General features: G+C 69.6%; 58 protein-coding genes (1 of these 58 running past the window's edge). 39 read left to right on the forward strand and 19 right to left on the reverse strand.

Translation table 11 applies throughout. The annotated features are described in order from the left end of the window. The first annotated feature begins 217 nt into the window (after positions 1–217). Positions 218–1,210: a porphobilinogen synthase gene (gene hemB / locus ACTWQO_RS23735; protein ID WP_443239358.1), complete on the forward strand. Its 993-nt coding sequence runs from the start codon at positions 218–220 to the stop codon at positions 1,208–1,210. Between the two features lie 10 nt (positions 1,211–1,220). Here the strand turns inward: hemB and ACTWQO_RS23740 are convergent, their stop codons facing one another. After that, on the reverse strand, positions 1,221–1,904 hold the full coding sequence (locus tag ACTWQO_RS23740; protein ID WP_443239359.1) for a DUF4232 domain-containing protein: 684 nt from the start codon (positions 1,902–1,904) through the stop codon (positions 1,221–1,223). 180 nt (positions 1,905–2,084) lie between these two features. On the opposite strand from ACTWQO_RS23740, the gene ACTWQO_RS23745 reads away from it, so the two are divergent. Further along, complete coding sequence (locus ACTWQO_RS23745; RefSeq protein WP_443239360.1) at positions 2,085–3,428, forward strand: helix-turn-helix domain-containing protein; 1,344 nt, start codon at positions 2,085–2,087, stop codon at positions 3,426–3,428. Between the two features lie 8 nt (positions 3,429–3,436). Here the strand turns inward: ACTWQO_RS23745 and ACTWQO_RS23750 are convergent, their stop codons facing one another. Then, a complete protein-coding gene (locus ACTWQO_RS23750) occupies positions 3,437–3,640 on the reverse strand; it encodes a hypothetical protein (protein WP_443239361.1) in 204 nt (67 codons plus the stop codon). Between the two features lie 281 nt (positions 3,641–3,921). On the opposite strand from ACTWQO_RS23750, the gene ACTWQO_RS23755 reads away from it, so the two are divergent. Both ACTWQO_RS23755 and ACTWQO_RS23760 read left to right on the forward strand, forming a co-directional pair. Further along, on the forward strand, positions 3,922–5,160 hold the full coding sequence (locus ACTWQO_RS23755) for an aminotransferase-like domain-containing protein (protein ID WP_443239362.1): 1,239 nt from the start codon (positions 3,922–3,924) through the stop codon (positions 5,158–5,160). Between the two features lie 71 nt (positions 5,161–5,231). Beyond that, on the forward strand, positions 5,232–6,074 hold the full coding sequence (locus ACTWQO_RS23760) for an arylamine N-acetyltransferase family protein (RefSeq protein WP_443239363.1): 843 nt from the start codon (positions 5,232–5,234) through the stop codon (positions 6,072–6,074). 27 nt (positions 6,075–6,101) lie between these two features. Here ACTWQO_RS23760 and ACTWQO_RS23765 read toward each other — a convergent pair whose 3' ends face one another. Next, entirely contained in the window at positions 6,102–6,923 is an 822-nt protein-coding gene (locus ACTWQO_RS23765; RefSeq protein WP_443239364.1) for a DUF4253 domain-containing protein, read from the reverse strand. 278 nt (positions 6,924–7,201) lie between these two features. Between ACTWQO_RS23765 and ACTWQO_RS23770 the strand changes: the two genes are divergently transcribed. Further along, complete coding sequence (locus ACTWQO_RS23770) at positions 7,202–7,558, forward strand: DUF805 domain-containing protein (RefSeq protein ID WP_443239365.1); 357 nt, start codon at positions 7,202–7,204, stop codon at positions 7,556–7,558. Between the two features lie 9 nt (positions 7,559–7,567). On the opposite strand, the gene ACTWQO_RS23775 is transcribed toward ACTWQO_RS23770, so the two are convergent. Both ACTWQO_RS23775 and ACTWQO_RS23780 read right to left on the reverse strand, forming a co-directional pair. Beyond that, positions 7,568–7,756: a DUF397 domain-containing protein gene (locus ACTWQO_RS23775; protein WP_443239366.1), complete on the reverse strand. Its 189-nt coding sequence runs from the start codon at positions 7,754–7,756 to the stop codon at positions 7,568–7,570. Beyond that, positions 7,753–8,580, reverse strand: coding sequence for a helix-turn-helix domain-containing protein (locus ACTWQO_RS23780; RefSeq protein ID WP_443239367.1), 828 nt, complete (start codon positions 8,578–8,580; stop codon positions 7,753–7,755). Before ACTWQO_RS23780 ends, ACTWQO_RS23775 begins: the two co-directional genes overlap by 4 nt. Positions 8,581–8,693: 113 nt before the next feature. Here ACTWQO_RS23780 and ACTWQO_RS23785 point away from each other — a divergent pair, with 113 nt between their 5' ends. From ACTWQO_RS23785 to ACTWQO_RS23795, 3 genes are all read left to right on the forward strand, one after another. Further along, positions 8,694–9,215 carry an ATP-binding protein gene (locus tag ACTWQO_RS23785; RefSeq protein WP_443239368.1) on the forward strand — a complete coding sequence of 174 codons (522 nt, stop codon included), beginning with the start codon at positions 8,694–8,696 and terminating at the stop codon, positions 9,213–9,215. Continuing rightward, on the forward strand, positions 9,152–11,074 hold the full coding sequence (locus ACTWQO_RS23790) for a P-loop ATPase, Sll1717 family (protein WP_443239369.1): 1,923 nt from the start codon (positions 9,152–9,154) through the stop codon (positions 11,072–11,074). Before ACTWQO_RS23785 ends, ACTWQO_RS23790 begins: the two co-directional genes overlap by 64 nt. A 90-nt stretch (positions 11,075–11,164) precedes the next feature. Further along, positions 11,165–13,054, forward strand: coding sequence for a protein kinase domain-containing protein (locus tag ACTWQO_RS23795; protein WP_443239370.1), 1,890 nt, complete (start codon positions 11,165–11,167; stop codon positions 13,052–13,054). A gap of 6 nt (positions 13,055–13,060) precedes the next feature. On the opposite strand, the gene argS is transcribed toward ACTWQO_RS23795, so the two are convergent. Next, the gene (argS, locus tag ACTWQO_RS23800) at positions 13,061–14,821 is read right to left on the reverse strand and encodes an arginine--tRNA ligase (protein ID WP_443239371.1); all 1,761 of its coding nucleotides are present in this window, start codon (positions 14,819–14,821) and stop codon (positions 13,061–13,063) included. Positions 14,822–15,065: 244 nt separating this feature from the next. Between argS and lysS the strand changes: the two genes are divergently transcribed. Beyond that, positions 15,066–16,811 (forward strand): lysine--tRNA ligase, encoded by a 1,746-nt coding sequence (gene lysS / locus ACTWQO_RS23805; protein ID WP_443239372.1) that lies wholly within the window; start codon positions 15,066–15,068, stop codon positions 16,809–16,811. 78 nt (positions 16,812–16,889) lie between these two features. On the opposite strand, the gene ACTWQO_RS23810 is transcribed toward lysS, so the two are convergent. From ACTWQO_RS23810 to ACTWQO_RS23820, 3 genes are all read right to left on the reverse strand, one after another. Beyond that, complete coding sequence (locus tag ACTWQO_RS23810; RefSeq protein WP_443239373.1) at positions 16,890–18,206, reverse strand: DUF2637 domain-containing protein; 1,317 nt, start codon at positions 18,204–18,206, stop codon at positions 16,890–16,892. A 153-nt stretch (positions 18,207–18,359) separates the two neighbouring features. Next, positions 18,360–19,211 carry a DUF3558 domain-containing protein gene (locus tag ACTWQO_RS23815; protein ID WP_443239374.1) on the reverse strand — a complete coding sequence of 284 codons (852 nt, stop codon included), beginning with the start codon at positions 19,209–19,211 and terminating at the stop codon, positions 18,360–18,362. Between the two features lie 141 nt (positions 19,212–19,352). Continuing rightward, positions 19,353–20,219, reverse strand: a complete 867-nt coding sequence (locus tag ACTWQO_RS23820) for a DUF3558 domain-containing protein (RefSeq protein ID WP_443239375.1) — start codon at positions 20,217–20,219, stop codon at positions 19,353–19,355. Positions 20,220–20,436: 217 nt separating this feature from the next. On the opposite strand from ACTWQO_RS23820, the gene ACTWQO_RS23825 reads away from it, so the two are divergent. After that, positions 20,437–21,630, forward strand: a complete 1,194-nt coding sequence (locus ACTWQO_RS23825) for an RtcB family protein (protein WP_443239376.1) — start codon at positions 20,437–20,439, stop codon at positions 21,628–21,630. Positions 21,631–21,649: 19 nt separating this feature from the next. Here ACTWQO_RS23825 and ACTWQO_RS23830 read toward each other — a convergent pair whose 3' ends face one another. After that, positions 21,650–21,811, reverse strand: a complete 162-nt coding sequence (locus ACTWQO_RS23830; RefSeq protein ID WP_443239377.1) for a hypothetical protein — start codon at positions 21,809–21,811, stop codon at positions 21,650–21,652. Further along, entirely contained in the window at positions 21,811–22,578 is a 768-nt protein-coding gene (locus ACTWQO_RS23835; RefSeq protein WP_443239378.1) for an SDR family NAD(P)-dependent oxidoreductase, read from the reverse strand. The genes ACTWQO_RS23830 and ACTWQO_RS23835 overlap by 1 nt, the downstream gene beginning before the upstream one ends. Positions 22,579–22,743: 165 nt before the next feature. Between ACTWQO_RS23835 and ACTWQO_RS23840 the strand changes: the two genes are divergently transcribed. After that, complete coding sequence (locus ACTWQO_RS23840) at positions 22,744–23,181, forward strand: ester cyclase (protein ID WP_443239379.1); 438 nt, start codon at positions 22,744–22,746, stop codon at positions 23,179–23,181. Between the two features lie 35 nt (positions 23,182–23,216). Here ACTWQO_RS23840 and ACTWQO_RS23845 read toward each other — a convergent pair whose 3' ends face one another. Beyond that, complete coding sequence (locus tag ACTWQO_RS23845; RefSeq protein ID WP_362934724.1) at positions 23,217–23,552, reverse strand: YnfA family protein; 336 nt, start codon at positions 23,550–23,552, stop codon at positions 23,217–23,219. 138 nt (positions 23,553–23,690) lie between these two features. Here ACTWQO_RS23845 and ACTWQO_RS23850 point away from each other — a divergent pair, with 138 nt between their 5' ends. Together ACTWQO_RS23850 and ACTWQO_RS23855 are read left to right on the forward strand one after the other, a co-directional pair. Continuing rightward, entirely contained in the window at positions 23,691–24,161 is a 471-nt protein-coding gene (locus ACTWQO_RS23850; protein WP_443239380.1) for a hypothetical protein, read from the forward strand. A gap of 60 nt (positions 24,162–24,221) precedes the next feature. Further along, positions 24,222–24,695, forward strand: coding sequence for a MarR family winged helix-turn-helix transcriptional regulator (locus tag ACTWQO_RS23855; RefSeq protein WP_443239381.1), 474 nt, complete (start codon positions 24,222–24,224; stop codon positions 24,693–24,695). On the opposite strand, the gene ACTWQO_RS23860 is transcribed toward ACTWQO_RS23855, so the two are convergent. After that, on the reverse strand, positions 24,692–25,105 hold the full coding sequence (locus ACTWQO_RS23860; protein WP_443239382.1) for a winged helix-turn-helix transcriptional regulator: 414 nt from the start codon (positions 25,103–25,105) through the stop codon (positions 24,692–24,694). The two genes, ACTWQO_RS23855 and ACTWQO_RS23860, sit on opposite strands and share 4 nt — an antisense overlap. A gap of 124 nt (positions 25,106–25,229) precedes the next feature. Here ACTWQO_RS23860 and ACTWQO_RS23865 point away from each other — a divergent pair, with 124 nt between their 5' ends. Then, entirely contained in the window at positions 25,230–26,114 is an 885-nt protein-coding gene (locus tag ACTWQO_RS23865) for an NADP-dependent oxidoreductase (protein WP_443239383.1), read from the forward strand. 52 nt (positions 26,115–26,166) lie between these two features. Here the strand turns inward: ACTWQO_RS23865 and ACTWQO_RS23870 are convergent, their stop codons facing one another. Beyond that, a complete protein-coding gene (locus ACTWQO_RS23870; RefSeq protein ID WP_443239384.1) occupies positions 26,167–26,712 on the reverse strand; it encodes a GNAT family N-acetyltransferase in 546 nt (181 codons plus the stop codon). A 50-nt stretch (positions 26,713–26,762) separates the two neighbouring features. Further along, complete coding sequence (locus tag ACTWQO_RS23875; protein WP_443239385.1) at positions 26,763–28,187, reverse strand: MFS transporter; 1,425 nt, start codon at positions 28,185–28,187, stop codon at positions 26,763–26,765. Between the two features lie 117 nt (positions 28,188–28,304). Between ACTWQO_RS23875 and ACTWQO_RS23880 the strand changes: the two genes are divergently transcribed. The 13 genes from ACTWQO_RS23880 (at position 28,305) to ACTWQO_RS23940 (ending at position 40,606) form a co-directional block, all read left to right on the forward strand. Next, positions 28,305–29,390: an LLM class flavin-dependent oxidoreductase gene (locus ACTWQO_RS23880; protein ID WP_443239386.1), complete on the forward strand. Its 1,086-nt coding sequence runs from the start codon at positions 28,305–28,307 to the stop codon at positions 29,388–29,390. Then, complete coding sequence (locus tag ACTWQO_RS23885; RefSeq protein WP_443239387.1) at positions 29,387–29,974, forward strand: FMN reductase; 588 nt, start codon at positions 29,387–29,389, stop codon at positions 29,972–29,974. Before ACTWQO_RS23880 ends, ACTWQO_RS23885 begins: the two co-directional genes overlap by 4 nt. Positions 29,975–30,047: 73 nt before the next feature. Further along, positions 30,048–30,764 carry a response regulator transcription factor gene (locus ACTWQO_RS23890; protein WP_443239388.1) on the forward strand — a complete coding sequence of 239 codons (717 nt, stop codon included), beginning with the start codon at positions 30,048–30,050 and terminating at the stop codon, positions 30,762–30,764. Next, positions 30,765–32,162, forward strand: coding sequence for an ATP-binding protein (locus ACTWQO_RS23895; RefSeq protein WP_443239389.1), 1,398 nt, complete (start codon positions 30,765–30,767; stop codon positions 32,160–32,162). It abuts the gene before it with no gap. A gap of 138 nt (positions 32,163–32,300) precedes the next feature. After that, on the forward strand, positions 32,301–33,569 hold the full coding sequence (locus ACTWQO_RS23900; protein ID WP_443239390.1) for an ArgE/DapE family deacylase: 1,269 nt from the start codon (positions 32,301–32,303) through the stop codon (positions 33,567–33,569). A gap of 186 nt (positions 33,570–33,755) precedes the next feature. Beyond that, positions 33,756–35,057: a phytase gene (locus ACTWQO_RS23905; protein WP_443239391.1), complete on the forward strand. Its 1,302-nt coding sequence runs from the start codon at positions 33,756–33,758 to the stop codon at positions 35,055–35,057. A 118-nt stretch (positions 35,058–35,175) separates the two neighbouring features. After that, positions 35,176–35,769: a DinB family protein gene (locus ACTWQO_RS23910; RefSeq protein WP_443239392.1), complete on the forward strand. Its 594-nt coding sequence runs from the start codon at positions 35,176–35,178 to the stop codon at positions 35,767–35,769. 153 nt (positions 35,770–35,922) lie between these two features. Continuing rightward, positions 35,923–36,249 carry a hypothetical protein gene (locus tag ACTWQO_RS23915; protein WP_443239393.1) on the forward strand — a complete coding sequence of 109 codons (327 nt, stop codon included), beginning with the start codon at positions 35,923–35,925 and terminating at the stop codon, positions 36,247–36,249. Positions 36,250–36,338: 89 nt separating this feature from the next. Beyond that, positions 36,339–36,992, forward strand: a complete 654-nt coding sequence (locus ACTWQO_RS23920) for a hypothetical protein (protein WP_443239394.1) — start codon at positions 36,339–36,341, stop codon at positions 36,990–36,992. Positions 36,993–37,257: 265 nt separating this feature from the next. Then, a complete protein-coding gene (locus tag ACTWQO_RS23925; RefSeq protein WP_443239395.1) occupies positions 37,258–38,004 on the forward strand; it encodes a response regulator in 747 nt (248 codons plus the stop codon). Then, the gene (locus ACTWQO_RS23930; protein WP_443239396.1) at positions 38,001–39,158 is read left to right on the forward strand and encodes a sensor histidine kinase; all 1,158 of its coding nucleotides are present in this window, start codon (positions 38,001–38,003) and stop codon (positions 39,156–39,158) included. Before ACTWQO_RS23925 ends, ACTWQO_RS23930 begins: the two co-directional genes overlap by 4 nt. 117 nt (positions 39,159–39,275) lie before the next feature. Further along, positions 39,276–40,286, forward strand: a complete 1,011-nt coding sequence (locus ACTWQO_RS23935; protein ID WP_443239397.1) for a sigma-70 family RNA polymerase sigma factor — start codon at positions 39,276–39,278, stop codon at positions 40,284–40,286. A gap of 95 nt (positions 40,287–40,381) precedes the next feature. Continuing rightward, positions 40,382–40,606 (forward strand): DUF4287 domain-containing protein, encoded by a 225-nt coding sequence (locus ACTWQO_RS23940; RefSeq protein ID WP_443239398.1) that lies wholly within the window; start codon positions 40,382–40,384, stop codon positions 40,604–40,606. Position 40,607: 1 nt separating this feature from the next. On the opposite strand, the gene ACTWQO_RS23945 is transcribed toward ACTWQO_RS23940, so the two are convergent. Next, a complete protein-coding gene (locus ACTWQO_RS23945) occupies positions 40,608–41,045 on the reverse strand; it encodes a hypothetical protein (protein WP_019061278.1) in 438 nt (145 codons plus the stop codon). A 522-nt stretch (positions 41,046–41,567) separates the two neighbouring features. Here ACTWQO_RS23945 and hemL point away from each other — a divergent pair. The 10 genes from hemL to ACTWQO_RS23995 all read left to right on the forward strand — a co-directional run bounded on the left by hemL (position 41,568) and on the right by ACTWQO_RS23995 (position 51,409). Further along, a complete protein-coding gene (gene hemL, locus ACTWQO_RS23950) occupies positions 41,568–42,884 on the forward strand; it encodes a glutamate-1-semialdehyde 2,1-aminomutase (RefSeq protein WP_443239399.1) in 1,317 nt (438 codons plus the stop codon). Further along, positions 42,881–43,561, forward strand: a complete 681-nt coding sequence (locus tag ACTWQO_RS23955) for a histidine phosphatase family protein (RefSeq protein WP_443239400.1) — start codon at positions 42,881–42,883, stop codon at positions 43,559–43,561. Before hemL ends, ACTWQO_RS23955 begins: the two co-directional genes overlap by 4 nt. Positions 43,562–43,771: 210 nt before the next feature. Then, on the forward strand, positions 43,772–45,004 hold the full coding sequence (locus ACTWQO_RS23960; RefSeq protein ID WP_443239401.1) for a hypothetical protein: 1,233 nt from the start codon (positions 43,772–43,774) through the stop codon (positions 45,002–45,004). Positions 45,005–45,070: 66 nt separating this feature from the next. Beyond that, positions 45,071–45,661, forward strand: a complete 591-nt coding sequence (locus ACTWQO_RS23965) for a TlpA family protein disulfide reductase (protein WP_443239402.1) — start codon at positions 45,071–45,073, stop codon at positions 45,659–45,661. Between the two features lies 1 nt (position 45,662). Continuing rightward, positions 45,663–46,433: a cytochrome c biogenesis CcdA family protein gene (locus ACTWQO_RS23970; RefSeq protein WP_443239403.1), complete on the forward strand. Its 771-nt coding sequence runs from the start codon at positions 45,663–45,665 to the stop codon at positions 46,431–46,433. Positions 46,434–46,436: 3 nt separating this feature from the next. After that, on the forward strand, positions 46,437–48,293 hold the full coding sequence (gene resB, locus ACTWQO_RS23975; RefSeq protein ID WP_443239404.1) for a cytochrome c biogenesis protein ResB: 1,857 nt from the start codon (positions 46,437–46,439) through the stop codon (positions 48,291–48,293). After that, positions 48,290–49,387, forward strand: a complete 1,098-nt coding sequence (gene ccsB, locus ACTWQO_RS23980) for a c-type cytochrome biogenesis protein CcsB (protein WP_443239405.1) — start codon at positions 48,290–48,292, stop codon at positions 49,385–49,387. The genes resB and ccsB overlap by 4 nt, the downstream gene beginning before the upstream one ends. A gap of 92 nt (positions 49,388–49,479) precedes the next feature. Continuing rightward, positions 49,480–50,085, forward strand: a complete 606-nt coding sequence (locus tag ACTWQO_RS23985) for an RNA polymerase sigma factor (RefSeq protein WP_443239406.1) — start codon at positions 49,480–49,482, stop codon at positions 50,083–50,085. Further along, positions 50,082–50,969 (forward strand): CU044_5270 family protein, encoded by an 888-nt coding sequence (locus ACTWQO_RS23990; RefSeq protein WP_443239407.1) that lies wholly within the window; start codon positions 50,082–50,084, stop codon positions 50,967–50,969. The genes ACTWQO_RS23985 and ACTWQO_RS23990 overlap by 4 nt, the downstream gene beginning before the upstream one ends. 38 nt (positions 50,970–51,007) lie before the next feature. Then, complete coding sequence (locus tag ACTWQO_RS23995; protein WP_443239408.1) at positions 51,008–51,409, forward strand: SRPBCC domain-containing protein; 402 nt, start codon at positions 51,008–51,010, stop codon at positions 51,407–51,409. On the opposite strand, the gene ACTWQO_RS24000 is transcribed toward ACTWQO_RS23995, so the two are convergent. Both ACTWQO_RS24000 and ACTWQO_RS24005 read right to left on the reverse strand, forming a co-directional pair. Next, positions 51,396–52,373, reverse strand: a complete 978-nt coding sequence (locus ACTWQO_RS24000) for an isopenicillin N synthase family dioxygenase (RefSeq protein WP_443239409.1) — start codon at positions 52,371–52,373, stop codon at positions 51,396–51,398. The two genes, ACTWQO_RS23995 and ACTWQO_RS24000, sit on opposite strands and share 14 nt — an antisense overlap. Next, entirely contained in the window at positions 52,354–52,803 is a 450-nt protein-coding gene (locus tag ACTWQO_RS24005) for a nucleoside deaminase (RefSeq protein ID WP_443239410.1), read from the reverse strand. The genes ACTWQO_RS24000 and ACTWQO_RS24005 overlap by 20 nt, the downstream gene beginning before the upstream one ends. A 99-nt stretch (positions 52,804–52,902) precedes the next feature. Here ACTWQO_RS24005 and ACTWQO_RS24010 point away from each other — a divergent pair, with 99 nt between their 5' ends. Both ACTWQO_RS24010 and ACTWQO_RS24015 read left to right on the forward strand, forming a co-directional pair. After that, on the forward strand, positions 52,903–54,186 hold the full coding sequence (locus ACTWQO_RS24010) for a PucR family transcriptional regulator (protein ID WP_443239411.1): 1,284 nt from the start codon (positions 52,903–52,905) through the stop codon (positions 54,184–54,186). Positions 54,187–54,293: 107 nt separating this feature from the next. Beyond that, positions 54,294–54,935 (forward strand): hypothetical protein, encoded by a 642-nt coding sequence (locus tag ACTWQO_RS24015; protein WP_443239412.1) that lies wholly within the window; start codon positions 54,294–54,296, stop codon positions 54,933–54,935. On the opposite strand, the gene ACTWQO_RS24020 is transcribed toward ACTWQO_RS24015, so the two are convergent. Beyond that, a protein-coding gene (locus ACTWQO_RS24020) for a purine-cytosine permease family protein (protein WP_443239413.1) crosses the window boundary here: on the reverse strand, positions 54,911–55,244 show its final stretch. It continues 1,070 nt past the right edge of the window; 334 of the gene's 1,404 nt are visible here — the last part of the coding sequence; its start codon lies beyond the right edge, outside the window; it ends in the stop codon at positions 54,911–54,913. The genes ACTWQO_RS24015 and ACTWQO_RS24020 overlap by 25 nt on opposite strands.

The raw sequence follows: 55,244 nt of genomic DNA on the forward strand, positions 1-55,244 counted from the left end.
GGGTGTCCGTCCTCGGAACGTCGCGGCTCGGTCGTTCACAGAGGTGCCCGTGTTGACGCGACAACCGCTGCGGGCGGACACCCCCACCGCGTCCCCTTCCCGCCGTGGGCGACCGCGGGTGCGTGGTGGCATACGCCGCAGGGCGCCGGGCTGCGCGGTCGTCTGGGCCGACGGCTCGTCGGCAAAGGTGGGGTTGCGTGCGGCGTAGCCTCGTTGCATGACGAAGTACGGATCGTTTCCCGGTACGCGTCCTCGGCGGCTGCGTACGAGTCCTGTCATGCGGCGGATGGTTGCTGAGACCCGGCTGCATCCGGCCGACTTCATCCTGCCCGCGTTCGTGCGGGAGGGTGTGAGTGAGCCGGTGCCGATCGCGGCCATGCCCGGGGTTGTGCAGCACACTCGGGACAGCCTGAGGAAGGCGGCTGCCGATGCTGCGGCGGCCGGGGTGTCCGGGATCATGCTCTTCGGGGTGCCGGAGGAGTCGAAGAAGGACGCCCTGGGGACGCCGGGGACCGATCCGGACGGGATTCTGCAGGTCGCCCTTCGGGATGTGCGGGCCGAGGTCGGCGATGAGCTGCTGGTGATGTCTGATCTGTGTCTGGATGAGACCACTGATCATGGGCACTGTGGGGTGCTTGATGATCAGGGGCGTGTGGACAATGACGCCACCCTTGAGCGGTATGCCGAGATGGCTCAGGTGCAGGCCGATGCCGGGGCGCATGTCGTCGGGACCAGCGGGATGATGGATGGGCAGGTCGGCGTTGTCCGCGATGCCCTTGACCAGATCGGGCGGGAGGACGTGGCGGTGCTGGCGTACGCCGTCAAGTACGCGTCCGCGTTCTACGGGCCCTTCCGGGAGGCTGTTGGCTCGTCGCTGCAGGGGGACCGGAAGACGTATCAGCAGGATCCCGCCAATGCGCGGGAGTCGCTGCGTGAGCTCGCCCTCGATCTGGAGGAAGGGGCCGACATGGTGATGGTCAAGCCTGCCGGGCCCTATCTGGATGTTCTGGCGCGGGTCGCGGACGTGGCGGATGTGCCGGTCGCCGCCTATCAGATCTCCGGTGAGTACTCGATGATCGAGGCCGCCGCCGAGAAGGGGTGGATCGACCGGGACCGGGCGATCCTGGAGACGCTGACCGGGATCAAGCGGGCCGGTGCGCAGAACATCCTCACCTACTGGGCCACCGAAGTCGCCCAGAAGGTGAGGTAGTTGCCGCCCGTCAGTTCAGGGCGTTCGCCATGTCCGACTGCCAGTACGTCACCGACAGCGAGCTGTCGTAGTAGACGCCCTTGGCCGGCAGGGGCGGGGTCGCGGACGCGCCGCCGGAGCTGTTCGGGGTCCCGCCCTGGAAGGCGATCGTGAGCTTCTTGCCGGTGGTGCCGCCGTCGCCGCTGCCGTCGGCCGCGCTGAGGAGGACGCCCGCGTAGCCGGAGGCTCCGGGGGAGAGGGTGGGGACGGCCTGCGGCTTGCTGTCCGGCCTTCCCTGCGGCACCCACTGCATCTCGTCGAAGCGGAGCACCGGGTAGTACATCAGCGAGCAGGCCTTCGATCCGGTGTTGGTCACGGTGAGCAGCATGTGGTTCAGCGGGCGGGCGACCGGCTGGGCGGTGACCTTGGTGTTGGAGCCGTTGCAGATGGCGGGGGTCGACGAGGACTTGCCGGACTGATCCGCCGCGGCGGTCTGGGTGGTCTGGTTCGGCTGTGCGGGCTGTGAGGTCTTTGCGGAGCCGGAGTTCGAGGGCGATCCCTTCGCGTCGTTCGTGGGCGACGCCGTTGCCGTCGGCGTCGGCTTCGACGCGCCCTCGTCCTTCGTGCCCGTTCCGTTCTCGCAAGCGGTGAGGGCGAGGGTGGCGATGGTGAAGCCTGCGGCGGCGAAGAGGCGGGCGTGGCGGAAGGCGCGCATGGCTGGGTCCTTGTCCGTGGGAGCTGGTTCGCTGTGGATGAGGAGAGCCTGTGCGATAGTGCGTCCCAGCCGCATCAACTGGCGGGCGATCAGGGACACTGGAACGCTCGTAAGGGTCTGACCTGGGAAAACGACCATTCCCTGGAACGGTGGAATGGGATGGCGGGGGAGGGAAGAACGGTGTCGGACGGCACTGCCGCGGACGGATTCGCCGCGTTTCTGCGCGAGTTGAAGGACCGCTCCGGGCTCAGCTACGGGGTGCTCGCCAAGCGGCTGCACATGAGTACGTCGACGCTGCACAGGTACTGCAACGGGGATGCCGTACCGACGGACTACGCGCCTGTGGAGCGGCTGGCTCGCTTGTGCAAGGCGTCGCCCGCTGAGTTGGTGGAGCTGCATCGGCGGTGGGTGCTGGCGGACGCGGCGCGGGGCTCCCGGAAGGGGGCGGCGGAGGACGCGTCGGCCGCGGTGGTGGAGACGGTGGCTGAGGGGTCGGTGGAGACGGCTCCGGCGGGTGGGGTGGCGGGTGCGGCGGAGGGGCCTGAGTCGGCTCCTGGGGACGCGCCGGAGGACTTGCCGGGGGATGCTCTCGGCTCCGCCCGGCCGCAGCAGAGTCCTCGGCTCCGTCGTCGTACCGCTCTCCTCGCCGGTGTCGCTGTGGCTGCCGTCCTTGGTGCCGTCGCGTTCGCCGTGCAGCCCTTCTCCGGTGATCAGGGCGATGACGGGCGGCGCAGTCCGGTCGGTGCGGCGGGGTCGTCCGGAGGTGTGTCCGCGACGCCGACGAAGGCCTCGCCCGGGGCCACCGCGAAGGAGACCGGGTCCGGCGGGAAGCGCACGCCGTCCGTTGCGCCCTCGGTGAGCCGTACGAGCGGCGGTGCCACCGGCGCACCGGCCGGTGAGGATCCCGGGAACGACGCCGGTCCGCTGCTGACCGTGACCACGCGGCCGTACACCTGGGAAGGGCCCTGTTCGCAGCACTATCTGATCGACCGGCCCGCGGCGGAGGTCCATCCGCCACCCTTCGAGCAGGGCGCGCCGGCGTGGGTGTCGGCGGAGGGGGCGGTGTCGGCCGGGGAGCAGCTGGTGACGCTGACCGTGCAGGGCACCGGGGAGCGGACGGTGGTCCTCGACAGTCTGGCGGTCCATGTGGTCGGCAGGGGCATGCCGCTCGCCTGGAACGACTACGTGATGGGTGTCGGCTGCGGTGGCGATGTGCCGACGCACCCCTTCACCGTCGCTCTCGACGCGGCCCGTCCGGTCGTTCAGCCCGCGGCCGGGCAGCGGGACTTCCCGTTCTCGGTGAGCGAGTCGGACCCGGAGGTCTTCCGCATCATGGCCGATGCCTCGGCGTACGACGTGCGCTGGTATCTGGAGCTGAAGTGGTCCAGCGGCACACGGCAGGGCACGGTGGTCGTCGACGACGGCGGTGAGCCGTTCCGCACGAGCGGCAACAACGGCCGTCCCTCGTACGAGTTCCCGCTCGGCGGCGAGGAGTGGGTCGAGTCGGCCGGGGACGGGTCCTAAGGGGCCTACTAGCCGTTCTGGTCGGTCGTCGGTGAGGGGGACACCGAGGGCGGGGTGAGGGAGGCCGTCGAGCTGGTCGTGGCCGATGGGCCCTCGTCGCGCAGGCCTTCGCCGTCCTCGCACCCTGTGAGCGCGCCCGCGAGCACGAGTGCGGCGAGTACGGCCGTCGTCGTGGCGAGCAGCCGGGTTCGGTCGGCGGGGCGTGCGGACATGGTGGCCCTTTCGGTGGTGGGTCTCCGGGGAGGGCTTCAGCTTGCGTGGTGATCGGCCACGACCGCCAGCGTCGTCGGGGGATTCGGGACGTGGGATGGGGTGGGACGGCGCCTGAGCTGGGGGGATGCTCCTTCCCTTGGATGCGGGACGGGACGGGAATCGGGGGCTGATCCGCTCTCCCGGCCGGGCTGTGTCCCGTATCGCGGAAACTTGCTTGTAGGTGACAGGTGGTTCCTTAGGGTGCGGGCAGGAGTCGTCATCGTCCCCGAGGAGCCGCTACGTGACCGCCGTCGAGCCCGCGCCGTCCCGTCCCGCACCTGTGCCGCCGCTTGCCGCGCGGGCCCGTTCGATCGGGGGTTCGCCGGTACGGGACATCCTGGCCGTCACCGCGCGGCCCGAGGTGATCAACTTCGCGGGTGGGCTGCCGGCGCCGGAGCTGTTCGACGTGGAGGGAATCGCGGCGGCCTATCAGGCGGTACTGGCGGAGGTGCCCGCGCAGGCGTTGCAGTACTCCACGACCGAGGGTGAGCCGGGGCTGCGGGACGCGCTCGCCGGGCGTATGTCGGTGCGGGGGCTCGCCACGGATGCCGACGACGTGCTCGTCACGACCGGTTCGCAGCAGGCGCTGTCCCTGCTGGCGACGGCGCTGCTGGAACCCGGGGACACGGTCGTCGTCGAGAACCCCTGCTATCTGGCGGCGTTGCAGGCCTTCGGCTTCGCGGGCGCGCGGGTGGTGGCCGTGCCCGGTGACGGGGACGGGGTGGATCCGGCGGCGCTGGAGGAAGTGGTGGTGCGGGAGCGGCCGAAGCTCTTCTACACCGTGCCTACTTTCCAGAACCCCACCGGTCGCACCATGCCCGCTGAACGCCGGGCCGCGGTCGCGTCCGTCGCCGCCCGGCACGGGCTGTGGATCGTCGAGGACGACCCGTACGGCGAGCTGCGCTTCGAGGGTGAGCGGGTGCCGTGGATCGCCGCGTACCCGGGCGCCGAGGACCGTACCGCCCTGCTCGGCTCGTTCTCCAAGGTCATGGCGCCCGGTCTGCGGCTGGGCTGGCTGCGGGCACCGGCCGCGTTGCGTCGCGCCTGCGTGGTCGCCAAGCAGGCCGCCGACCTGCACACCCCGACCGTCAATCAGCTTGCCGCCGCCCGGTACTTGGCGGACCGGGACCTGGACGCTCACGTGGCGCACGTCGCCCGCGCCTACGGCGAGCGGCGCGACGCCATGCTCGCGGGACTGGCCGACGCCCTGCCGCCCGGCTCGACCTGGAACCGGCCCGAGGGCGGCATGTTCCTCTGGGCCCGGCTGCCGGAGTCGTACGACACCACCGCACTGCTGGAGAAGGTGGTGCGGCAGGACGTGGCCTACGTCCCCGGCGCGCCCTTCTACGCCGGTGAGCCGGAGCGGTCGACGCTGCGGCTGTGCTTTGTGACGCAGACGCCGGAGCAGATCGGGGAGGGGCTGCGGAGGCTGGGGAGGGGTTTGCGGGGAGGAGATGGGACGGGGGCAGGCTGGGACTAGGACGAAAGACCGGCGTCCGTTCCTGCCTGGGGCGGCAGCCGCCGGGTGAGCGGCGTGCCTACGGTGGGGGCATGTCCGAGCCAATCGTGGAAACCGCGGGATTCGACCTCGACGCGTACTTCAAGCGGATCGGCTGGGAGGGGGAGCGGCGTGCGGACCTGGCGACGCTGAAAGGTGTGCATCTGGCGCACATGCGGGCCATCCCGTTCGAGAACCTGGACGCCTTGCGTCGTACGGCGCCCTCCCTCGACCCCGCCGACCTGATGGCCAAGCTGGTCCACAGCCGGCGCGGTGGCTACTGCTACGAGCACAACACGCTGTTCTCGCTCGCGCTGGACGCGCTGGGTTTCCGCCTGACCCGGTTGACGGCCCGCGTCACCCTCGGCGCGGACAGCCTCGAGAGCCGCCCTCGCACCCACATGGCCCTGCTGGTGGAGGCTCCGGGCGATCCGCAGCCCTACCTCGCCGACGTCGGCTTCGGGGCGATCGGCGCGCTGCTGGAGCCGGTGCCCTTGCGGGCGGACACGGAGTTCCGGGATGCCGGGCGGCGGCACCGGCTGGTGCGGGTACCGCACCGGGGTCCGCTGGACATGTGGATGCTTCAGGCCCACGAGGAGCGGTCCGGGGGCTGGGTGGACCAGTACGCCTTCACCCTGGAGCCGTTCGAGAAGCCTGACTTCGAGGTCATCAACTGGCATGTCGCGACGAACCCGCGCTCTCCCTTCACCCAGGAGCTCTACGTCCAGCGCACCACCGCCGAACGTCACCTCCACTTCTATGGCCGTCTCGTCACCGAGACGCGCGCCGACGGCACGGTGACGGAGCGGGAGGTGACGCAGGAGGCGGAGGCACGCCGGATCCTGGACGAGGAGTTCCTGGTCGCCGCCCCCGGCACCATGACACTGCTGAGGTGACTCGACTCGGTCCTCGCTCGGTCCCTCTCAGTCCCACCAGAAGTGCCAGGCCGGCTGGTTGAGGAGGCGGCGCTCGGCGTAGGCGCGCAGGGTGGTGTCGCTGCTCTGCCAGATGTTGTCCGGGCAGAACGCGAAGTGCTCGGCGGCTAGTGCCTCTGCGTCGGCCTGGGTCGAGGGCGGGGCCGCGACGGACACCAGCAGGTGGTCGAAGCCGAGCGCCACGACCCGTATGCCGAAGCGGTCCTCCCAGGAGCGGAGTACGGCGCACAGCCGGGCCACGTCGCTCTCATGGTTCGCCGGGCCCGACCAGCCGATCGCCGCCGGTATGTCCGCACTGCGGCGCGCGGGGACCAGGGCGAGGTGCGGGTCCTTGAACGGGCCGCCGCCCGCGAGGAGGAGCGAGTCCGCGATCTCGGCGGCGGCGGAGTCGGGGTCGGCGGGTTCGGCTGCTTCGGTGGAGTCGGCTGAGGGGTCGGGGATTTCGGCGAGGCCGGGCCACTCCTCGCCGTCCTCTCCCTCGCAGTCCTCCCACAGCTCCTCCAGCACCTCGTCCGCGTCGTGATCACCCGGATACGACACCCCTCCCGGCATCAAGTCCCAGTCCTCCGGGCCGCCTTGACCGCCACCGGTCTCTATCAGCACCGGCAGCAGCCCGGCCCGCGCGGTCGGCGCGCCCAGCTTCGTCCAGACGCCCACCGACGCGGGCGTCTCGGCATGCCACAACAACGGCTCATGCCAAGGGCCTTCGTCGGTCGCGTCGATCAGTCGCCCCGGCGGAAGCGTGAGCCCGAGCGCACGACCGCTCGGATCGGCCGCGAGCGTGGGCAGCGGGTTGGGAAGTGTCGCCATGTCACAGACTGTAAGGCCGACCACTGACAACGGTTCGAGATCGTTCCGGCTTCGAAGCGGCGTAGGACGGGACACGAATCGCACACGGTTCGCAGGCGGGCGACGGAATCATCGGTGACCTTGGATGGTTCTGTCCCGAATACGCCTTTGGGTTTGCCCCGAACACCCCGCTGAGCAGGGACGTTTACCGCGTTGACGAGAACCCGTCAGCTCCGTACGTTCTGCCTCTGGCCGGATCCGATCGGTGAGGCTCAAGCATCGATCCCAGGGGGGATTACATGAACTGGTTCGTCGAGGTTCTCAAGAAGTACGCGGTGTTCAGCGGGCGTGCGCGCCGCAAGGAATACTGGATGTTCACGCTGATCTACACGGTCATCGCCATCGTGCTGACGGTCGTCGACATGGCCGTCATCGGCTCGAACGTCCTCGTCCCCATCCTCACCGTCGCGCTCTTCCTGCCGGCTCTGGGTGTCGCGGTCCGTCGGCTGCACGACACCGGCCGCACGGGCTGGTGGGTCCTCATCAGCATCGTCCCGCTCGTCGGCCTGATCGTGATGCTGGTCTTCCTCTGCGCGGACGGTGAGGACACCAACAAGTACGGCCCGAACCCCAAGTTCGTGCCGGCCCACGCCTGACGCTTCGGCTCAGCGGGCGGCGTACTCCGTGAAAGCGGCCCAGGCCTCGGGGGAGGCAGTGAAGGTGGGGCCGCTTTCCTCGGGGTTCTTGGAGTCTCGGATGTGGATGGCGTGGGGGCAGGTGGCTACCTCGACGCACGCGCCGCCTTCGTCGCTGCTATAGGTCGACTTGAACCACTGAAGCGCTTCGGTGCTCATTGCTCTCCTAGCAAGCGGTCGAGCAAGCCCTTCGAGTCCTGTGTGGTCAGGGCCTGTGTCCGCAGCATCGCATACTTGCGCGCCAGGAAAGACACCTCATCTGCGCCGGAAACCCACTGGCTTCCGCGCTGGGATTCGGTGTACGCGAGGTGCTGGTGGTCCGGCGTTTCGAGGACGATGAAGGGACCGGCGAGCCCTGCGTTGTACGGGCTGTTCAACGGCAGGAACTGCAGCGACACGCAGGGCAGTTCAGCCACCGCCCGCAAATGCCGCAGCTGCTCCAACCGCACCTCCGCCCCGCCGATCATCATGTGCAGTACCGGCTCCCACACGATGAAGCTCAGCGTCGGCGGGTTCTTGCGGTGCAGGATCTCCTGGCGTTCCAGGCGGGCTGCCGTGCGGGTCTCGATCTCGTCCTCGTCATACGCGGGAACGCGGTTGCGCAGGACGGCCCTGACGTATGCCTCGGTCTGAAGGAGGCCGGGAAGCACCGCGTTGTCGTACCACGACAGCGCAATCGCCTCCCGCTCATGCTGCATATACAGCTCCGCCCACATCGGGAACTGGTCGATCTCCGGCAGGTTCGCCACCCCCACCGACAGCATCCCCTTGGTCTGGAGGATGTCGTCCAACAGCGCCGCCAGGTCCGGTTTGAGAGACCTCCGGCCCTGCTCGATCGACGCGATCGTCTCCTCGTCCAGCTTGACCAGGTCCCCCAGCTCTCGCTGGGTGTAGCCCGCGGCGCGGCGCGCAGCCGAGAGTTGCTTGCCGAGCATCTTCATCGACGTCAGGTTCTTCGGCCGCGGCGGCCTCTTCGCGCTCATGCTGGTCTCAATCCCCCAGGGCACACGTACGTCACCGGGTACGAGCCCGTACAAAAAATCCGTACGGGTTCACCGGGTGATCAACGCTAGTCACTCTCCGCAACTCTCGTCCCGTGAATGAGACGATCCAACTCCCGCCGCTGCGCGAGAAGTTCTTCCCCCGAGACCGGCGATCCGCGCCCGCCGCCCGGCGGTTCGCGGCCGAGACGCTTGCCGGGTGGGGCCTTGCCGGAAGCCCGCGCGCGGACGACGTACTGCTCTGTGTGAGCGAGCTGGTGACCAACGCGTTGATGCACGGCGTACCGCCCGGACGGCAGTTGCGGCTGTTCCTGCGGTACGACGGGCGCGTGTTGGGGGTGGAGGTGCACGACAGCGGGGGCGGGGTGCCGCGTGTCGTGGAGCAGCGGGACGAGGGTGGGCGGGGGTTGCTGCTCGTCGCCGCGCTGAGTGATGGATGGGGGGTGCGGGAACGGGAGTTGGGGAAAGGGGTGTGGTGTGAGTTCGTCTGTCCCGTGACGGTGGGCCGTGCCGATACCGTGTCGGCCTACGGGGCGACATATAGGGGGACGGGATGGCTGACGAGCCCGTACTCGCGCGGCTGCACTTCGGGCGTGAGGACGCCGAACGGGATGTGACCGAAGGGCTGTTGCTGCGCGGCGGGTTTCTGCCCAACGCGGCCTATCGTGCGGCGCTGTCCGGGCGGAAGATGCTGATCATCGGGCGCAAGGGGTCCGGCAAGAGCGCGATCTGCATGCAGTTGTCGGCGGACGGCGGGCAGCATGCTGGGACCGTGCTGGTGACCCCCGACGAGACCGCAGGGGAGGAGATCCGGCGGTTCGAGTTGCAGGGGCTGCCGGGGGACTCGGCGAAGTCGTTGATCTGGCGGTATGTGTTCGCCGTACATGCCGCTCGTCATCTGGTGACGCACGCCAAGGACGCACACCGCCGCAAGCCCGACTCGGTGAAGGCGCTGGCGCGGTTTCTGAAGCAGAACGGGGAGTCGGGGTCGGGCGGGCGGCTCGGGGACCGGCTCGCGCAGGGGGCACGGGGACTGCAGACCTCGCTGTCCCTGGAGGCGTTCGGGGTCAAGGCGGGGCTCGACCTCGCGTCGGCCCCGTCGGAGGGCGCGCAGGCCGCCCGGCAGCTGGAGGTCGTCGAACAGGGCGTGGCCAAGGCCTTCACCGACCTCGGCTGCGCCGGTGAGCACGGTCCGCTGCTGCTCATGGTCGACCAACTGGAGCTGGTGTGGTCCGCCGAGTCGGACAGCAACTCGATGGTGATCGGGCTGCTGCTCGCCGCGAAGCACGCGGTCAGCCTCTACGGCGGTGCCGTGCGGTTCCTGCTGTTTCTGCGCGCGGACATCTACGACTCGCTGTCCTTCGGGGAAGGTGACAAGTTCCGGGGCGACGAGCTGCGGATCACGTGGACCCAGCAGGCGTTGCGGGATCTCGCGCTGGCTCGGGCGCGGGCCTCCGTGGGGGCGGAGATGACCGCCGAGCTGCTGTGGGGAGAGCTGTTTCCGGCGGTGGTGGAGGGGGAGGAGACCGCGAGCTATGTGTTCCGGCGGTGTCTGCCCCGGCCGCGGGACGCCATCCAGTTCCTCAACCTCTGCCAGGAGACGGCCTGGTTGATCCATGGGCGGGAGCGGATCACGGAGGGGGATGTGCTGCAGGCGGGGCGGCAGTTCTCCGACTGGAAGCTGAAGGATCTGGCGCTGGAGTATCTGGTCGCGCATCCCTTCCTGAAGCATCTGTTCCCGCTCTTCCAGAACACGGGGTACGTCGTCACCCGGGCCGCACTCGCCACCCGCTTCGAGGCGGCGGCCGAATCGTTGCACCGGCTGTTCCCCGCGTACGCCGACGCGCTCACGCTTTCCGGCGTCGTCGACGTCCTCTACGCGGTGGGCTTCCTCGGGGTGCGCCGCGGCAACGACGTGGTGTTCGCCGGGGACGACGACCTGCCCGTGCAGGCGCACGAGACGGAGTTCCACGTCCATCCCTGCTTCCGGGCGGCGCTCGGGGCGACCAGCGCGATCGATCTGCGGCACTTCGCCGGGGGGGCCTTTGACATGGACCTTCCCCGCGTCGTCCAGGGCAGCTTCCAGGGGGCCGACGTCACCGGGCTGACCACTCCGACCCGCGACCACCGGCTGGTCCAGGAACTGCGGCGCTCCTGCCACTCCATCCTCGCCCAGACCGGGCGGGCCGTGGACCTGGCCCAGGACGCCCAGGACGAGATCAGCCGGCAGATCAACCGGGTTCTCGACGAGGCCAACAACGTCCCGCTGAACGCCAGGTCGACCTTCGACCTGGAGGACCGGCTTCTGGTCACCGCCCACTACTTCGACACTCTCGCCGCGCAGCTCCTCGCCAGCGGGCTGGACGACACCGCGGGCGCGGGCGATGTCGTACGCCGCATCGAGGAGGAGGCACGGCGGCTGCGGCGGCAGGCGGGCGGGTCGTACGGGAGCTCGGGCAACTCGTCGGGTTCATGAGGTCGGGTTCATGAAGGGCCATACTCGTAGCTGAGTTGTGGGCCAGACCGTCGTGCGGCGGTGGCGAACTGCCGACGGGGGAGGGGACCGGTGCAGGGCGTACTGCTCGCCGAGCGGTTTCGGATCGGGGACCGGCTGGGTGCCGGGGGGATGGGGCAGGTGTGGGCCGCCCAGGACGAACGGATGCGGCGGGATGTCGCCGTCAAGGTCGTGCATCCGCAGTACGGCATGGACGAGGCGGAGACGCAGGCCCGGTTCCAGCGTGAGGTGCAGCTGGCGGGGCGGCTGTCCCACCAGAACATCGTCACCGTGCACGACTGGGGTGAGGTGGCGGTCGACGGGCGTCAGACCCTCTTTCTGGTGATGGAACTCGTGCACGGGGTGCCCCTGCACCGGCGGTTCGCCGAATCGACGCCCACCTGGCCGCTCGCCGTGGGGTGGGGCGCGCAGATCGCGGAGGCGTTGTCCGCGGCGCACGCGCAGGGAGTTGTCCACCGGGACATCAAGCCCGCGAACGCCCTGCTCACCCCGGACGGGACGGTGAAGGTCCTCGACTTCGGGGTCGCGAAGTTCATGGGCGAGACGATCGGGGCGCGTGAACTCACCGTCACGGGAGTGCCGTTGGGGTCGCCGCCGTACATGTCTCCCGAGCAGGCGGACGGTGACCGCGCCATCGATCACCGCAGCGACCTGTACTCGTTGGGGTGTCTGCTGTATCACGCGGTCACGGGGCGGCCGCCGTTCACCGGGAGCAGCCAGTGGGCGGTGCTGCGGAAGCAGATGGAGGAGACTCCGGAGTCGCCGGGGTGGTATGCGGAGGGTCTCCCGAGCCTCCTGAACGACCTCATCCTGAACCTCCTCGCCAAGCGCCCGGAGGACCGCCCAGCGGACGCGGCCGTCGTCTGCGACGCCCTGTGCGCGCTGCTGGTCGACCAGGCCGTCCTGCAGTCCCGGGACGACTTACTGGAGACGGCCCGGCTGGTGCACACCGCCTCCGTTCCCGGGCGGCTGCTGACGGCGGCGCGGCTGAAGGCTGACCGCCTCCTGAAGGCGGCCACCGACGAGGCCGCTCGTCGGCGCATACATGCGGAGCATGAGCTGGAACTGCGCCGGCAGGCTGTCGAGGCGCAGATCAGCGAGGACATGGCTGCGGCGGAGCGGGCACGCGAGCAAGCCCTGGACGACGCCCGTGCGGAGGCGAAAAGATTCGTCGAGGAGGCGCGGCAGCATGCCCGCAGGCTGGTCGGCGGCGCAGTACACGAGGCGGATACCGCCAGGGCGCTCGCCGAGAGGTGGGCCGTGGAGGCACGGGCCTCCGGGAGGTCCGCCGAGAAGGTCGTCATGGAGGCCTTGGCGGAGGCCGACAGGATCGTCGCCCAGGCGAAGGAGAGCGTTCGCGGCATCGCGCCCGTCCCGCATGGAGCCGACCACATCGACGTACTCAAGTCCGCCGGAGAAAACCCGGAGGCCACTGCCGAGCAGTCCACCTTGGCGGGGGGAGGTGGGGAACAGACGGGCAGGGATGGGGGACCGGCCTCTCAGGACGGCACTTCCAGGTCTGTGCCTGTCGTCGAGCTCATGGGCCGCCGCTTCTCAGGCGGGCCACAAGCCCCACGCCGACGCGCGCCCGGTGGCGCCATGAGGAGCGTGGCGGAATTTCTCGGACTGATTGACGGCGACCACGACGATCTCGACGAGGAGGCGCCCTCGCCCGAGAACACGTCCGCGCCCGAGCCCTCTGGGGAGATGATGCCGAGTCCGCAGGCGGACACGAGCGCCGAGCCGTTCAGACCGTTCTGGTTGGCGGTACCGGAGGCCAGGCAAATCATGCCTGAGGGCGGCGGTCCGGCACCCGTGGCCGAGCTTGTGCCAGGCACTTGGTACCTGGCGGTGGAGCAGCGCGGCCCCGCACTGGTCGTGCAGACCCAGAGCGGGCGCCGCGGGATCCTCGAGGACACCAGCGGTATCCAGCGCGGCTGAGCTGCTTCAGAGCCGCTCAGGCGTCCTGATGCCCAGCAGGGCCATGCCCTGGTGCAGGGTCCGGGCCGTCAGGTCGCACAGGAACAGGCGGTTCTGGGTCTGCTCCGGGGTGTCGGCCTTCAGGACCGGGCACTGGTCGTAGAACGACGTGTACAGGGACGCCAGTTGGTACAGGTACGCCGCGAGCTTGTGCGGGGCGTACTCCGCCGCCGCCTCGAAGACCGTGTCGCCGAACGCGTCCAGGTGCAGGCCCAGCGCCCGCTCCGCCGGGGCGAGTTCGAGTTCCGGGTGGGCGGACGGTCGTACGTCTCCCGCCTTGCGGAGGATCGACTGGATACGGGCGTACGCGTACTGGAGGTAGACGGACGTGTCGCCGTTCAGCGACACCATCTGGTCCAGGTCGAACTTGTAGTCCCGGTTCGGGGACGTCGACAGGTCCGCGTACTTCACGGCGCCGATGCCGACCTGAGCGGCCCGCTCCTGGATCTCGTCCTCGGTGAGGTCCTGCGCCTTCTCCCGTACGACCTCGGCGGCCCGCTGGACCGCCTCGTCGAGGAGGTCCTCCAGCTTCACCGTCTCACCCGCACGCGTCTTGAACGGCTTGCCGTCCGCGCCGAGCACCGTGCCGTAGCCCATGTTGTGCGCGGTGACGTGTTCGGTGAGCCAGCCCGCCCGGCGGGCCGTCTCGAAGACCATCTTGAAGTGCAGGGACTGGCGTACGTCCACGACGTAGAGCAGCGTCGTCGCGTGCAGGTCGAAGACACGGTTCCGGATCGCGGAGAGGTCGCTCGCCGCGTAGCCGAAGCCGCCGTCCGCCTTCTGCACGATCAGCGGCACCGGCTGGTCGTCCTTGCCGCGGATCTCGTCGAAGAAGACCACCAGCGCGCCCTCGGACCGCACAGCGACGCCGGTCTCCTCCAGCAGCCTCGCCGTCTCCGGCATCAGGTCGTTGTACGCGGACTCGCCGACGATCTCTTCGTCCCGGACCTCCATGTCCAGCTTCTCGAAGACCGAGTAGAAGTAGACCTTCGACTCGTCCACGAACTGCTGCCACAGGTCGAGCGTCTCCTTGTCGCCGGACTGCAGGGCGACGACCCTCTTCCGCGCCCGCTCCTTGAAGTCGTCGTCCGAGTCGAACACCGCGCGCGACGCCTTGTAGACCCGGTTCAGGTTGCTCATCGCCTGCTCGCCGTCCACCTCGGACGGCGGGGCCAGCTCACCCGGGTTCTCGATCAGGTACTGGATGAGCATGCCGAACTGGGTGCCCCAGTCGCCGATGTGGTGCCGGCCGATCGTCTTCTCGCCGGTGAAGTCGAGCATGCCGCGGAGGGCGTCGCCGATCACCGCGGAGCGGAGGTGGCCTACGTGCATCTCCTTGGCCACGTTCGGCTGGGCGTAGTCGATCACCGTGACGCCGGGGTTCTGCTTCAGTGGCACGCCCAGGCGACTCGAGTCGTCGCTGTAGCGCGCGGCCAGGTTCTCCGTGATCGCCTTGTCCGTGATCGTGACGTTCAGGAAGCCGGGTCCTGAGACCTCGACGTCCTTGATCACGTCGCCGGTGGTGATCTGGGAGACGACCTGCGTCGCCAGCTCCCTCGGGTTCGCCTTCGCCTTCTTCGCCAGCGCGAGGATGCCGTTGGCCTGGAAATCGGCCCGGTCGCTGCGTCGCAACAGCGGGTCGACTCCGTCGGCTTCCGGGAGGGCGGAAGCGAGGGCGTCGGCGAGGCGCTGGTTGACGGAAGCGGTGAGGGACGTGACCGAGGCCATGGGGTGGGAGCCGTTCTCCTCGTGGGTTGGATAGACACGGTCAGTATCCCATGGGGGGTAAAGCGGTTTTTCGGCTGCGGGGCGGTGGGGCTTGTCGCGCCCACGCGGCGGAGCCGCAAATCGATACAGCCCCGCGCCCCTGTCGGGGCGCTCTTGAAAAGGCGTTTTCGCTGTTGCCGTCGGAGCTGGGAGAATGGGGGCGCCAGCCGTTGACCGTACCGGCTGCTTCAGGAGAAAGAAGGACGTGCCGATCGTGGCTCAGAGCACCGAGACCACCGACTGGGTCTCCCGTTTCGCGGATGAGGTCATCGAGGAGTCGGAGCGTCGGGCCCCGGGCAAACCGGTCGTCGTCGCGTCCGGGCTGTCGCCGTCAGGGCCCATCCACCTGGGGAACCTGCGTGAGGTGATGACCCCGCATCTCGTCGCGGACGAGATCCGGCGGCGGGGCCGCCAGGTCCGGCACCTGATCTCCTGGGACGACTACGACCGGTACCGGAAGGTGCCGGCGGGCGTCGCCGGGGTCGACGAGTCGTGGGCCGAGCACATCGGCAAGCCGCTGACCTCCGTCCCCGCCCCCAAGGGCTCCGCCCACCCCAACTGGGCCGAGCACTTCAAGGCCGCGATGATCGAGTCGCTGGCCGAGCTGGGCGTGGAGTTCGACGGGATCAGCCAGACCGCGCAGTACACCTCCGGGGTGTACCGGGAGCAGATCCTGCACGCCATGCGGCACCGCGGCGACATCGACGCGATCCTCGACCAGTACCGGACCAAGAAGGCCCCCGCCAAGAAGCAGCAGTCGCAGAAGCCCGTCGACGAGGCCGAGCTGGAAGCCGCCGAAGGGTCGGGCGCCGCCGCCGAGGACGACGGTTCCTTCGGCTCCGCCGGGTACTTCCCGTACAAGCCCTACTGCGGCAACTGCGAGAAGGACCTCACCACCGTCACCTCCTACGAGGACGACACCACCGAGCTGTCGTACACCTGCAACGCCTGCGGCTTCGCCGAGACCGTCCGGCTGAGCGAGTACAACCGCGGCAAGCTGGTCTGGAAGGTCGACTGGCCGATGCGGTGGGCGTACGAGGGGGTTGTGTTCGAGCCGAGCGGGGTCGACCACTCGTCGCCGGGTTCCAGCTTCCAGGTGGGCGGGCAGATCGTCGGGATCTTCGGCGGCAAGCAGCCGATCGGGCCGATGTATGCGTTCGTGGGCATCAGCGGCATGGCGAAGATGTCCTCGTCGCGGGGCGGGGTGCCGACCCCTGCCGACGCTTTGAAGATCATGGAGCCGCAGCTCCTGCGCTGGCTCTACGCCCGGCGTCGTCCCAACCAGTCCTTCAAGATCGCCTTCGACCAGGAGATCCAGCGGCTCTACGACGAGTGGGACAAGCTGGACGCGAAGGTGGCGGACGGGTCCGCGCTGCCCGCCGACATCGCCGCGCACTCGCGTGCCGTGCGGACCGCCGGCGGTGAGCTGCCGCGCACGCCGCGGCCGATGCCGTACCGGACCCTCGCGTCCGTCGCCGACATCACCGCCGGGCACGCGGACCAGGCGCTGCGGATCCTCTCCGAACTGGATCCGGAGCAGCCGCTCGGGTCGCTGGACGAGGTACGGCCGCGGTTCGACAAGGCCGAGGCCTGGATCAACACGCACGTCTCCGCCGACCAGCGCACCATCGTGCGGGACGAGCCCGACGCCGAGCTGCTGAAGTCTCTCGACGAGGCGTCCCAGCAGTCCGTACGACTGCTGCTCGACGGGCTCGCCGACCACTGGTCGCTCGACGGGCTCACCCACCTCGTGTACGGCGTGCCCAAGGTGCAGGCCGGATTCCCCGCCGACGCCACGCCCAAGGAACTGCCGGCCGAGATCAAGACCGCCCAGCGTTCCTTCTTCGCCCTGCTGTACCACCTGCTGGTGGGGCGGGACACCGGGCCGCGACTGCCCACGCTGCTGCTGGCGGTGGGGCAGGAGCGGGTGCGGCGTCTGCTCGGCGAGTAATGAGTAACGAGTAAGCGGTACGGGAAAGGGGGCCCTCCGGCGAGGGCCCCCTTTCCCCTTTCCGCTTTCTGCTGCGCGTCAGGCGATGTGGTTCTCTTCCAGCTCCGCGTTGTAGAGCTTCGTGAACCGGGCGACCATGCGCTTGGCCTCGTCCGGCAGGAGCGCGGCGCCGAACTCCGCCTCCACGTTCTCGCTGAACTCGCGCGGCGTCGGGTAGCCGGTGCCGCCTATCGACTTCTTGAAGACCTGGTAGTAGTCCTCTTCGGTCGGCTCGGGAGCGGACGTGCCGCCGCCCTCGCCGAGTTCGCGGGTACGGCCGGGGCTCACCGGGATGGGGAAACTGCCGGTCTCCTCCATCGGGCTCTCCAGGGGGGTCTGGGGTGCCTGGGGTGCCTGAGGAACGGGCTCGCTGTACTGCTCGGCTTCTTGTTGTTCCGCGTACCACTGGGCGTACGCGGCATCCGGGTCGTACGTCGGGTCGTAGCCGCCGTGGTACTCGATGGACTGGGGGTCCCGGGCGTGTAGCCAGGGGTTCTGGTCCAGTTCGGGTGCGTTGTGCAGCTGCTCGGCGTCCTGGTTGCTGTCCAGCTCCAGGCGCTGCTCGCTGGGAGGTGCCGCTGCGCCCACCCGTGCCGCCCCAGCGGCACGACTGCCCGCAGCTGCGGCGTCGATTTCCGGCTTCGGCGCCGGAGGTAGCAGTGCCGGCTCTATGCCCGCCGCCGCCAAGCCCGCCGGGGCCGTGTCCGCCAAGGGGACGCCGTACTTGGCCAGCCGTAGAGGCATCAGGGACTCGACCGGGGCCTTGCGGCGCCAGCCGCGGCCGAAGCGGGAGCGGAGGCGGGCCTGGTAGACGAGGCGTTCCTGCTCGAGCTTGATGACCTGGTCGTAGGAGCGCAGCTCCCAGAGCTTCATCCGGCGCCACAGGAGGAACGTGGGCACGGGGGAGAGGAGCCAGCGCGTCATGCGGACCCCCTCCATGTGCTTGTCCGCCGTGATGTCCGCTATGCGGCCGATCGCGTGGCGGGCGGCCTCGACCGAGACCACGAACAGGATCGGGATCACCGCGTGCATGCCCACACCCAGCGGGTCCGGCCAGGCCGCCGCGCCGTTGAAGGCGATCGTCGCCACCGTCAGCACCCACGCCGTCTGGCGCAGGAGCGGGAAGGGTATCCGTATCCAGGTGAGGAGCAGATCCAGGGCGAGGAGGACGCAGATGCCCGCGTCGATGCCGATCGGGAAGACGTAACTGAAGTTCCCGAAGCCCTTCTGGAGGGCCAGTTCGCGGACAGCGGCATACGAACCCGCGAAGCCGATGCCGGCGATGATGACGGCACCGAAGACGACCACGCCGATCAGAACCCGGTGCATCCGTGTCAGCTGCAGTGGCGCGGCCACCCGTACTCCCCTCCCCATGCAAGTCGTTGCGCGCAACAGGGTGGCACATGTGTACGGCGCGCGGGTTGCCGGGACGTGAGAGCCCGGTCCCAGAGGGATACCGGGCCCCGCCAAATGGTTGTGTTCTGCTGCGAGTTGGGCCCGATGTGACGGTCAGTTCTTCTTCGCCGCGGACTTCGACGGAGAGGCACTCTTCGACGCCGACGGTGAACTGCTCGCCGCAGAGCCGTTGGCGGACGACACCGCCGCCACCGCCTCCTTCGCCGCCTTCTGAGCGTCCTTCAGCAGATCCGTCGCGCTCGGGGTCTTCTCGCCCGCCAGGCCCGCGCCGTTGTAGTCGACGGTGACGACGACGTTCTCGACCCGCACCACGACCGTCTGCTGTTTGAAGGAGCCCTCCTTCTTCTTCAGGTCGTAGCGCACCGCCGTCGCCGCGTCGCCCGTGCCGGTGACCGGCTCGGACTTGACGCCCTTCGCACCCTCCGCCGACTGGGCGGTCTGGACCTGCTTGTCGTAGTACTCCTGAGCCTGCTCGTCGCCGGCACCACGTGTCGTGTCCGAGTCGAAGCGGAGCAGGGAGACATTCAGCCAGCGGAACTGCGAGCCCTTCACGCCGTTGTCGTCCAGGCTGCTCCAGGAACAGTTGCCGCGTGACGAGGCGTCGTCCGAATTGCCCTCCTTGCCGGACGTCTTGGCCTTCGGCACCAGATCGCCCAGCGTCTTCTTCGCCAACACCGAACAGGGCTCCGGAAGCTTGGCGTACGCCGCCGCCTGAACCGTCGGCGACGGGCTCGCGGACGCCGACGCCCCGCCGGCCGCGCTCTTGCCCTCGTCGGCACTGTCGGAACCAGAGCCGGAGCCGGAGTCGGAGGAGCAGCCGGCGGCGATCAGCATCACGGGGACCGCGGCCGCGCACACAAGGACGCGGCCGAGACGCTTCCCCCGCCGGTCACGCTGGTCACCCTGGTCTAGCTGTGCTCGTCGCTGCATGGTTCCTTCACTCATGACGCTCGTGCTCCTGCCGTCGGATCGGGTCCGGGGACGCTGAGGTTCCTGCGGTCGGATCGGGTCCGAGGGGCCACGGTACGCGGTGAAGGACTTGTGTGTTCCTCGTTCGACTGCTTTGCAAAGAGGCCGTACGGCACGCTAGTCGGCCAGCGAGTCCGCCAGCTGAGAAGCCAATTTCTGCGCCCTGTCCTGCATTTCCTTGCTGTCCGGCACGATGCCGACCGTCGCCGGCTGCTCCTCGTACTGGATCGTCACGATCACATTCGACGTGCGGAACGCCACAGTCACCGTGCGCTGCCGAGCCGTCGAACCGGCGCTGCTCAACACGTCGTCCAGGAACGCCTCGTCGCCGAGCCCGTCGAGGAGGCGGGGCTGGAGGTCGGACGGGGTGGCGGAGGGGGAGGAGCCGGCGGTGGAGCTGGGATCGGCGGAGGAGGAGCCGGAGGGGGATGTGGAGGGGGACGAGGGTGGGGAGGAGGACTGGGACGCAGAGTCGGACGGAGACACCGACTCGGCGTCCGCCTCCGATTCCGACTCCGTGGCCGAGACCGTCGGCTCGGGGAGGTCGGCCGCCTCCTCCTTCGTCGCGAACAGCGACTCCGCCTCGCTGTCGTCGCTGACGGCGTTGTCGTACGACACCACCCGCTCGAAGTCGACGAGCAGGTGGTCCGTGGCCTCCGTCGACTCGACCTTCCAGCGGCAGCCGACCTTGCGGTCCGTGTCGAACGTCTGCGTGGGGTCGCCCGCGTAGGCGTTCTCGCGCTGCTCCTCGTCCGTCAGCTGCCTGATGCCGGGGAGCAGCGAGTCGAGGGTCTCCTGACTCACGGCACCGCACGGTTCCGGGAGCGTGCGGTAGCGGCCCGGCTGAGCCTCGGCCGCCGCGGTGCCCGTGTCGCCGGGGTTGGAGTTGTCCGTCGCGCCGCCGCCGTCCGAGCCGCCGGTGCAGCCGGCCAACAGCGCCGCGAGGAGCGCCGCGACGCCGGATACGTACGCCTTCCGCTGCACGGTGAGGTTCCTCTCGACGGTGTCTCTTGCTGGGGCCCGCCCGGCCGCTCTGCCAGTGTCCCCGCTGGTTAATCGCTTGCCGCGCGGGGGTGCCCGCTGGAGACAATGTGTATCGCACGCAACGCCGTGGACGCCGGTCCGTTGTCCCTTTCGTTGACCTTGGCGCTGGTTTTGCGATTAAAGACTTCTGTTGCACTTACGGGGGATTGAGGACGATATGTCGTACGTGGAAATGCCGGGCGCGAAGGTACCCATCCGCATGTGGACCGACCCGGCGACGGTCGACGAGGGTGCACTCCAGCAACTGCGGAACGTGGCGACCCTGCCCTGGATCAAGGGGCTGGCGGTCATGCCGGATGTCCACTACGGCAAGGGCGCGACGGTCGGGTCCGTCATCGCGATGCGGGGGGCTGTCTGTCCTGCGGCGGTGGGGGTGGACATCGGGTGCGGGATGTCGGCGGTGAGGACGTCTCTGACGGCGAATGATCTGCCGGGGGATCTGTCTCGGCTGCGGTCGAAGATCGAGCAGGCGATTCCGGTGGGACGGGGGATGCATGACGATCCCGTTGATCCGGGGCGGTTCCATGGGTTCGCTACCGGGGGGTGGGACGACTTCTGGGGGCGGTTTGATGGGGTTGCTGAAGCGGTCAAATTCCGTCAGGAACGCGCCACAAAGCAGATGGGAACGCTCGGATCCGGAAATCACTTCACAGAAGTGTGCATAGGTGATGACGGATCGATCTGGCTCATGCTCCACTCCGGCTCTCGGAACATCGGCAAGGAGCTGGCCGAGCACCATATCGGCGTGGCCCAGAAGCTTCCGCACAACCAGGGCCTGGTCGACCGTGACCTCGCCGTCTTCGTCGCGGACACCCCGCAGATGGCGGCCTACCGGAACGACCTGTTCTGGGCGCAGGAGTACGCGAAGTACAACCGCTCGATCATGATGGCGCTCCTGAAGGACGTGATCCGCAAGGAGTTCAAGAAGGCCAAGCCGGCCTTCGAGCCGGAGATCAGCGCGCACCACAACTACGTGGCCGAGGAACGGTACGAGGGCATGGACCTGCTGGTGACCCGCAAGGGCGCGATCCGGGCCGGCTCCGGCGAGTACGGGATCATCCCGGGCTCGATGGGCACGGGTTCGTACATCGTGAAGGGCCTCGGGAACCCGCTGTCCTTCAACTCGGCCTCGCACGGCGCCGGTCGGCGCATGAGCCGCAACGCGGCCAAGCGGCGCTTCTCGACCAAGGACCTGGAGGAGCAGACGCGGGGCGTGGAGTGCCGCAAGGACTCCGGTGTCGTGGACGAGATCCCTGGTGCCTACAAGCCGATCGAGCAGGTCATCGATCAGCAGCGGGATCTCGTCGAGGTGGTGGCGAAGCTCAAGCAGGTCGTCTGTGTGAAGGGCTGACGGGGTAGGGAAGCCCTTCTCACTTCGCGTGCGTCACCGCGTAGATCATCACGAAGGCGACGATGTGGATGCCGAAGAGGAAGTACGCGAGGTAGTACCAGACGATGCGTTCGCGTTTCTTTTCCAGGGCGAGTTGTCGCTGTTCGCGGTCGTCCTGGTCGGTCTTTTCGTTCTCCGGCATCACAACTCCCTGTGCACCTTGGTGTTGGAGGCCTGGGCGCGGGGGCGGACGATGAGGAGGTCGATGTTCACGTGGCTGGGGCGGGTTACCGTCCAGGTGATCGTGTCGGCCACGTCGTCGGCCGTCAGGGGCTCGGCTACACCCTCGTAGACCTTTTCCGCCTTTTCCTTGTCGCCGTCGAAGCGGGTCAGGGCGAATTCGTCGGTCTTGACCATGCCGGGGGCGATTTCGATGACGCGGACGGGGCGGCCGACGATTTCGAGGCGGAGGGTTTCGGCGAGGACGTGGGCGCCGTGCTTCGCGGCTACGTAGCCTGCGCCGCCTTCGTACGTTGCGTGGCCCGCCGTGGAAGAGACGACGACCACCGTGCCGTCGCCGCTCGCCTCCAGTTTGGGGAGGAGGGCCTGGGTGAGGTTGAGCGTGCCGATGACGTTCGTCTCGTACATCTGGCGCCAGTCGGCCGGGTCGCCGTTCGCTACCGGGTCGGCGCCCAGTGCGCCGCCGGCGTTGTTGATGAGGACGCCGATCGTCTGGAAGGCGCTCGCGAACTCGTCGACCGCCTCGCGGTCCGTGACGTCGAGGGCGTATGCCGTGGCCGAGTGGCCTGCCTGGTTGATCTCCTCGGCCAGTGCCTCGATGCGGTCCTTGCGGCGGGCGGTGAGGACGACGCGGTAGCCCGCGGCCGCCAGTTGCCGTGCCGTCGCGGCGCCGATTCCGCTGCTGGCACCGGTGATGACGGCGATACGGGATGCGGCGGGCGGGGTCATACGGCAGCTCCAGAGGGGCAAGAGGGGTGGTTCGTACTCGTGTGTGCCTCCGGCCAGGATAGGCGGGGCGCAGGCGGTGGCCGGGTGCCGGTTCGAGGGGCGGGACCGCGGGGCTCGGGCGGACAATGGAGTGGGTGGTCCTCTCCCGAGTCAGGAGGTGGATCCATGGGTGAGGCTCGTGACGTGATGGACCGGCTGACGGACGCGGTCACCGGTTCGCCGGACCTCAAGGCGCTCGCCGAGGTCTATGCGGAGGACGCGGTCGCGATCACGCCGGACGGCGGGGAGATCCACGGGCGTGACCACATCGTCGAGTACTGGCGTCAGATGACGGACGCGGTTCCTGAGGGGACGTTCGAGACGGTGAACGCGTACGAGCTCGGGGACACCGCCATCGACGAAGGGTTCTTCAGCGGCAAGAACACCGGTCCGATCCAGTTGCCCTCGGGGGAGTCCCTGCCCGCGACGCAGAAGGAGATCAGGATCCGCGGGGTTGATCTCGCGACGGTGCGGGACGGCCGGATCGTCAGCTATCGGCTCTACTTCGATCAGTTGGAGTTCCTGGAGCAGCTCGGGCTGCTGCCCGAGGAGCTGTCGGTCTGAGGCCGCCAGGTCACCGGCGTCACTTACGGCCTACGTCACTCTCCGCGCGGCGCGTACATGATCACCGCCATGCCCGCGAGGCAGATCAGTGCGCCCGCGATGTCCCAGCGGTCCGGCCGGTAGCCGTCGGCGACCATGCCCCAGGCGATCGAACCGGCGACGAAGATGCCGCCGTATGCCGCGAGGATGCGGCCGAAGTGGGCGTCGGGCTGGAAGGTGGCGACGAAGCCGTAGGCGCCGAGGGCGAGGACGCCGCCGCCGATCCAGAGCCAGCCGCGGTGCTCGCGCAGGCCCTGCCAGACCAGCCAGGCGCCGCCGATCTCGAAGAGCGCGGCGACGACGAAGAGGGCGGCGGAGCGGAGGATGAGCATGTCAGCAGCTTCGCATGGCCCCTTTCCGTGCCCTTTCCGTGCCCGTTTCCGTGCCCGCGTCACCTGATGGACGGCGCCTGCGGCCCGCTCTGCGTGGGATACATCCGTACGACCACGGTGGAGTGAGGAGTCGGCTGGATGAGAACGACGCGGGTGCTGGCGGCGTGCGGTGCCGCCCTGATGATGATCGGCGGCGCGGCCTCGCTCGCTGTCGCCGGCTCCGGTCCGGAGGCCGACCTCGCCTATCACGGTGCCGCGTCCCTGGCCGCGGGCCGGGTCGACGTACGGTTCACGCCGCGCAATCACGGGGCGTCCGCCGTGCCCGACGCGTCGGTGCGGTTGCTCTGGTCGGAGCCGCTCGCCGACCGGCAGACGCTGCCGGACGGGTGTGCGCGCTCGGAGGAGCGGGCGGTGCTGTGCCGCGTCGGAGCGCTGGCCGCGAAGGGGGTGGGCAAGCCGGTCCGTCTGCGGGTGCAGTTGCGGGAGGCACCGTCGCAGGTGCTGCTGGAGATCGACGCGGTGGCGGACGGCGGCCAGGGCAGCGGAAGCGGGGCCAGTGAACCGCAGCGGGTGCTGGTTCTGGACACCGGGGACGAGTACTACTTCTAGACGTACGGCGACTTCTGCGTCGTACGATCTCTGCACGGCGCAGACGAAAGGGCGGGCGGGATGACGGGCGATGCACGGGCGCGGCTGCTCGAGGAGCTGTCCGCGGTGTCCCGCCGCTATATGGCCTCGTACGCCCTGTTCAACCAGGCCGTCGCCGACCGCCTCGGCCTGCACCCGACCGATCTGCAGTGTCTGAATCTGCTCACGCTGGAGGGCGGTCCGGTGACGACGGGCCGGATCGCGGAGCTGACGGGGCTGACGACCGGGTCGGCGACGCGGCTGGTGGACCGGCTGGAGAGGGCGGGGTACGTCGTCCGGGAGCGGGACGCGGGGGACCGGCGGCGGGTGCTGGTGGCGACCGTGCCGGAGAAGACTGCCGAGTTCGGGCGGATGTGGGAGCGGCTGAGCGGTGGCTGGTCGGCTCTCTTCGATGATCTGGACGAGGCCGAACTCGCCCTGATCATCGGGCATATGAGGCGGACGGTGGAGTTCAGCGGGGAGCAGATCGCGCGGCTGCGCGCCGAGAAGGCCTAGGCCCGGGCGCTCTCGCTCTCCTCGTCGTACCGCTCCCGCGCCTCGTGGACCTGCTCGATGTGGGTCTCCGCCCAGTCCTTCACCGCGGTGAGCATGTGGGACAGGCTGCCGCCGAGCGGGGTGAGTTCGTAGTCGACGCGGACGGGGACGGACGGGGTGACCGTGCGGGCGATGAGGCCGTCGCGTTCCAGTGAGCGCAGGGTCTGCGTGAGCATCTTGGGGCTCACTCCGGCGATCTTGCGGCCGAGGTCGCTGTAGCGCATGGGCCCGTTGGAGAGGGCGGCGAGGACGAGGCAGACCCACTTGTCGCTGATGCGGTCGAGGAGCTGGTGGGTGGGGCAGCCGCGGAGGAACGCGTCGTATTCCATGCGGGCCTCTTCGCGCCGCTGGGCCGCGGTCTTGGTCGCCATGGCTCACCTCGGGGGTATGTACGCACCTTCAGGTAACTACTTACCAAGAGATAGTAGCTCTTCCTAGGGTTGTTGCAGCAGGGGAGATACCTCAGCGAACAGTGACACTTGGGAGTTAACAGTCATGCGAGCTGCTGTGGTGACGACGTTCGGCGGGCCCGAGGCCGTGGAGGTCGTGGAGACCGAGGTGCCGGAGCCGGGTGCGCGGCAGGTGCGGATCAAGGTGGCGGCGGCCACGCTCAACCCCGTGGACGCGGGGGTGCGCTCGGGGGTCTTCGGTGGCGCGGGTGAGCGGCTCGGCTTCGGCTGGGACGTCGCCGGGACCGTCGACGCGATCGGCGAGGGGAGTGCGTGGAGTGTCGGCGACGAGGTGGTGGCTCTCCACCACGGCCCGGTGAAGCCGCTGGGCGCGCACGCCGAGTACGTCGTCGTCGACACGGACGCGGTGGCGAAGGCGCCGGAGGGCGTGGACGCCGTCCACGCCGCCACACTTCCGCTGAACGCCCTGGCCGCCGTACAGGCCCTGGACTTCCTGGAGTTGACGCCGGATCAGTCCCTTCTGGTGACCGGCGCCGCGGGCGCGCTCGGCGGGTATGCGATCCAACTCGCCACGCACCGGGGGATATCGGTGACCGCGCTGGCCCGGGAGAAGGACGAGGAGCTCGTACGGTCCCTGGGGGCGGCCCACTTCACGGCCGGCGACGGGGGCGGCTTCGACGCCGTGCTCGACGCGGCGATCCTCGGAGAGGCGGCCCTTGAGCGGGTGCGGGACGGGGGCGCGTACATCGGCGTCATCCCGCAGGCCGCGCCCGCGTCCGTGCGGGGGGTGCGGGTCGGCGAGGTGGGGGTCGTCGCCGACGGGACGCGGCTGGCGGAGCTGGTCCGGCTGGTGGAGGAGGGGGTGCTGACTCTCCGCGTCGCCGAGACATACGCGCTGGACGAGGCGGCCAAGGCGCACGCCCGGCTGGCGGAGGGCGGGGTGCGGGGGCGGATCGTGCTGGTTCCTTGAGGGGCCGTGGGCTTCTTGTCCGTCGGCGTCCCCGGCTGCACGGAAGAGCGGACTAGTTCTTCGAGTCCGGCTTCCATTCCTGGACGAGGAGCCCGAGCAGCACCTCGTCCAGGAACTCGCCCATCACCCAGGCCGAGGAGCGCAGCACGCCCTCGCGGACGAAGCCGTTGTGTTCGGCGGCGCGCAGCATCGCGAAGTTGTCCGACAGCGTCTCGATCTGCAGCCGGTGCAGGCCGCGTACGACGAAGCCGTAGTGGCACAGCACCGCGACGACGTCGGTGCCGTAGCCCTTGCCGCGGGCGGACGGCAGCAGCCCGAGCCCGACGTGTGCGGACCGGTTGTGGGTGTCGATGCCCCACAGCGTCGCGGCGCCGACCAGCGTGCCGCCGTCCAACTCCACCACGGAGAACGGGACGACGTCCTGATGCTCCTTGTCGTCCACCGCGAACGGCGCGTCCTTCGAGCCGGGCGTGATCGGCCGCCACGGCCCGCCCGCGGCCCGCGAGGCGTTGACGACGTCGCCGTGGAGCTCGGCCCGCAGGATCGGGATGTCGTCCTCGTGCCGGGCCCTGAGTCCCACCTTGCTGCCTCTAAGCATGCGAGCTTCCTATCCGACCGGGCCGACCGGCGGCAAACCAATATGCCCATCTAATGCCCCTGTTCCGCAGGCGCCCTGCGTGGCAGCAGTCCCACGAGGGGCAGGCATACGGCGATGGCGGCGGCGACCACGACGAGGCTCAGCGTCGTGGCGTGGGCGTCGCCGTCGCCGGACGCCTTGAAGTACACGGTCGTCACGGCCGCCGCTCCGATCGCGTTGGCCAGCTGCTGCACCGCGCTCAGTGAGCCGCTCGCGCTGCCCGACTCGTCCGTGGAGATGTCGCCGATCGTGATGTCGTAGACCGTGCCGAAGCAGGTGCCCATGCCGAGGCCGATGACCAGCAGGGGCGGGACGAGGGGCCAGGCGCCGGTCTCGTCGGTCAGGAGGGCGAGCCAGCCGCAGCCCAACAGGATGATCACCAGGCCGGTGAGGACCAGGCGGCGGCCGAGGGTGTGGATCAGCTGGTAGCAGGCGATGGACGCGATGACGATCCCGACGGACAGGGGGATCAGGCCCAGTGCGGTGCCCGCGGGGGAGCGGCCGAGGCCCTGCTGGAGGTGGAGGGAGATGACGTAGAGGAGCCCCGCGGTCGCGGCGAAGACGACGATGCCGAGGGTCAGGCCCGAGGTGAAGCCGCGGTCCCTCAGGAGGGACGGCTGCAGGAGCGGGTTCGGGGCGGTGCGCTGGCGGTGGCAGAAGGCGGCGAACAGGGCGAGGCCGAGCAGGAGGAGGACCAGGGGGCGAGGCGTCCAGCCGTTCGTGGAGCCGTCGATCAGGCCGCCGAGCAGGCCGAGCATCGCGGCTGCGAGGAGGGTGGAGCCGGGGCCGTCGACGGAGACCGTGCGGTCGCCGGAGTCGCGGGGCAGCAGGCGTACGGCGGCCAGCAGGGCTCCGCCGCCGAGCAGCAGGTTGATCAGGAACATCGTGCGCCAGCCGAGGCCCAGTACGTCCGCGTCGACGAGGAACCCCGCGAGGATCGGGCCGCCGACCGCGGACAGCCCCATCACCGGCCCGAACAGGCTGAACGCCTTGCCGATCTGGTCGCGGGGCCAGGTCGCGCCGAGGATCCCGAAGCCCTGCGGGATGACGAGTGCGCCGAAGGCGCCCTGGGCGAGGCGGGCGACGACCAGGAACTCCGGCGTGGGGGCCAGCCCGCAGGCCAGGGACGCGATGACGAATCCGGTGAGGCCGATCAGGAACAGCCTGCGGCGGCCGTACTTGTCGCCCAGCCGTCCGCCGGGGACGAGGAGCACGCCGAGCGCGAGGGCGTAGGAGGCGCCGAGCCACTGGATCAGGCCGGCGCCGCCGCCGAGGTCCGCGGTGATCGTGGGGGCGGCGATGTTGGTGATGGTGGCGTCGAGGAGGTCGAGGACGTCGGCGGCGAGGACGACGGCGAGGATCGCCCAGCGGGTGCGGGCGGGGAGGGGGCGCCGGTCTTTCGGCTCTTCTTTTGCGTCATGCAGTATCTGTGTCACGCAGATAAATGTGCCGAGTGGTGGCCGTGGCCGTCAAGCTGATTAAGGAATACGGGGCGAGGCTGAGCCGTTTGTCGCTATAGTTGAACGGTCAACAACTCTGGAGGATGAGCGACCATGCAGTTCGGGATCTTCAGCGTCGGCGATGTCACGCCGGACCCGACGAACGGCCGTACGCCGACCGAGCGTGAGCGCATCAAGGCCATGGTCGCCATCGCCCTGAAGGCCGAGGAGGTCGGCCTCGACGTCTTCGCGACCGGCGAGCACCACAACCCGCCGTTCGTGCCGTCGTCGCCGACGACGATGCTCGGCTATGTCGCGGCGCGGACGGAGAGGCTGATCCTCTCCACCGCCACCACCCTCATCACCACCAATGACCCGGTGAAGATCGCCGAGGACTTCGCGATGCTTCAGCATCTGGCGGACGGTCGCGTGGACCTGATGATGGGCCGCGGCAACACCGGGCCGGTCTACCCCTGGTTCGGGCAGGACATCCGGCAGGGCATCAACCTCGCCATCGAGAACTACGCGCTGCTGCACCGGCTGTGGCGCGAGGACGTCGTGAACTGGGAGGGCAAGTTCCGTACGCCGCTGCAGGGCTTCACCGCCACGCCCCGGCCGCTGGACGGCGTACCGCCCTTCGTCTGGCACGGCTCCATCCGCTCGCCCGAGATCGCCGAGCAGGCCGCGTACTACGGCGACGGGTTCTTCCACAACAACATCTTCTGGCCGGCCGACCACACCAAGCAGATGGTCGACCTGTACCGGACCCGGTACGCCCACTACGGGCACGGCACGCCCGAGCAGGCGATCGTGGGGCTGGGCGGGCACGTCTTCATGCGCCGCAACTCCCAGGACGCGATCCGCGAGTTCCGGCCCTACTTCGACGTCGCGCCGGTGTACGGGCACGGGCCGTCGCTGGAGGACTTCACGGACCAGACGCCGTTGACGGTCGGCACGCCGGAGCAGGTCATCGAGAAGACCCTGGCCTTCCGCGAGTACGCGGGCGACTACCAGCGCCAGCTGTTCCTCGTCGACCACGCCGGGCTGCCCCTGAAGACCGTGCTGGAGCAGATCGACATGCTCGGCGAGGAGGTCGTACCGGTGCTGCGCAAGGAGTTCGCGGCGGGGCGCTCCGCGGGTGTGCCGGACGCGCCGACGCACGCTTCTCTCAAGGCGTCTCAGGAAGTGAGCGCGGTATGAAGCTCGTCGTCGTGTCGGCAGGGCTGAGTGTTCCGTCGTCCACGCGGTTGCTGGGCGATCGGCTGGCCGCGGCTGTGGCACAGGCCTCCGCTGTCGACGTCCAGGTCGTCGAACTGCGCGAACTCGCCGTCGAGATCGCGCACAACTTCACGAACGGGTTCGCGGGACAGCGGTTCTCCGCCGCGATCGACGCCGTGACCGGGGCGGATGGGCTGATCGTCGTCACACCCGTGTTCTCGGCGTCGTACAGCGGACTCTTCAAGTCCTTCTTCGACGTGATCGACCCGGACGCGCTGGCGGGAAAGCCGGTGCTGATCGCGGCGACGGGCGGCTCGGCCCGGCACTCCCTGGTCCTGGAGCACGCCCTGCGTCCCCTCTTCTCCTATCTGCGGGCCATCGTCGTCCCGACCGCCGTGTACGCCGCGTCGGAGGACTGGGGCGCGGAAGGGCTGGACGGGCGGATCGAGCGGGCGGCGGGGGAGCTGGCGGGGCTGATGGCCGGGCTGCCGAAAACGGTGCGGACCGGCACGGACGAGGTCGTTCCGTTCGCGGAGCAGCTCGCCGCGTTGCGTCCGGCAGGGTGAGACGTTCGTAAGAACGATCCCCGGGGGCCGCTCATCAGGTCGTACGATCCCCTCCCTTTGCCACTATGGACGGGTGCCCCAGACTGTGCTGCTCGCCGAAGACGACCGCGCCATCCGTCACGCCCTGGAACGGGCCCTGACTCTGGAGGGCTACCAGGTCACCGCGGTCGCCGACGGGGTGGAGGCGCTGGCGCAGGCGCATCGCACGCCGCCGGACGTGCTGGTGCTGGATGTGATGATGCCGGGGATCGACGGGCTCCAGGTGTGCCGGGTGCTGCGGGCGGAGGGCGACCGGACGCCGATCCTGATGCTGACGGCGCTGGTGGAGACGCAGGACCGGATCGCGGGACTGGACGCCGGCGCCGACGACTATGTCGTCAAGCCGTTTGACGTCGAGGAGGTCTTCGCACGGCTGCGGGCGCTCCTGCGCAGGACCGGCACGGCTCCCGTCGAGGTACCGGCGAAGGCCGCGGAGCCGCAGCTTCCACCCCGGCTCCTCGAAGCCGCCGGGCTGCGGATGGACGTACAGGCCCGGCGGGCGTGGCGCGGGCCGCGGGAGCTGGAGCTGACGCGCACCGAGTTCGAGCTGCTGGAGCTGCTGGTGCGCAACGCGGGCATCGTGCTCGACCACTCCACGATCTACGACCGCATCTGGGGCTACGACTTCGGGCCCGGCTCCAAGAACCTCGCCGTGTACGTCGGCTACCTGCGTCGCAAGCTCGACGAGCCGGGTGCGCCGCAGCTGATCCACACGGTGCGGGGCGTGGGTTACGTGCTGCGGGAGGACTGAGTGGTCCGGCCCCGGCGGCTGAGGCTGCTGTCGCTGCGGACGACGTTCGCGGTGTCGTTCGCGGCCGTGACCGCCGCGGTCACCGTCCTGGTCGGCATCCTGTCGTACGGCGCCGCCGCCCGGCTCGTGCGCGTGGACCAGCAGTCCGTGTTCGACGAGGTCGTGCAGGATCTGCGGGGCACGTTGCAGCAGGAGCGGATGACGACGGAGGACTTCTCGTCGTCGGAGCCCGGGCATGATCTCGTACGGCCCGCCCGGACCGATGTGCAGGTGCTGGGGCCCGACGGTGCCGTGGTCGACCCCGGCCGTCCGGGGCTGCCCGTCACCGACGCCGACCGGCGCATCGCCGCCCGCTCCACCGCCGGGGCGCTGACCGAGCACGCGGACGTCGACGTCGGGGACGACATGTACCGGATCGCGACCGTCGCGCTCGGCGGCGGGCGCGGGGCGGTGCAGGTGGCGCAGGAGTTCAGCGACACGGAGGATCTGCTGCGGGCGTTGCAGCAGCGGACGTTGATCCTGATGGCGGCGGTCGTCGTCGGCGCGGGGCTGTTCGGCTGGTGGCTGGCCCGTCGTATCACCCGCCGGCTCGTCATCCTCACCTCCGCCGCGGAGGACGTCGCCCGCACGCGCCGGCTCGGCATCCAGGTCCCCGTCACCGGCTACGACGAGGTGGGCCGCCTCGGCCGCGCCTTCGACCGCATGCTGGGGCGGCTCGCCCAGTCCGAGGAGGACCAGCGGCGGCTGGTGCAGGACGCGGGGCATGAGCTGCGGACGCCGCTGACTTCGCTGCGTACGAACATTTCCCTGTTGCGGCGGATCGATGAACTGCCTGCCGGGACGCGGGACGAACTGGTCGCCGACCTCGGCCAGGAGGCGCGTGAACTGACCGATCTCGTCAATGAGTTGGTGGATCTGGCGGCGGGGCAGTCGGACACGGAGCCGCCCCAGCGGGTCGATCTCGCCGACATCGCCGAGGACGTCGCCGGGCTGGCGCGGCGGCGTACGGGGCGGGAGATCGTGGTGCGGGCGAGTGGGGATACGACGACGGACGGGCGGCCGGGGATGCTGCAACGGGCACTGTCCAACCTCGTTGAGAACGCGGCGAAGTTTGACCGGGAGGGGTCGGCGCCGATCGAGATCGCGGTTTCTGGGCCTGCGCGGGCCGGCGCGATCCGGGTTGAGGTTCTTGATCGTGGGGCCGGTGTCGCGGATGAGGATCTGATGCGGATCTTCGATCGGTTTTATCGGGCTGCGGATGCGCGGTCCCTGCCGGGGTCTGGGCTGGGGTTGTCGATCGTGCGGGAGGTGGCGTTGGCGCATGGGGGTGCGCCGTTTGCTTTTCGGCGGGAGGGGGGTGGGTCGGTTATTGGGTTCACGGTGGGTGGGGGTGCCTAGTAGCTCGGGGCTTTCTGTCGTGGGGCGGGTGCGGGTTTGATGTGGTTGATCGCGCCCACGCGGCGGAGCCGCATATTGAACACAGCCCCGCGCCCCTGGCGGGGCGCTGTCCCTCCCTTCGTGGAAAGGATCCGCCGCGTGTTGAGTCACGAAGAAGCTCTGGTGCTCTCGGAGATCGATGAGGCTGCCGTTGCACGGACGTTGCTTGAGTTGATCGCTGTTCCGAGTGTGACCGGGAGTGCGGCTGAGGCGGAGCTTCAGCATCAGCTTGCTGGGCGGCTGGGGCGGCTCGGGATGGATGTCGATCTGTGGCCCATGGATCTGGCCGCGCTCCGTGCGCATCCCGAATTCCCGGGCTCGGAGGCGCCGCGGGAGGAGGCTTGGGGGCTGGTCGGGCGGACGGCGGACGGGGGTGATGGGCCGGTCTTCGTGCTGCAGGGGCATGTTGATGTCGTGCCGGCGGGGGATCCGGCCGCGTGGGAAGGGGATCCCTTCGTGCCGCGGGTCACCGGTGATCTCGTGCACGGGCGCGGGGCCTGTGACATGAAGGCCGGGCTGGCGGCGCATCTTGCGGTGCTGGGGGCGATACGGGCCAGCGGGGTGCGGTTGCGCGGGGAGGTCGCCGCGCACTTCGTGGTGGGGGAGGAGGACGGTGGGCTCGGGGCGTTCGGGACGTTGCAGCGGGGGTATCGCGGGGACGTCTGCGTCATCGGTGAGCCGACCGCCGGGACCCTGGTCACCGCGAACGCGGGTGCGCTGACGTTCCGGATCGCGGTGCCCGGCAAGGCGGCGCATGCGAGTTCGCGGGAGCGGGGCGTCAGCGCGATCGACAGATATGTGACATTGCACGGGGCGCTGGCCGACCTGGAGGCCGCCCGCAACACCGGCCCCGACCCGCTCATGGCCGAGTACCCCATCCCGTACGCCCTCTCCGTCGGCACCCTCCACGCCGGCGACTGGGCGAGCAGCGTGCCCGATCTGCTCGTCGCCGAGGGGCGGTTGGGGGTGCGGCTGGGTGAGGACACCGCCGACGCGAGGGCGTCCCTGGAACGCCGCGTCGCCGAGGTGTGTGCCGCCGATCCGTGGCTGCGGGAGCATCCGGCGACGGTGACGTGGCCGGGCGGGCAGTTCGCGAGCGGGCGGATGGCGCCGGGGCATCCCCTTCCCGAGGTGATCCGGGCCGCCTACGCCGACTCGGTCGGCGGTGGTTCGGGGCTGCGGGAGCGCGGGGCGCCGTACGGCAGCGATCTTCGGCTGTACGCCGGCGCCGGGGTGCCGGCCTTGCAGTACGGGCCGGGGGACATAGCGGTGGCGCACAGTGCGGCGGAGCATGTGTCCGTGCGCGAAGTGGTGGAGGTGGCGCGGACGTTGGCGGTGACGGTGTTGCGGACGGTCGGGGTGAAGTGACGGGACGGGCATCGTCCGGGCGGGAGGGTGGGGTGTCCCTGGGGTGTCCCTGGGGTGTCTCGACACCGGTTCGCCCTCTCCGTGGATCACTCGTGACGTCTTCCGGACAGCCGACGTCCCCCTGGGCGCCAACTTCCCCGCCCACCATCGGCATGTCCTTGACACCCCTGACGTAAGGAAGCGCCCGTGAGAACGACGCACCGCGCCGCACGCAGAGCCGCTGCCCTCGCTGCCGGTTCCGCGCTGGCCACCCTCCTCGCCGCGTCCCCCGCGGGGGCGGACGCCGAGTTGCCGGTGGTGACCGCGCGCAGCGAGTCCGCGCCGCTCTTCGACGACGAGGCCGGCCAGAACGCCGACGCGGACGACCCGGCGATCTGGCGGAACGCCGCCGACCCCGGGCGCAGTCTCGTCATGGCGACCGCCAAGGAGGGCGGGCTGCGGGTCTACGACCTGGACGCGCGCCTGGTGCAGTCGATCGCCGCGCCGAAGCCGCCGTCGGCGGACGACGCGCCCGGCCGGTACAACAACGTCGACCTCGTCACCGGTCTGCGCACCTCGTCCGGCCGGGCCGATGTGGCGGTGGTCAGCGACCGCGGCAACGACCGGCTGCGGATCTACCGCATCGACGCCTCCCGCCCCGGCGCCCCGCTGACCGACATCACCGACCCGGCCGCCACCCCGGTGTTCTCCGCCGACCAGAGCGAGATCAACGACCAGCGCACCGCGTACGGGCTGGGCACCTGGAAGGACAAGGCCAGCGGTCGTACGTACGCCCTGGTCAGCCAGCGTGAGCGCACTCGCCTCGCCCTCCTCGAACTCGTACCGGCCGCGAACGGCAAGGTCGGCTACCGCAAGGTCCGCACCCTCGACCTCCCCTCCTCCTTCCGCCTGCCGAACGGCACCAGCTGGACCCCCTGCCTGGAGCCCGGCGAACTCCCGCAGGTCGAGGGCATGGTCGTCGACCCGGCCACCGGCACGCTGTACGCCGGCCAGGAGGACATCGGCATCTGGCGGCTGCGCGCCGACCTCACCGGCACGCCGGTCCTGATCGACAAGGTCAAGGAGTACGGCGTCCCGGGCACCTACGACGAGGAGACCGAGGAGTGCACACCGGGCGCCGACCCCGGCTTCGGCGGCGAGCACCTGTCGGCCGACGTCGAGGGCCTGACGCTCTTCGAGGAGCGGGACGGCGACGGCTACCTCCTCGCCTCCAGCCAGGGCGACAACACCTTCGCCCTGTACGACCGTGAGGTCGGCGACGCCAACGAGTACGAGGGCGGGTTCCAGGTCGGCGCCGCGTCCTCGACGCTGGACAGCGTGGAGGAGTGCGACGGCGCCGCCATCCTCAACGCCCCGCTGGGCAGCCGCTATCCGCGCGGCCTGCTCGTCGTCCAGGACGGCGAGGAGACCCCGGGCGAGCAGGACCGTACGGCCACGGGCTTCAAGTTCGTCGACCTGGGTGCGGTGGTGGACGCCGCGGACATGTGAGGTCGTGAGGGCGCGTACGGCCGCCGGTACCGTCCGGCGGCCGTACGGTCGTAGGTCTCGGTTTCGGGTCGTACGGAAAGCTGGTGGACAGAGATCGTGCGGGCAGCAGACTGGCCCCATGACCGCATCCGACGCCAGAGCCGACCTTCACTTCTATCTGCAGTCCGCCCGTGATGCCCTGCTGTGGAAGCTCGAAGGGCTCTCGGAGTACGACATCCGCCGCCCGCACACACCGACCGGCACGAACCTCCTGGGCCTGGTGAAGCACGTGGCCACGGTGGAACTCGGTTATCTCGGCGACACGTTCGGACGGCCCTCCGGTGAGGCGCTGCCGTGGGTCGAGGAGGGCGCCGAGGCGAACGCGGACATGTGGGCCACCGCCGACGAGTCACGCGGGCAGATCGTGGGTCTGTATCGCCGGGCGTGGGCGCACGCGGACGCGACGATCGACGCGCTGCCGCTGGACACGGTCGGCAGGGTGCCGTGGTGGCCCAGCGGCAGGGACGAGGTGACGCTGCACCATGCCGTGGTGCGCGTGATCGCCGACACCCACCGGCATGCCGGGCACGCCGACATCATCCGGGAACTCACGGACGGCGCCGTCGGGATGAACAAGGGCAACGACGGCATGCCGCCGGGTGATTCGGCGTGGTGGGAGGAGCATCGGAGCCGACTGGAGCGGGTGGCGCGGGATGCCGAGTGGGACGCGTGACCGGGATGGACGTCTCAGGAGAATCTCATCCGCTCCCCATGGTGAAACCAGGTGTCGGCCACAGTATGGTCAAGCACTTCAACAGGAGGGTGAGGTTCCGTGTTGAGCGACATGTCCGACGTGAAATGCCGATGTACCTGCCCGGGAGCGACGGTGTGGGTCACCGGGCCGACGGCCGCCGACCGGCGCGCCGCCGCCTACGCCCTCGCCGAACGCCTGCTGGCCGAACAGCGCCGGGTCGAGGTCCTCGACCGCCTCAACGCCCATGACACGGACCCCGAACGCATCGGCCTGATGGCCGAGGTACTGGCCCGCAACGGCATCGTGGCGATCGTGCCGTGCGCCGAAGAGGGCGTGCCGACGGTGCGTGGACGCCATGAGGCCAGCGGCACGCGGTACGTCGAGGTGTGCGTGGCCGGGCGGGAGGGGCCGGAGGAGTCGGCGGTGGCGGCGCACGGGGCGCTGGTGGGGCATCGCTGACGATCCGCGTGTCCGGTGCTGACGCTGCTCTTCGGCGCTCGACGCTCGGCTCGGGAGGGGTCCCGGACCCTTCGAGGTAGACAACGGGGGTGAGCAGCTCCCGTAGCCTCTTGTTCGCCGGCGGCATTCTCGCCGCCACCGTGCTGACCGCGTGCGGCACCGAGACGGCCCCGGACGGGGCGAGCCGCACACCCTCCTCCGGCGCCACGAGTACGCCCGCCACCTCCACCCCGTCGGCTCGCTCCTCGTCCCCGGCCGGCTCGCAGGCAGACATCCGCCCGACCACCTCCGCACGCGAGGGCGACTGCGTCGGGGCCGACGGTCCCGGTCGCGGCGGCGAGGTCTGGGTCGTCGACTGCGCCCACCGCAACGCGGTAGCCCGGGTGACCCGGCTGGTGCCGAACGGCAAGTCGGACCTGTGCATCAAGGACGACTACACCGGCTTCGACTTCCGCAACGACAAACCCAGCCTGTGCCTGATGATCTACGGCAAGGAGGGCGACTGCTACAGCGGCTTCGATGTCCGTACGCCCATCGGACCGCGGGTGGCGTGCACCGACCCGAAAGCCGTGCTGCGCCTCGAACGGATCGTCAAGGGCGACGGCCGTGACACCTGCCGTCAGATCACCCCGTACGGCGATCCGAACGCGGCCGCCCTCTTCTACAGCGACGCACCTGACTTCGACGCGGGTCCCGGCACGTTCCGCGACCTCACGTACTGTCTGACCTCGCCGGATTCCTAGCCGAGTACCGTGTCGGCTGCGTTCCGGGTCATGCGTTCCAGGCTGGTGAGGAGCGCGGGCCCGCCGTATCCGGCGGGTGTCCGGTCCTGCCCCGCCACCCGGGCGCTGTCTCTCCCCCGGGCGGCCGGAAGCCCTCCCCCGGGTGGCGGGAGTGTGCGGCCGAGCCGCCGTACCAGGCGTTTTCCGTTCTACGGTCGGTGCGGTGACAATCGGCACCGGCGTGCGGCCGACGGCGTACGCACCATAAAGATGAGGCGGGGCGCACGTGATCCGGGTAGTGGTGGTCGACGACGAGGCCCTGGTGCGATCCGGCTTCCAGCTCATCCTGGGCGCGGCCGACGACATCGAGGTCGTCGCGACGACGGTGGGTGCGGAGGCCGTCGCTGCCGTACGGCGGGAAGGTCCCGACGTCGTGCTGCTGGACATCCGGATGCCGGACGTCGACGGGCTGACCGTGCTGCGGCAGCTGCGCGCGCTGCCGTCGCCGCCGGTGGTGGCGATGCTGACGACGTTCGACGCCGACGAGTACATCGTGACCGCGCTGCGGTCCGGGGCCGCCGGATTCCTGCTCAAGGACACCGAGCCCGATCAACTCGCCCAGCTGGTACGGACGTTGGCGGCGGGCGGGGTGGTGATGTCGCCGAAGGCGTCGCGTGCCGTCTGGCAGAGTCACCCCGGCGCCGGGACCGTCGACGACGAGGAGGTCACCCGCGTCGGGCGACTCACCGACCGGGAGCGCGAGGTGCTCGTGCTGATCGCGGAAGGGCTGTCCAACGCCGACATCGGCGGCCGGATCCACCTCAGCGCGGGCACCGTCAAGGACCACGTCAGCGCGATCTTCACCAAGCTGCGGGTCGGCAGCCGGGTCCAGGCGGCGCTGCTCGCCCAGCGGGCGGGGCTGCTCGCCCAGCGGGCGGGGCTGCTTGACGAGGGGCGGCGGCGCGGGGAGCACGACGAGGGGCGGCGGGGCGGGGAGCACGAGGGGTGGCGGCGCCGGGAGTCCGGGCGATGACCGTGTCCAGGGCGTCCGGGGCGTCCAGGGCGTCCAGGGTGTCCGGGGCATGGTGGGCGCGGATCCCCGAGCCGGTCATCGACGCCGTGGTGGTCGTCGTCACCCTCGCGGACATTCTGATCAGCCTGGAGGACGCGGGCGCCGTGGAGCAGTCCATGGCCGCGCTCGCCTGCGCCGCGCTCGCCGTACGACGCCGCTTCCCGCTCCCGGTGTTCCTGCTCACCCTGCCCGCCAGCCTGATGCTGGACATCGTCTTCGCCTCGTTCGCCGCGCTGTTCACGCTGGCCGAGCGCTCCCGCAACCGGCGTCTCCTCGCCCTGTGCGCCGTACTGTTCGCCCTCGCCTCCGCCGCGCCCTGGCCGCTGAGCGACCTCGCCTCACACGACCGCACCTGGACGGTCGTGTACTTCTTCTACACGCTCGCCACCGCCGCGGCCCCCGTCCTGCTGGGCCAACTCGTCCAGGCCCGCCGGGACCTGGCCCGCCGCCTCGTCGAGATCGAGGAGGCCCGCGAGCACGAACGCCTGCTGCACTCCCAGGCCGTCCTGGCGCGCGAACGCGCCCAGCTCGCCCGCGAGATGCACGACGTCGTCTCCCACCAGGTCAGCCTGATCGCCGTACAGGCCGGCGCGCTCCAAGTAGCCGCGGCCGACCCCTCCTTCAAGGAGGGCGCCCGGACCATCCGCTCCCTCAGCGTCGACACCCTCGACGAACTGCGCCACATGGTCACCCTGCTCCGCGCCTCCGGCGGCCGGACCACCGAGCTGACCCCGCAGCCGACCCTCGCCGACCTCCACACGCTTGTCACGACCAGCGGCATCGACACCGACCTCACCGGCGAACTCCCCCCGGACATCAGCACCCCCGCCCAGCGCGCCATCTACCGCACCGTCCAGGAAGCCCTCACCAACGTCCGCAAACACGCCCCCGGCGCGACGGCCAAGGTCCACCTCTGGCAGGCCCCCGACACCTTCGGCGTCACCGTCACCAACACACCCCCCACCCGCCCCTCCCTACCCCTCCCCGGCTCCCACCAGGGCATCATCGGCCTCAGAGAACGCGCCGAACTCCTGGGCGGCACCTTCGAATCGGGCCCTGCGCCGGGCGGCGGCTACGCGGTGACTCTGCGGATTCCGGTGCATGGGGAGGCCTGATCAGGGGACCCCGGTCAGGGTTATCCTGCCCGGGCAGGATGCGCCGCTCCGCGGTCACGGCAGGTGCCGGTGCCGCAGGGCGCATACTGCGCGTGCCGTGCGCACCAGGGGGCGGGGATGGATGATCTGGAAGTCGGCGCTGTCGGACTCGGTCACGAATCTGTGGCGCTCCGGCTGGAGGCGCACCGGACCGAGCTGATCGGCTACTGCTACCGAATGCTGGGTTCGGTCTTCGATGCGGAAGATGCCGTGCAGGAGACCATGGTCCGAGCGTGGCGCGGCCTCGACCGGTTCGAGGAACGGTCGTCACTACGGTCGTGGATCTACCGCATCGCCACCAACGTCTGCCTCGACACACTCGCCGCCGCCAAGCGCCGGGCTCGCCCGATGGACCTCTCGGCCCCGACCAGCGGTGCCACCTCACCAGGCCCTCCACTGGACGTCAGCCTGTGGATAGAACCGTGCCCGGCGGGGTTGACCCACACGCCGGCCAACCCCGCAGAGGCAGCCGAAGCAGGCGAATCCGTACGCCTGGCATTCATCGCCGCACTGCAGCACCTGCCGTCCAAGCAGCGCGCGACCCTCCTCCTCCGGGAAGTCCTGGACTTCTCGGCACGCGAAGTCGCAGACCTGCACGGCTGTACCGTCGCCTCGGTCAACAGCGCGCTCCAGCGCGCCCGCGCCACACTGGCCGCCCGCCGCGAAGCGACCGGCGACACGGCGGTGCGGTCGCCCGACGCCGTTCAGCGGGCACTGGCGAAGCGCTATGCCGCGGCCTTCTCCAGCTTCGACATGGAGGAGCTGAGCATGCTGCTGCATGTGGACGCCACCATGTCCCTGCCGCCATACGCCCTGTGGATGCGAGGCGTCTCCGACATCCAGGCATGGCTGACCGGACCCGCCGTCGGCTGCCGGGGATCCCGGCTGCTCCCCACCGTGGCGAACGGCTCGCCGGCCTTCGGCCAGTACCGGCCCAGCGTCACCGGAGCGGGATTCGAGCCCTGGGCCCTCCAGGTCGTCGACATCTCCGGGGACCGGATCACCGACATCCATGTCTTCCGGGACACCGAGCGGCTGTTCCCGCTTTTCGACCTGCCCCCGCACATCGGCGAACAGGAGGAGGTGTGACGCAGCACACCTTCACCGACCGATGACTCCGTTCGTACCCCTCGGTCCTACCAGCGACGACACCGAAGCCCCAACGGACAGACAGGATGGCTGACATGACCGCCACCGAGAAGGGCCCTGCCAGCTACTTCCCTTCCATCGAGAAGAAGTACGGTCGCCCGATCGCGGAGTGGAAGGACCTGATCCGCTCCTCGCCCCTGACCAAGCACATGGAGCTCGTGAACTGGCTCAAGGCCGAGCACGGGCTGGGCCACGGTCACGCCAATGCCCTCGTCGCGCACACCCTCGCCGAGCAGCGCACATCAGTGGAAGAACCCTAGGTCAGGGCCAGACCAAGCAATACGGCTGGTGCCCAGCCTCGTGCAGCCGGTGCGAGAAGTCCTGCCACTCATGCAGCAGCTGATACACATTGAACGCATCCCGGGGCCCACCCCGGTCCGGCACGGTCGACCAGATGAACGCTGCCGCGCCGACCGCCTCCTCGCCGATCCCGCGAAGCGGGTCCACGACGGTCATGGGGAGTTTGACGACGGCGTAGTCGGGGTGGAGGACGACCAGTTCCAGGGGTGGCACCTTGTTCAGGGGAACGCCCTCGATGCCCGTGAGTACCATCGCGGCCATCGTCTCGGGCTTGATCTTGGTGAACATGCCGTTCATGCCGAGCTCGTCGCCGCCGAGTTCCTCGGGGCGCATCGAGATCGGGACACGGGCCGCGGTCGCGCCGTCAGGTGCGCCGAAGTACTTGTACGTCACCCCCACCCGACCACCATTCCTGCTCCCCGCCCGCAGCCGCTCGACCCGCTGGTCGTACCGCTCGGGATCCTGTCCACCCTGTGCCTGACGTGGTTCAGCCGCTTCCTCCGCCTCGCGCCGGTGCCTGCCCCCTCGGGCACGTCGAGGACCCAGGTCGTCAGTCCCCTCGCCCAGTCCGCCACCGCGATGCATATCTCCACCCGACTGCTTTTCTAGGACGCGTGGCCCCCGCCGCGCAACCCGATCATCGTGTCAGTGACCTCCCCCACGGCCGCCCGCCGAAACGTGCGTTGAAACACCTGTCCGCAGGATCTTCGCAGCCCCTGAACAAGCCTCGCCACAGCATGGCCGGTGAGGGCTCCCCTATGACATACGTACGGGATCCCCGTTTGAGCTGTGTGTATCAGGTCTCAGTTTCGCAGACGGGGAGACGGGTGGGGGACCACGTCCGGTTCCTTGGCCGCCTACCCTGAGGAGGTCACCAGGAGAAGCGCAGGAAATCGGAGAAGGTCGGAGAAGTCGCCGGACATGAGTGAACTGCCTTATTCATACGATGCGCCTGTCTCGCAGGCTCTGTTCGACCGTGCGGCCGCCGTCACGCCCGGCGGTGTGAACTCGCCGGTGCGCGCCTTCCGGGCGGTGGGCGGGACACCCCGGTTCATGGTCTCCGGCCACGGGCCCTATCTCACCGACGCCGACGGGCGCGACTACGTCGACCTGGTCTGTTCCTGGGGACCCATGATCCTCGGGCACTCCCACCCCGAGGTCATCGCCGCCGTCCAGGACGCCGTCTCCCGCGGTACGTCCTTCGGTACGCCCGGCGAGGGCGAGGTCGCGCTCGCCGAGGAGATGGTCGCCCGGATCGAGCCGCTGGAGCAGGTGCGGCTCGTCTCCAGCGGGACCGAGGCGACCATGTCCGCCATCCGGCTCGCCCGCGGGTTCACCCGGCGCACCAAGGTGATCAAGTTCGCCGGGTGTTACCACGGTCACGTCGACTCGCTCCTCGCCGCCGCGGGGAGTGGCGTGGCCACCTTCGCCCTGCCCGACACCCCCGGCGTCACCGGCGCCCAGGCCGGCGACACCATCGTGCTGCCGTACAACGACCTCGAATCCGTACAGGAGGCCTTCCACCGGCACCCCGGCGAGATCGCCTGCGTGATCACCGAGGCCTCGCCCGGCAACATGGGGGTGGTGCCTCCGGGGCCCGGGTTCAACCAGGGGCTGAAGGACGCCTGCCGGGAGAACGGCGCCCTCTACATCTCCGACGAGGTCATGACCGGCTTCCGGACCAGCAAGGCCGGCTGGTACGGCATCGACGGCGTCCGGCCCGACCTGATGACCTTCGGCAAGGTCATGGGCGGGGGCTTCCCCGCCGCCGCCTTCGGGGGGCGGGAGGACGTCATGGCGCACCTCGCGCCCGCCGGGCCGGTCTACCAGGCCGGCACCCTCTCCGGGAACCCGGTCGCCACCGCCGCCGGCCTCGCTCAGCTGCGTCTCCTCGACGATGCCGCGTACGACACCGTCAACGCCGTCTCGGCGCAGATCCAGGCCCTGGTCACCGAGGCGCTCACCAAGGAGGGCGTCGCGCACCGGCTGCAGACCGCCTCCAACATGTTCTCCGTCTTCTTCACGGACCGGGCGGTGCGTGACTACGAGGACGCCAGAAAGCAGGAGTCCTTCCGCTTCACCGCGTTCTTCCACGCGATGCTGGCGAACGGCGTCTATCTGCCGCCGTCGTCCTTCGAGTCCTGGTTCGTGTCCACGGCCCACGACGAGCGTGCCGTGCAGCGGATCGCCGACGCCCTCCCGGCGGCGGCCCGAGCGGCGGCGGAGGCCCAGGCATGAGCAACCCCGACATCACCGTCGTACACGTCATGCGGCACGGCGAGGTCGCCAACCCGGGCGGCGTGCTGTACGGGCGGCTGCCCGGGTACCACCTGTCGGAGCTGGGGCGGCGGATGGCCGACCGGGTCGCCGAGCACCTCGCGCCCCGTGACATCACGCACGTCTGCTCCTCCCCGCTGGAGCGCGCGCAGGAGACGGCCACGCCGATCGCCAAGGCGCACGGCCTGGATCTCGCCACCGACGAGCGGCTCATCGAGGCCGACAACGTCTTCCAGGGCAAGACCTTCGGCGTGGGCGACGGGGCGCTGCGGCGGCCCGAGAACTGGAAGCACCTCGTCAACCCGTTCAAGCCGTCCTGGGGTGAGCCCTACGTCGACCAGGTCGTACGGATGATGGGGGCGCTGGATGCCGCGAAGGATGCTGCGCGGGGGCATGAGGCGGTGCTGGTCAGCCATCAGCTGCCGATCTGGATCGTGCGGTCGTATGTCGAGCGGCGGCGGTTGTGGCACGACCCGCGCAAGCGGCAGTGCACGCTCGCGTCCCTGACGTCCTTCACGTATCAGGGGAACCGGATCGTGTCCGTGGGGTACTCCGAGCCGGCGCGGGATCTTGTGCCGGCGCATCTCCTTGCGGGGGCTAAGCCGGTGAAGGGCAAGGACAAGGCGTTCGGAGCGTAGCGCTCCGCGGGTTGTGCGGGGGTTTTGGCGGTAGTTCTTCGGCTGCCTCGCCGGTGGGGGTTGTTCGCGCAGTTCCCCGTGCCCCTTAAAGGCCCTTTTGTTGCGCCGTTGTTGCATTTGTTCCGGAATGCTTGCGAACTTCCGGAACCTCCCCGTTCTTCGCGTCCTCTGACTGGGTGACCACCAGAGAACGTGATGATCGGGGATGTAATGCGCACACTCACGCGAAGGGGAGCAATCGGGCTTGGGGCCGGTGCCGCTGCTGCTGCCGGGCTGGCCGGCTGTGGCACCTTCACCCCGTCAGAGGGGTCGTCGGGGGTCGGGGGTTCCGGAAAGGGGTCTTCCGTCAAGCCGACGGCCACCGCCCGCCCGATCGGTGACGGGTCGACCTCGTTCACCGGGAAGCAGCCCCACCAGCCGTCGAAGCCGGTGCCGCTGGAGCCCGGGCAGACGCCGCCGCAGTTCGTCATCTTCTCCTGGGACGGGGCGGGCGAGGTCGGCAACGGCCTCTTTCCGCGCTTCCTGGAACTCGCCAAGCAGCACGACGCGCACATGACCTTCTTCCTCTCCGGGCTGTATCTGCTGCCCGAGAGCAAGAAGCGGCTCTACGACCCCCCGAACAACCGGCGTGGCGCCTCCGACATCGGCTACCTCACCGACGAGCACGTCAAGGCGACGCTGACGAACGTCCGGCAGGCCTGGCTCGACGGGCACGAGATAGGCACCCACTTCAACGGCCACTTCTGCGCCGGCACCGGTAGCGTCGGCAACTGGACGCCGCAGCAGTGGAAGAGCGAGATCCAGCAGGCGAAGGCGTTCGTGAAGGAGTGGCGGACCAATACCGGGTGGACCGACCTGCCCGCCCTGCCCTTCGACTACGAGAAGGAACTCGTCGGCGGTCGCACACCCTGCCTGCTCGGCCAGGACAATCTGCTGCCCGTCGCCCGTGAGCTCGGCTGGCGCTACGACGCCTCCTCGCCCGGCAGCCGTCAGGTCTGGCCCACCAAGAAGAACGGCATATGGGATCTGCCGCTTCAGCAGATACCTTTCCCCGGACGTTCGTTCGAGGTCCTGTCCATGGACTACAACATGCTCGCCAACCAGTCGCTCAACACGACCAAGGCGCCGTCCTACAACTACCCGGGCTGGCGGAAGCAGTCGTCGGAGGCGTACATAGCTGGATTCCAGCGGGCATACGAGACAAACCGAGCGCCCTTCTTCATCGGCAACCACTTCGAGCAGTGGAACGGCGGCATCTACATGGACGCCGTGGAAGCCGCGTTGAAGCACATCGCGCGCGAGAAGGAGAAGGGCGAGGACATCCGCCTGGTCTCCTTCCGGCAGTTCGTGGACTGGATGGACGTACAGAAGCCGGCGGTGCTCGAGAAGCTGCGCACCCTTGACGTCGGGCAGGCGCCCGCGGCGGGGTGGAAGCAGCTCTGAAATGGGAGTTTCCGCCCGGAAGGGGGGTGCGCAAGATCCCCGGAACGGACATGCGAAACTTTTCACATGAGTGCCGCCAGCCGCGCCCCCCTGACCCTCGCCGGTGCCGTCGCCGCCGCGTTGCTGCTGTCCGCCTGCACCTCCGGAGGGACCTCCGGCGGAGGCGGTAACACCAACTTCGTCATGGGCGAGGACGGCATCTCGACCGTCGAGCAGGGCGAGCGGACCGCCGCGCCCGACCTGTCCGGCAAGACCATCGACGGCAAGCAGCTCGACGTCGCCTCCTACAAGGGCAAGATCGTCGTGCTGAACGTCTGGGGCTCCTGGTGCTCCCCGTGCCGCGCCGAGGCGCCGGGCTTCGAGAAGGTCTACAAGGACCTCAAGGGCCAGGGCGTGCAGTTCGTCGGCATCAACACCCGTGACACCAAGACGAGAAACGCCCTCGCCTTCGAGAAGGAGCAGGGCATCACCTACCCCAGCCTGTTCGACCCCACCGGCAAGCTGATGCTCCGCTTCGAGAAGGGCACGCTCAACCCGCAGGCGATCCCCTCCACGCTCGTCCTCGACCGGGACGGCAAGATCGCGGCGCGTTCGCTCGCCGCACTCAGCGAGGAGAAGCTGCGCAAGATGCTCACCCCGGTCCTCGCGGAGAAGTGACGTGACCGGAGTGTCCACGCTGGCCGCCACCGGCTACAACGGCACCGTGCTCAACGGCGCCCTGCTGGTCGCCCTGCCGATCGCGCTGCTCGGCGGCCTCGTCTCCTTCTTCTCGCCGTGCGTCCTGCCGCTCGTCCCCGGCTATCTGTCCTACGTCACCGGAGTCGCCGGCACCGACCTGGCCGAGGCCCGGCGCGGGCGGATGGTCGCGGGCGCCTCGCTGTTCGTGCTGGGCTTCACCGCCGTGTTCGTCTCCAGCGGCGCGCTGTTCGGATACTTCGGCTCCAACCTCCAGGAACAGCACGGTGCGCTGAACAAGGTGCTCGGCGTACTCATGATCGCCATGGGCGTCTTCTTCATGGGCCTGATGCCCTGGCTCACCCAGCGCGAGTTCCGCTTCCACAAGCGACCGGTCACCGGGCTCGTCGGGGCCCCCTTCCTCGGCGCGCTGTTCGGTATCGGCTGGACGCCCTGCATCGGCCCCACCCTCGCCTCGGTGATCGCGCTCTCCTCCCAGCAGGGCAGCGCGGGCCGCGGGGCCATACTGACCGTCGCGTACTGCCTGGGCCTCGGCGCGCCGTTCGTGCTCGCGGCGATCGCCTTCCGCAAGGCGCTCGGTGCCTTCGGCTGGGTCAAGCGCCACTATGTCTGGGTGATGCGGATCGGCGGCACCATGATGATCGCGACCGGTCTGCTGCTGCTGACCGGCGCCTGGGACAGCATCGTGTCGGAGATGCAGAACTGGTCCAACGGCTTCACTGTGGGGATCTGATCGATGAGCAAGACGACCGCCTCCGACGCGCCCGAGGCCACCGCCGAGGACAAGGACCTGGGCGCCGCCGGCTCCCAGCTCTCCACCGCCCCCAAGGAGGAGCTGCCGGGCCTGCCCTCCATGGGCGTCGTCGGCTGGGCCCGCTGGTTCTGGCGTCAGCTCACCTCCATGCGGGTCGCCCTGCTGCTGCTCCTGCTGCTGGCGCTCGGCGCGATCCCCGGCTCGCTGATCCCGCAGTCCGGAACCGACGCCACCAAGGTCGCCGACTTCCGCGACAAGCACGACATCCTCGCGCCGATCTACGACAAGCTCGGCCTCTTCCACGTCTACAGCTCGGTGTGGTTCTCCGCGATCTACATCCTGCTGTTCGTCTCCCTCATCGGCTGCATCGTGCCCCGCACCTGGCAGTTCGTCGGCCAGCTGCGCAGCCGTCCGCCGGGCGCGCCCAAGCGGCTGACCCGGCTGCCCGCGTACACGACCTGGCGCACCGAGGCGGAGCCGGAGCAGGTCCGCGAGGCCGCGCTCACCCTGCTGAAGAAGCGGCGCTTCCGCGCCCATCTCTCCGGTGACGCCGTCGCCGCCGAGAAGGGCTATCTGCGTGAGGTCGGCAACCTCGCCTTCCATATCGCGCTGATCGTGATGCTGGTCGCCTTCGCCTGGGGCCAGTTGTTCAAGATGGAGGGCAACAAGCTGATCGTCGAAGGTGACGGCTTCTCCAACACCCTCACCCAGTACGACGACTTCAAGTCCGGCACCCTCTTCGACACCGACGACCTGGCGCCGTTCAGCTTCACCCTGAACAACTTCACCGGCACGTATGAGACCTCCGGCCCCAACAAGGGCACTCCGCGCACCTACAAGGCCGACATCACCTACGCCGAGGGCGCCTACGGCAAGGACAAGAAGACCGTCGTCCAGGTCAACAAGCCCCTGGAGATCGGCGACTCGAAGGTCTACCTCACCGCCCACGGCTACGCCCCCCTCGTCACCGTCCGGGACAGCAAGGGCAACGTCGTCTACAGCGACGCAGTCCCCATGCTGCCGCTCGACTCCAACTCCACCTCCTCCGGCGTGATCAAGGTCTACGACGGCTACAAGAACGCCAAGGGCGTCAGCGAACAGCTCGGCTTCAAGACCTTCTTCCTGCCGAGCTATGTGAAGGGCAACGAGGTCTCCTCCGCCTTCCCGGCGCTGCTGAACCCGATCCTGAACCTGGAGCCCTACCACGGCGACCTCGGCGTCGACTCGGGCATCCCGCAGAGCGTGTACCAGCTCGACAAGTCGCATATGAAGGACTTCAAGGACTCCAAGGGCCAGCAGCTGAGGGAGAACCTCAAGCCCGGTGAGACCATGAAGCTCCCGGGTGGCGCCGGCACGGTCACCTACGAGGGCACCAAGGAGTGGGCGAACTTCCAGGTCACCCAGCAGCCCGCCAGCGGCTGGGCACTCGGCGGCGCCGTCGCCGCGATCTTCGGCCTCGCCGCCTCCCTGTTCATCCAGCGCCGCCGGGTGTGGGTACGGGCTACGCCCAGCGCCGATGGGGTGACGGTCATTGAAATGGCGGGCCTGGGCCGCAGCGAGTCCGCGAAGGTGCCCGAGGAACTCGGTGAACTCGCCGGGATTCTTTACGACCGGACACCCGGGGCGCCCGACCGGGATACCGGCACGGACACGGCGCAGGACGGCGTATCCGCCCCCGCCGTGCCGCCCACGACCGACGAGCCTGCCCCCGGCAAGCCGGACTCCGCCACCGCGCAGCGCGCCGCCAAGTCACCGGTCCCCGACCCCGCTGCGGAGCCGAGCACCGAGCACATCAACCCCGACACCCAAGCCGTACCTGCCGAAAGGCCAGAGAAGTGACTCTCGCCGCCGCAACCGATCTCGCCGCCGCGACCAACGAAAACCTCGCGAGCCTCAGCAACACGCTGATCTACTCGGCGATGGCCGTCTACACGCTGGCCTTCTTCGCCTACATCGCCGAATGGCTGCTCGGCAGCCGCAGCAAGGTCGGCCGGACCGCTGCCGCGCTGACCGCGCAGAAGTCCGCGGCGAAAGCGCCGGCCGTCACGGTGAAGACGGCGGGCGGAACCGCCGTAATGGAGCGGCCGAAGGTCGTCGTGCGGGCCGCGGCGGGTGCGCGGGATGTGCCCGACGGGCCGGGGGCGCACGGCGGGGACGAGAAGGGCGACCTCTACGGGCGTATCGCCGTCTCCCTCACCGTCCTCGCCTTCCTCATCGAGTTCGGTGGTGTGCTCGCCCGGGCCCTGTCGGTGCAGCGGGCGCCGTGGGGCAACATGTACGAGTTCAACATCACCTTCTCGACGGTCGCCGTCGGTGTGTACCTCGCACTGCTCGCGCTGAAGAAGAACATCCGCTGGCTCGGACTCTTCCTGATCACCACGGTCCTCCTCGATCTCGGCCTCGCCGTCACTGTCTTGTACACCGCCAGCGACCAGTTGGTTCCCGCCCTTCACTCGTACTGGCTGTACATCCACGTCTCGACGGCGATCTTCTGCGGCGCGGTCTTCTACGTCGGCGCGGTCTCCACGATCCTGTACCTCTTCAAGGACTCGTACGAGAACAAGCTCGCCACCGGCGGCACGCCCGGCCGCTTCGCGACCTCCGTCCTGGAGCGGCTGCCCGCCTCGGCCTCCCTCGACAAGTTCTCGTACCGCGTCAACGCGGCCGTCTTCCCGCTCTGGACGTTCACGATCATCGCGGGCGCCATCTGGGCGGGCGACGCGTGGGGCCGCTACTGGGGCTGGGACCCCAAGGAGACGTGGTCCTTCATCACCTGGGTCGCCTACGCCTGCTATCTGCACGCCCGCGCCACCGCCGGCTGGAAGGGCCGCAAGGCCGCCTACCTGGCCCTGCTCGCCTTCGGCTGCTGGCTGTTCAACTACTACGGCGTCAACATCTTCGTGTCGGGCAAGCACTCGTACGCCGGTGTGTAAGTCCGCCGATGGGTAAGTCCCTGGCAACGAAGGCCGGTTCCTGTGACGTGAGTCACGGAACCGGCCTTCGCCGTGCGGACAGGTAAAGAGGTGTGGATACGAATCTGCGCCAACGCATCCGCGCGGGGGACCACCACGCCTTCGGCGACCTCTTCGACGCGTACGCACGCTCCGTCTACAACCATGCCTTCCGGCTCACGGGGGAGTGGAGCACGGCCGAGGACGTCGTCTCGCTGACCTTCCTGGACGCCTGGCGGCTGCGTGAGCGGCTCGACGAGGAGGGCGGCTCGCTGCGGCCGTGGCTGCTCGGCATCGCCACCAACGTCACCCGCAACACCCGCCGCACCGCCCGACGACACGCGGCGGCCGTCGCCCGTCTGCCACCCGGCGAGGACGTACGGGACTTCGCCGACGACGTCGCGGGCCGGCTGGACGACGCGGCACAACTGGCCGTCGTACGGACCGCGTTGGTGAAGCTGCGGCGGGCCGAGCGTGAAGTGCTGGCGCTGTGCGTGTGGTCGGGGCTGGGCTACGAGGCGGCGGCCGAGGCGCTGGGGGTGCCCGTCGGGACCGTACGATCGCGGCTTTCGCGGGCGCGGACAAAACTCGCGAAACATATGGAACCGCCTTACTCGCGCGGACAGATGACAGGTGACCGCACCACCGCGGTCGGGCCCATCAGGGAGGGAAACCGATGAACCAGCTTTCCGAACTTCCGGAGAGGGATCTTCCGCCGGCCCGTCACCGACTCCTCAAGGAGCATCTGATGACCGAGATCCGGCGCGAGGACCAGGCAGCCCGTACGCGGGCCAGGTGGCTGCTGCCCGCGCTGGGGGCCGGTGCCGTGGCGGCCGTCGCGGCCGTCGCCTTCACCGTCCCCTTCGGATCGTCGTCGGCGCCGGCCGCGTCCAAGGAGGCCGTGGCCGTGCTGGAGGGCGCGGCGCGAGGAGCCGAGAGCGGGGTGCCGTACGGCACGATCCGCGATGACCAGTTCGTCTACATCAAGAGCCGGGTCGCCCGTATGCACCAGGTGAACGGCGGCCCCGAAAAGCTCGATCCCGTCCACACCAGGGAGATCTGGAACTCGGTGAACGGCAGCACGAGCGGGCTCCTGGAGGAGGACATCGACAACAACCAGCACGTGGTGCTGGAGGGCTGGCAGGACTTCACCTACCGCGACCTGGCCGAACTGCCCACCGACCCGGACGAGATGTACGACTGGCTGTGCGCGACGAGCGCCAAGAAGGTCGACGACGAGCACCCGGACCAGGACGAGGAGGCCTTCGTCCTCTTCGGTGACCTGGTCCAGGAGTCGCTGATGCCGCCGGACGTGAGCGCGGCGCTCTACCGGGCCGCCGCCCGGATTCGGGGCGTCGAGGTGGTCCGGGGCGTCAAGGACGCGATGGGCCGTGAAGGGGTCGCGATCACCCGGCAGAGCGGCCGGGTGCAGGTGCAGATGATCTTCGACGAGAAGACCTCCGCCTTCCTCGGCGAGCGGGAACTCGACGAGGACGGCACGGTCCGCGGCATCAGCGCGATCCTTGACCGGGCCATCGTGGACAAGGCAGGTCAGCGCCCTTAAGGCGTGCGGAACGCCTCGCCAGGAGTCACGCTGGTGTCATGACCGGTTCCATCGAGCAGGGCGTCAGCCGGATCCACGGGAGCACGCACATACTCCACTTCCTGGTGCGGCTCCCGAGGCCCATGGAGACGGTCTGGCCCGCCCTGGCCACCGCGGACGGCCTGGCCGCCTGGTTCACCCCGGCCGATGTCCTCGAACCCCGCCTCGGCGGCGCGGTCACCCTGCGTGACGTCGGCTCCGGGAGAGTCACCGCCTGGGACGTGGAGCGGATCGCCGAGTACACGGTGGAGGGCGGCGGCCGGCTCAGGTTCCATCTCGAGCGCGCCGGTGACGAGGGCAGCGCGCTCCGCTTCACCCATGAGTTCCGGGGCGAGCGGGAGTCGGAGGAACGGTGGCGGGCGCGGTTCGAGCGGCTGATCGAGAACCTCAGCCGACGGTGATCGAGTCCAGCTTCTCCCGCAGATACACATGCGAGTCGACCGGCTCGTACGCCACCCGCCCCACCGGTGCCGGCACGGACTCCACGAGGGTGCCCGGGGTGCACTCGCCGAAGTAGACGAGGGACATCAGCTCCTCGCTGGGTGCGTCGGCGGGCGGTGGGAGGACCCGGTGGCGGCCGGAGCGCCAGCGGTCGCCGGTCCAACGGGCCATCAGATCACCGATGTTGATGGTGAAGGCCTCCGGGTCGTACGGCGCGTCCTCCCAGCCGCCCTCGTCCGTGTAGACCTGCAGCCCGCCCTTGCCGGCCTGCCGGTCGAGGACCGTCACCGTGCCGAAGTCGGTGTGCGGGCCGATGCGGAACTGGCCCGGCTCGGGCTCGCCGATCACCTCGGTGCCCGGGTACCAGTTGATGTTGAAGCCGTATGTCGGATGGTCCATGTGCCGGGAGAAGAAGTCGGGTTCGAGCCCGAGGGCCTCACCGAGGAGGGAGAGGAGTGTCTTCTCCAGGTCGGCCATCCGCGCCAGATACTCCTCGCAGAGCCGCTGAAGCTCCGGCACCTGAGCGGGCCAGACATTCGGCGCGTACCACTCCGCGTTGATCTCCGGGTCCTCGAACGGCTCGTGCGTCGCGAAGGTCAGCGACTCCTTCAGGTCCGGCGGGGTCTCGGTCCCCTCCGCGTACCCGTTGGCCTCCGCCCCCGGCCCGAGCCAGCCACGCCCGCCGACCTTCACGGCGTACGCCTGCTTGACCTCGACGGGCAGCGCGAAGAACGCCTTCGCGGCCTCGCGGATCCGGGAGCGCAGCGAAGGGTCCACGCCGTGCCCGGTGACGAGCAGGAACCCGGCGGTCTGCAGCGCCTCGTCGACGGTACGGGCGATCCGCGCCCGGACCTCCGGGTCGCCGTCGAACCAGGGCTTCAGGTCGATCGTGGGGATGCGGGGCTCAGTCACCGATGTCCTCATTCCACAGGGCCGGATTGTTCTTGATGAAGTCGCGCATCATTCCGACGCACTCGGGGTCGTCCAGGAGCACGATCTCGACACCGTGCTCGGCGAGCCAGTCGTGGCCGCCGTGGAAGGTGGCCGCCTCGCCGATCAGCACCCGCGAGATGCCGAACTGCCGGACCAGTCCCGAGCAGTACCAGCACGGCGAGAGCGTCGTCACCATCGTCGTCCCGCGATACGACCGCTGCCGTCCCGCAGCACGGAACGCCGCCGTCTCCGCGTGCATGGACGGGTCGCCGTCCTGGACCCGCCGGTTGTGGCCGCGGCCGAGGAGCGTGCCGTCGGCGCCATAGAGCGCGGCGCCGATCGGGATGCCGCCCTCGGCGAGCCCGGTGCGGGCCTCGTCGATCGCGGTGGTGAGCCAGGTGCGTGCCTGTGCCTGATCCATGGGTCCACTCTGCTGGCGCGGAAACACCGGGGCAACGTGCGGAAAGTACTCTCCGGGCAGCCCGTTGCCGGACGGAATGTCAGCGCCCTGGAGGTTCCTGTGCCCGCACTCACCCTCCGTGAAGTCCTGGCCCTCGACCCGGTGCGCGCGGCCGAGCCCGAGCTGCTGGCCGGGGCGGGCGCGCTGGACCGCCCGGTGCGCTGGGTGCATTCCAGCGAGGTCTACGAGGGCGCCAACTTCCTCGACGGCGGCGAGCTGCTGCTGACCAACGGCTTCGGACTCACGGACGCGGACGAGGAGGTCCGCCGGCGGTATGTGCGCGAACTGGCGGCCCGGGACGCGACCGGTCTTGCGGTGGAGGTGGGCCGCTCGCTGCCGAGCATGCCCGCCGAGGTGATCGACGAGGCGGGCCGGGTGGGCCTGCCCTTGCTGGCACTGCACCGGGTCGTGCCCTTCGTACGGATCACGGAGGCCGCGAACCGGGCGATCGTCGCGCGGGGTCTGTCCGACCGGCATGCGCTCGTACGACCGTGGGGTGACGACCACACGGCCGCGCTGCTGGCCGACCTGGCCGACCGGGCGGCGCTGAACCAGCCGGAGGTGGAGGCGAGAGCCGCCCTGGCGGGATTCCACCCGGGCCCGGGATCACGCCTGATCGGTGTCTCCGTGCACGGCACGCGCGAGGTGGGTGTGGTGGACCGGGCGGCACGGCTGCTGGGCGGGGCGGGGCTGCGGGCCGCCTTCCCCGGGGACGTGCTGGCTCTCCTGGCGCTGCCCGCACAGTCCCGCCAGGGCAGCGCGCGGGACCCGGTGCGGGCGGTCCAGGAAGCCTTCCGTACCGCGGCCGACCTCGGCCTGACGGTGGCGGTCGGCCACGCGGTCGGCCATTCCGTCGCCGCCGGGAGCGGCTGGCTGCGCTGGAGCGACACGCTGCGGGCGGCCCGTACGACACTGGAACTCGCGCTGACGGTGCCGCCCCCGGAACCCGGGGCACCGGACGGCCCCCTCGTCACCTCCTCCCGCGCCCTCGCCCTGGAACGGGAGTTGACGAGGGGAGGCGTGGACGACAACCGGGAACGGCTCGCAGCCATGGTCCAGCACGCACTCGGCCCCCTGCTCGCCTGGGAGGCGGCCCACCCGAGCGACCTGGTGCGGACGCTGGAGGTACATCTGCGGCACGGCTGCTCACCGACCCGGACGGCGGCGTTGCTGCACATCGGCCGACAGTCGCTGTACCAGCGGCTGGAGCGGATCGAGTCCCTGCTGGGCCTGGAGATCGACGACCCGGATCTGCTGGGGGAGTTGCTCGCGGCGGCCTGTGCGCACCGGGTGGTGCGGGGGATGGGGGCGGCTGTGGGGGGTGGGCTGCGGACGGTGGCCTGAGACCGGGAAGCAGCGGGTCAGAGTCCTGGCCGTAGCCGTTCGGATCGGCCCGAACGCTTCCGCCCGTTCGTCCGTCTCAGTACCAACTGAGAGGGACGGAGGGGGACATGAAACACCGCACGTGGATTGCGGCCGCCATCGGTACCGCCGCCGTGACGCTGGCCGCCGGTCTGTGGATCGACGCGCTGGAGACCGGGCACACCGACGGGGGGCTCAAGGCTGATCCCGCCGGGGCCAAGGGCGCGTCGCCGTCCGGTGGGGTGACCGAGTGTGTCGGGGCTCAACCCGCCGGCAGTCTGCCTGGCTTGCCCGGTGCACCCAAGGGCAGCTCCGACGACACCCCGCTGTACCGGACGCTTGCCTACATCGACCTCGCCCAGCGTCGTCACGCCGCCGTCTTCACCGGGCTGTCCGTCGACCAGCGCCACCAGACGGCCAACGTCTGGCGCATCCCTTCCGCCGCGCTCGACGCCGACCTCTGCGGGGCCGCCGAGAAGGGCGTGACGATCCGGCTGCACGAGACCGACGTCAACCGCAAGACGCTCGACGCTCTCGCCGGGCGGATCAGTGAGGACATGCACCGTTGGGACGGCACTTTTCAGTTGCGTGAAGTCGGGGTGGAGTCGGAGGGGTTCGTGCACGTCGGCGTCGACGATCCGGCGAAGGCCGAGCCGATCCTGAAGGAGACCTTCGGGGAGAAGTACATCGAGGTGGAGCACGTGGGTCAGATCGAAGCGGACGTCGGCTGATCCTTCCGATGCAGTGCCCAGTACAGCCCCGCGCTCACCACGAACCCGACCAGACACGTGATGTCGCCGAAGGACGGCCACTGCTCAGGCACCCAGCCGACGTACTTCTCCTGGTTGGAGAAGAACGGCACGGACACCACGATGCCGGTCAACAGGGCGGCGATCCCCGGCCAGTTGGCGAAGGTCCGGTCGCCGAGCCGTGTCGCCAGTTCCTCGACCGGCCTCCGCGCCCGGAGCCACCGCTCCACCAGGACCACCCCGAGCCACGGGCCCACCCAGTACGCGATCACCAGCAGGAACGCCTCGTAC

Source organism: Streptomyces sp. 4N124 (assembly GCF_052245395.1).
In the GTDB taxonomy this organism is placed as follows: Bacteria; Actinomycetota; Actinomycetes; order Streptomycetales; family Streptomycetaceae; genus Streptomyces.

Excerpts from the sequence above, each read along its gene's own strand:
- hemB (WP_443239358.1), top strand. The coding sequence starts at position 218 with ATGACGAAGTACGGATCGTTTCCCGGTACGCGTCCTCGGCGGCTGCGT.
- ACTWQO_RS23740 (WP_443239359.1), bottom strand. The coding sequence starts at position 1,904 with ATGCGCGCCTTCCGCCACGCCCGCCTCTTCGCCGCCGCAGGCTTCACC.
- ACTWQO_RS23750 (WP_443239361.1), bottom strand. The coding sequence starts at position 3,640 with ATGTCCGCACGCCCCGCCGACCGAACCCGGCTGCTCGCCACGACGACG.
- ACTWQO_RS23760 (WP_443239363.1), top strand. The coding sequence starts at position 5,232 with ATGTCCGAGCCAATCGTGGAAACCGCGGGATTCGACCTCGACGCGTAC.
- ACTWQO_RS23765 (WP_443239364.1), bottom strand. The coding sequence starts at position 6,923 with ATGGCGACACTTCCCAACCCGCTGCCCACGCTCGCGGCCGATCCGAGC.
- ACTWQO_RS23770 (WP_443239365.1), top strand. The coding sequence starts at position 7,202 with ATGAACTGGTTCGTCGAGGTTCTCAAGAAGTACGCGGTGTTCAGCGGG.
- ACTWQO_RS23775 (WP_443239366.1), bottom strand. The coding sequence starts at position 7,756 with ATGAGCACCGAAGCGCTTCAGTGGTTCAAGTCGACCTATAGCAGCGAC.
- ACTWQO_RS23780 (WP_443239367.1), bottom strand. The coding sequence starts at position 8,580 with ATGAGCGCGAAGAGGCCGCCGCGGCCGAAGAACCTGACGTCGATGAAG.
- ACTWQO_RS23790 (WP_443239369.1), top strand. The coding sequence starts at position 9,152 with ATGGCTGACGAGCCCGTACTCGCGCGGCTGCACTTCGGGCGTGAGGAC.
- argS (WP_443239371.1), bottom strand. The coding sequence starts at position 14,821 with ATGGCCTCGGTCACGTCCCTCACCGCTTCCGTCAACCAGCGCCTCGCC.
- ACTWQO_RS23815 (WP_443239374.1), bottom strand. The coding sequence starts at position 19,211 with ATGAGTGAAGGAACCATGCAGCGACGAGCACAGCTAGACCAGGGTGAC.
- ACTWQO_RS23825 (WP_443239376.1), top strand. The coding sequence starts at position 20,437 with ATGTCGTACGTGGAAATGCCGGGCGCGAAGGTACCCATCCGCATGTGG.
- ACTWQO_RS23830 (WP_443239377.1), bottom strand. The coding sequence starts at position 21,811 with ATGCCGGAGAACGAAAAGACCGACCAGGACGACCGCGAACAGCGACAA.
- ACTWQO_RS23835 (WP_443239378.1), bottom strand. The coding sequence starts at position 22,578 with ATGACCCCGCCCGCCGCATCCCGTATCGCCGTCATCACCGGTGCCAGC.
- ACTWQO_RS23840 (WP_443239379.1), top strand. The coding sequence starts at position 22,744 with ATGGGTGAGGCTCGTGACGTGATGGACCGGCTGACGGACGCGGTCACC.
- ACTWQO_RS23845 (WP_362934724.1), bottom strand. The coding sequence starts at position 23,552 with ATGCTCATCCTCCGCTCCGCCGCCCTCTTCGTCGTCGCCGCGCTCTTC.
- ACTWQO_RS23850 (WP_443239380.1), top strand. The coding sequence starts at position 23,691 with ATGAGAACGACGCGGGTGCTGGCGGCGTGCGGTGCCGCCCTGATGATG.
- ACTWQO_RS23855 (WP_443239381.1), top strand. The coding sequence starts at position 24,222 with ATGACGGGCGATGCACGGGCGCGGCTGCTCGAGGAGCTGTCCGCGGTG.
- ACTWQO_RS23860 (WP_443239382.1), bottom strand. The coding sequence starts at position 25,105 with ATGGCGACCAAGACCGCGGCCCAGCGGCGCGAAGAGGCCCGCATGGAA.
- ACTWQO_RS23865 (WP_443239383.1), top strand. The coding sequence starts at position 25,230 with ATGCGAGCTGCTGTGGTGACGACGTTCGGCGGGCCCGAGGCCGTGGAG.
- ACTWQO_RS23870 (WP_443239384.1), bottom strand. The coding sequence starts at position 26,712 with ATGCTTAGAGGCAGCAAGGTGGGACTCAGGGCCCGGCACGAGGACGAC.
- ACTWQO_RS23880 (WP_443239386.1), top strand. The coding sequence starts at position 28,305 with ATGCAGTTCGGGATCTTCAGCGTCGGCGATGTCACGCCGGACCCGACG.
- ACTWQO_RS23885 (WP_443239387.1), top strand. The coding sequence starts at position 29,387 with ATGAAGCTCGTCGTCGTGTCGGCAGGGCTGAGTGTTCCGTCGTCCACG.
- ACTWQO_RS23910 (WP_443239392.1), top strand. The coding sequence starts at position 35,176 with ATGACCGCATCCGACGCCAGAGCCGACCTTCACTTCTATCTGCAGTCC.
- ACTWQO_RS23930 (WP_443239396.1), top strand. The coding sequence starts at position 38,001 with ATGACCGTGTCCAGGGCGTCCGGGGCGTCCAGGGCGTCCAGGGTGTCC.
- ACTWQO_RS23935 (WP_443239397.1), top strand. The coding sequence starts at position 39,276 with ATGGATGATCTGGAAGTCGGCGCTGTCGGACTCGGTCACGAATCTGTG.
- ACTWQO_RS23940 (WP_443239398.1), top strand. The coding sequence starts at position 40,382 with ATGACCGCCACCGAGAAGGGCCCTGCCAGCTACTTCCCTTCCATCGAG.
- hemL (WP_443239399.1), top strand. The coding sequence starts at position 41,568 with ATGAGTGAACTGCCTTATTCATACGATGCGCCTGTCTCGCAGGCTCTG.
- ACTWQO_RS23955 (WP_443239400.1), top strand. The coding sequence starts at position 42,881 with ATGAGCAACCCCGACATCACCGTCGTACACGTCATGCGGCACGGCGAG.
- ACTWQO_RS23960 (WP_443239401.1), top strand. The coding sequence starts at position 43,772 with ATGCGCACACTCACGCGAAGGGGAGCAATCGGGCTTGGGGCCGGTGCC.
- ACTWQO_RS23965 (WP_443239402.1), top strand. The coding sequence starts at position 45,071 with ATGAGTGCCGCCAGCCGCGCCCCCCTGACCCTCGCCGGTGCCGTCGCC.
- resB (WP_443239404.1), top strand. The coding sequence starts at position 46,437 with ATGAGCAAGACGACCGCCTCCGACGCGCCCGAGGCCACCGCCGAGGAC.
- ACTWQO_RS23990 (WP_443239407.1), top strand. The coding sequence starts at position 50,082 with ATGAACCAGCTTTCCGAACTTCCGGAGAGGGATCTTCCGCCGGCCCGT.
- ACTWQO_RS23995 (WP_443239408.1), top strand. The coding sequence starts at position 51,008 with ATGACCGGTTCCATCGAGCAGGGCGTCAGCCGGATCCACGGGAGCACG.
- ACTWQO_RS24000 (WP_443239409.1), bottom strand. The coding sequence starts at position 52,373 with ATGAGGACATCGGTGACTGAGCCCCGCATCCCCACGATCGACCTGAAG.
- ACTWQO_RS24005 (WP_443239410.1), bottom strand. The coding sequence starts at position 52,803 with ATGGATCAGGCACAGGCACGCACCTGGCTCACCACCGCGATCGACGAG.
- ACTWQO_RS24015 (WP_443239412.1), top strand. The coding sequence starts at position 54,294 with ATGAAACACCGCACGTGGATTGCGGCCGCCATCGGTACCGCCGCCGTG.